Source organism: Frigidibacter oleivorans (genome assembly GCF_003993775.1).
In the GTDB taxonomy this organism is placed as follows: domain Bacteria; phylum Pseudomonadota; class Alphaproteobacteria; order Rhodobacterales; family Rhodobacteraceae; genus Frigidibacter; species Frigidibacter oleivorans.
The window spans coordinates 110,569-164,933 of record NZ_RJRZ01000007.1; the positions used below are offsets into that span (position 1 = coordinate 110,569).

Sequence of the window (54,365 nt, forward strand, 5' to 3'; positions counted from 1 at the left end):
ACGTAATCATCCAGCACCTTGCAGATGTCGCGCGGGGTCGGCACGCCATCGGTCGCCTTCAGCCCCGAGGTCTTCGTCTCCTCGCGGATGATGTCCATGCACAGCTCGACGCATTCGTCGCAGATGAACACGGTCGGGCCCGCGATCAGCTTGCGCACCTCGTGCTGGCTCTTGCCGCAGAACGAGCAGTAGAGCGTGTTCTTGCTGTCGCTGCCGGAATTGTTCGCCATAACCGTCCTCTGTGGCCTGCCGGGACCGCGGCGGGCTGCGATGCAGCGGCGCCACGGTCCGTTGGAAAAGTCTAGGGCAGGCCCCCGTTCATAACAATGTCAAAAATCCCGCCGCCGGCCGCGGGGCCGGGGCGGCGGAACGGGTCACTTCGCCTCGTCGGGGCGGGCGCGATCGGTCAGGATCTCGTCGATCAGGCCCCAGTTCTTGGCATCTTCGGCCGACATGAAGTTGTCGCGCTCCAGCGCGGCCTCCACCGTCTCCAGATCCTGGCCGGTGTGCTTCACATAGATTTCATTCAGCCGGCGCTTCAGCTTTTCGGTCTCGCGGGCGTGGATCATGATGTCCGTCGCCTGCCCCTGATAGCCGCCCGAGGGCTGGTGCACCATGATCCGGCTGTTGGGCAGCGAGAAGCGCATCCCCTTCTCGCCCGCGGTCAGCAGCAGCGAACCCATCGAGGCCGCCTGCCCGATCACCAGCGTCGAGACCTTGGGCCGGATGTACTGCATCGTGTCGTAGATCGACAGGCCGGAGGTGACGACACCGCCGGGCGAGTTGATGTACATCGAGATTTCCTTCGAGGGGTTCTCCGCCTCGAGGAACAGGAGCTGCGCGCAGATCAGCGTCGACATGCCGTCATGCACCGGCCCGGACATGAAGATGATCCGTTCCTTCAGCAGCCGCGAGTAGATGTCATAGGCACGCTCGCCCCGGCTGGTCTGTTCGACCACCATCGGCACGAGGGTGTTCATGTAAGTGTCGATCGGGTCCGTCATCTCGCCTGCCTCTCGCGTCGCCCCGCCCCCGCCGCCGAGTGCCGCGGGACCATATCTGCCTCTGTCTTGAGGGAGTCTTAGTTGTCCGGGCGAGGGGCTGCAAGGGGCGCCCCCGGAACCGCCGGCGCCGCCATCCCCGCGGCCAGCACCGGATGCCCGTGCAGGCCCGAGATTTCGAGGATCAGCTTGCGTCGCACCGCCTCGGCGAAGGTTCCTTCCGTCTCGGCGGTGACGACGAAGGCGCCCGGCCCGCCGATGATCCGTTCGGCGAAGGCTTGCTGCAGGCCCTCGGGCGTCGACCAGCTTTGCGCGCAGCCGCGGCAGGCCACCGCCAGCCCGTTGATGGTGATCCCCGCGGCCAGCACCTCGGCCCGCGCCCCGGCGATATCCGGGCCGTTGTGATTGTTGGCGCTGTCGGCCGAAAAGTCGATGATCCGCCGCCAGCCCTCGATCTCGTTGCCCTCGATCAGCTCCTTGCCGAACAGCAGCGCCGCGCCGATGGCATTGCGCCCGGATGCGGCGCGTGGCCCCGTGACCAGCCCTTCGGCAAAGGCCGCGGCCTCTTCCGGCCCGGCGATGACGGTCCAGGGCACCACCACATGCTGGCTGTCCGCCTGCCCCCATTCCACATAGGTCAGCGCGATGCTGCCATAGGCGGTGCCGGCGATGGCGGCCAGCACCTCGGGATGGGTGATGGCGCTGGCATAGCCCTGCCGCTGGAAGGCGATCTCCTGCGCGGTGATGGAGCCCGTGGCATCCGCCAGCAGCACCAGTTCCAGATCGACCTGCTGCGCCGCAGCGGGCAGCGCAGGCAGCAGCAGGAGGGCGAGGGCCGCGGTCAGGGTGGCGGGCAGGGTGGCGGTCGGGGTGGGCGTCGGGGTCATGGCACGCTCCGGCTGTTCCGCCAGAGCTAGGGCCGGGCCGCGGCCGGAACAGGGGCAACCGGGGCCAATACCGCGCCGGGGGCCGGTTGCGGCCCCTCGCCTGCGCGGTTCTGCCCAAGCCGAAGGCGGCGCGCCCGCAGAGCGGGCAGCGGCGGATCGGCGGCAGTCTATGCCGCGATCAGTTCTCGGTGCAGAGGGTCGGCGGCGCCCCGTCCACGGCGGCGAAGGCGAGCTTGCCGTCCATGTCGGCGCCGGGCCGGCCCTGGAAGGGACCCGTCTCGAAGGTCACGATCCCGTCCTCGGCCACCACATAGGTGCCGCCGACGCTGCCCGCGTCGCTGTAGGAATCGCTCGACAGGATCTTCACCGTCACGGGCGCCTGGCCCTCGGCATTGGCGCAGCTGTAGGTGCCCGCGTCGATCTCGGCCAGGGCGGGACCGGCCAGCGCCAGCGGCGCGGCGGCAAGAACGGACAGGATGATGATGCGCATGGTCGTCTCACACTCTTGAACAGGCCCCCGACCGGCAGGATGCACAGGCCGGGGCATCGCGCAACTTAGGCCGCGATCGGGGCGGGATTGCGGCGGCACCTGCCCGGGGCGCAAGACACAATCGCCTCAGGCCAGTTCGATCGTGTATTTCTCGATGACGGTGTTGGCGAGCAGCCGGTCGCACATCGCCCGGACCGCGGATTCGGCCTTGGCGGCATCGGTCTCGGCCAGGTCCAGCTCGATCACCTTGCCCTGGCGGACGCCCTCGACCCCGGCGAAGCCGAGCGTCCCGAGCGCGTGGCGCACCGCCTCGCCCTGCGGGTCCAGCACCCCGTCCTTCAGCATCACATGCACGCGCGCCTTCATTCCCGCCGCTTCCTTCCTTGCCTTGGCCCCGCCGGGGCCGCCTGTCGGGCCGTCTCGTCGGCCGGCGGTCAGCGCCGGCCCTTCTTCCTGGGGTCGGCGCCGGGTTGGCGACCGCCCTCGACCACCCCGAAGGGGCGACCGGCCAGCTAATTGATCAGCGTGGGCTTGCCCATCTGCGTCGCATTGCCCGGCAGCACGCCAAGCCGCCGCGCCACTTCGGAATAGGCGTCGGTCAGGCTGCCCAGATCCCGGCGGAACACGTCCTTGTCCAGCTTCTGGCCGGTCTTGATGTCCCACAGGCGGCAGCTGTCCGGGCTGATCTCGTCGGCGACGATCAGGCGCATGAAATCGCCGTCCCAGATCCGCCCGACCTCGATCTTGAAGTCCACGAGCTTGATGCCGACGCCGAAAAATACCCCCGACAGGAAGTCGTTGACCCGCAGCGCCAGCGCCACGATGTCGTCCAGGTCCTGCTGGTTGGCCCAGCCGAAGGCGACGATGTATTCCTCGCTGACCATCGGGTCGCCGAGCGCGTCGTTCTTGTAGCTGTATTCCACGATCGGGCGCGGCAGGGCGGTGCCCTCTTCCAGCCCCAGCCGTTTCGCGATGGAGCCGGCGGCGAAGTTGCGCACGATCACTTCCAGCGGGATGATCTCGACCTGGCGGATCAGCTGTTCGCGCATGTTGACGCGGCGGATGAAGTGGTTGGGCACGCCGATATTGGTCAGCCCGGTCATGAAGAATTCGGACAGGCGGTTGTTCAGGACGCCCTTGCCCTCGATCGTCGCCTTCTTCTGCGCGTTGAAGGCCGTGGCGTCGTCCTTGAAATACTGGATCAGCGTTCCCGGTTCAGGGCCTTCGTAGAGGATCTTGGCCTTGCCTTCGTAGATCTTCTTCCGACGCGGTGCCATGGGCGCTTCCTTAAAACCTGTGGACGGACGGGCGCCACCCCGGTCGGCGGGGGTCCGCAGCCGGGGTCGTCGCCGTCCTGCGGCCCCTATAGGACATGGACCGCCCCGCCGCAACCGGGACTCGCAGCCGCGCTCCCCGCCCCGGCCCCGGTGCGATCCGGTCGCGACATCGCGGGGCTTGCCTGACGGGGTCGCGGCGGGCATATGAGGGCCATTCCGCAACGCCTGAAGAGGGGCCTGCCATGACCACCTTCGACGACCGCGAACGCGCGTTCGAGACCAAGTTCGCCCATGACGCCGAGATGCAGTTCCGGGCCGAGGCGCGGCGCAACAAGCTGACCGGCCTGTGGGCGGCGGGGCTGCTCGGCAAGTCCGGCGACGATGCGGCGGCCTATGCGGCCGAGGTGGTCAAGGCCGATTTCCAGGAGGCGGGCGACGCCGACGTGGTGCGCAAGCTGGCGGCCGATCTGGACGGCAAGGCCGACGAGGCCACGATCCGCGCCAAACTGGCCGAGATGATGGTCGAGGCGAAAAGCCAGCTGATGTCGGAAAGCTGAGCGCGGGCGCCAGCGCCGCGAACCCGGGCCGCGCAGCGTTGCGCGGCCTTTTCGTTCCGCCGGCCCTATACCCGCACGGCGCGGATGCGGGCCGCGGGCAGGCGCGCCGGGACCGAGGCACCGCGGATCAGGAGCGGACCGATGGCACAGATCATCTTCCTGCACGGCGCGTCGAGCAGCGGCAAATCCAGCATCGCCCGCGCGCTTCAAGCCCGCATCGAGCGGCCGTTCTGGCATGTCTCGATCGACCACCTGCGCGACTCCGGCGTGCTGCCGATGAGCCGCTTCCGCTCGCGCGAGTTCGACTGGCGAGCCGCCCGCCCCGCCTTCTTCGCAGGCTTCCATGCCTCGCTTGCCGCCTATGCCGATGCGGGGAACGACCTGATCCTCGAACACATCCTCGACGAGGACGCCTGGTTGGGCGACCTCCGCCGCCTGTTCGCCGGGCATGACGTCTATTTCGTCGGTGTCCACTGCCCCCTGCCCCGGCTGATCGCGCGCGAGGCCGCCCGTGGCGACCGTGCGCCGGGCAGCGCTGCCGCGGACTTCGCGACCGTGCACATCGGAAAGCACTACGATCTCGAGCTGCAGTCCGAAGACGGGCTGGAGGCCAATGTCGATGCCATCCTTGCCGGCTGGCGCGCCGGGCGCCGGGCCTCCAGCTTCTCCGGGATCGGCCCGTGATGGCCTGACGCCGATCCGCGCCTACGCCTCCAATTCGGCATCCCAGTAGAGGAAGTCCACCCAGCTGTCGTGCAGGTAGTTCGGGGGAAAGCGCCGGCCGATGTTGCGCATCTCTTCCGCGGTGGGCTGGTGCGGCGGCTTGCGCAGGCTCATCCCTGCCTGTTTCAGCAGCTTGTTCGCCTTCTTCAGGTTGCAGGGCGCGCAGGCGGCCACGACATTGTCCCAGCTGGTGATGCCGCCGCGCGACCGGGGCAGGACGTGGTCGAAGGTCAGGTTCTCTTTCGAGCCGCAATACTGGCAGCAGAATTCGTCCCGCAGGAAAAGATTGAAGCGCGTGAAGGCCACGCGCTTCTGGGGTTTGACATATTCCTTGAGGACGACGACCGAGGGTATCCGTATCTCTGCCCTCTGGCTTCGGACCACCTCGTCATATTCGGCCATGATGGTGACCCGGTCGAGGAACACCGCCTTGATCGCCTCCTGCCAGGGCCAGAGGCTGAGCGGATAGTAGGACAGGGGCCGGTAATCCGCGTTCAGGACCAGCGCGGGGAAGTGGCGCAGCGCCGACGGCTCCCGCACGAAGCTGGTTCGGAATTCCGGTTCTTCGACGTGATCAAGCATCGGCGACTCCGTCCTTGCCCTGCCCGGCCCCGACCTTTCGGTCCGCTGGCCTGTCCAGGGCGGGGAACCGCCCCGGCATGTAGACGACTATATCTGGCGTTTCGCGCCTGACAAGCCCCGCGATCTGCGATGACCCGTCGCCGTCCGAACTATCCCAACATCGTGACAGGTCCATGACGCAGGGACGCCAGCGACCCGCAGGCCCGCCCCCCCGACATACGAAAGGGCGGCACGAGGGTGCCGCCCCGGGGGAAAGCGCAGTGGCAATCTGCCCCACGTCCCGATCGGGCGCGATGCGCCCGGTCCGCCGGGATCGGGGGCGGAAGGTCAGCGGCGGGGGCGCCGCGGATCGGCGGGCACCGGGATCGGCCGCATCTGCGCCACCGGGCCGCGGCGCAGCATCACGGCGGCACCGGCCAGCAGCGGGATCAGAACGGCGATCAGGGCAAATTCCATGTCGGCTCTCCTCAAGGCACGAACCGAATGTAACCCCTGCGCGACGGCGATCAAGCCCGATCAGCGGGCAGAACGTCGCGCAGGAAAGAAAGCGCCGCCGACAGCCCGTCCGGCGCAATTCCGTGCCCGGTTCCGCGCATGACATGGCCGTAGACGGTGAAACCAGCCCGCGTCAGGGCATCGCCCGCCAGGCCCATGTCGGCAAAGGGCACCACCTCGTCGGCGTCGCCATGCAGGATCAGCACCGGCGGCTTCGACACCGCCTCGGTCGCCAGCCGTTCGGGCGCCAGCAGCCGGCCCGAGAAGGCGGCGATTCCGGCGACGGGCTCGGGCCGCCGCGGCGCCACATGCAGCGCCATCATCGTGCCCTGCGAAAAGCCCACCAGCGCCAGTTGCGCGGGTGCCATCTCCGCCTCGGCCAGCCGCGCGGTCAGGAAGGCGTCCAGATCCGCCGCCGACCGCGCCAGCGCCGCCCCCGCCTCGACCTCGGACGATCCGTCCAGCCAGGGGATCGGAAACCATTGCCGCCCGAAGGGATTGCCCCGGCAGGGATCGGGCGCGTCGGGGGCCAGGAACAGCGTGTCGGGCAGATGCGGCGCCAGCGGCTGCGCCAGCCCCAGCAGATCGTTGCCATCCGCGCCATAGCCATGCAGGAAGACCACCATCGACCGGGCCTTGCCCGATTGCGGCTCGTGCCGGCCGAAGTCCAGTTCGCGCGTCATGTCATCCCCTCGCGTCCCTTCGCCAGCCGGTAGTAGGCCCACAGCGCCCGCGCCGCAACCGCCCGCCACGGTGCCCAGGGTTCGGCCAGTCGCCGCAGCGCCGGCTCGCGCGGGCGGTCGGGCAGCGCGAACAGCAGGCGCGCCGCCTCTTGCAGGGCCAGATCGCCGGCGGGCATCACATCGGGCCGGCCGAGCGAGAAGGTCAGATAGACCTCTGCCGTCCAGCGCCCGATGCCGGGCAGCGCGGTCAGCGCGGCCACCGCCCCCGCATCGTCGAGACCGTCGAGCGTGGCGAGATCCAGCCCCGATGCGGCCAGCGCCCGCAGCGTGGCGATCTTCTGTCGCGACAGGCCGGCGCCGCGCAGAGCGTCGTCGCCCGCCGCCCGGACCGTCGCGGGGTCCAAGAGCCCCGCCGCCGCCATCCGCCCGAGGATCGCCGCCGCCGAGGCGGTGGAGACCTGCTGCCCCACCACCACCGCCGCCAGTTCCGCAAAGCCCGCCGGACGCAGCCGCAGCGGCAGGGGCGCCAGCAGCGCCGGGGCAAAGCGCGGCTCCACCGCCAGCAGATGCGCCGCGCCCTCGGCCAGACAGTCCGCCCCGACGATCCTGCGCATCCCGCCTCTCTTCCTGCCCCATCCCTGCGACGCTTGGCTGCGCCCCCTGTTCGCGGCCCTGTCCAGCGGCTAGCAAGGGGGCATGAGCCAGTCCTCGCCCGCCGATTCCGTCCCCCGATCCGCCGACCCCTATCCGATGCGGCGCGCCCGCCGCAACGTGGCGGTGCTGGTCGCGGCGCAGGCGCTGCTCGGGGCGCAGATGCCGGTGTTCTTCATCATCGGCGGGCTTGCGGGCCAGTCGCTCGCGCCCAATCCCTGCCTCGCCACCCTGCCCCTGTCGATGATCATCCTCGGCTCGGTGCTCGCCTCCACCCGGCTGTCGGCCTTCATGCAGCGGCACGGGCGGCGGGCGGGCTTCACGCTGGCCACGCTGTCGGGGGCCACGGGGGCCGCGATCGCCGCCGCCGCGCTGTGGCAGGGATCGTTCTGGCTGTTCATGCTGGGCGCGCTGTTCACCGGCGTCTATCAAAGCTCGCAGGGCTTCTTCCGCTTCGCCGCCACCGATACCGCGCCCGAGGCGTTCCGGGCCAAGGCCATCTCCTATGTGATGGCGGGGGGGCTGATCTCGGCGATCATCGGCCCGCAGATCGTGAAGCTGACGGCGCAGGCGATGGTGGTGCCCTTCCTCGCCAGCTATCTGGTGGTGGTCGCGCTGAACCTGCTCGGCCCGCTGCTGTTCCTGCTGCTGGACATTCCGAAGCCCGTGGCGCCGGCGCAGGACGCGCCGCAGGGCCGGCCGCTGGCCGAGTTGTTGCGCGACCCGCAGATCGTGGTGGCGATGATCTGCGGCACGGTCAGCTATGCGCTGATGAACCTGGTTATGACCTCGACGCCGCTGGCCGTCGTCGGCTGCGGGTTCACCCAGAACCACGCGGCCGACATCGTGTCCGCCCATGTGCTGGCGATGTTCCTGCCCTCGTTCTTCACCGGCCATCTGATCGGCTGGCTGGGGCGGGAACGGGTGGTCGGGATCGGGCTGGTGATCCTCGCCGGTGCCGGGATCGTGGCGCTGTCGGGGGTCGAGCTGGCGCAGTTCTACGGCGCGCTGATCCTGCTGGGTCTTGGCTGGAATTTCGGCTTCATCGGCGCCACGGCGATGCTGGCCTCGGCCCACCGCCCCGAAGAACGGGGCCGGATCCAGGGCGTCAACGACTTCGTCGTCTTCGGCGGCGTGTTCCTTGCCTCGCTCTCCTCGGGCGGGCTGATGAACTGCTCGGGCGGATCGGTCGAGGCGGGCTGGCAGGCCGTGAACCTGGCGATGGTGCCCTTCCTCGTGGCGGCCGGCGGCGGGCTGATCTGGCTGATGCTGCGGCCGAAGCCGGAGTGATCTAGCCGGCCGTCGCGGCCGCCGGGCCGGCCGGCACCGGCGCCTGCCCCACCGCCGCGACCACCGGGCCACGCACCGCCGCCTCGGCCAGCAGCGCCAGCACCTTGCGGTCGGCGACCCCGGCCACCCGGATCGGCGGGTGGAACAGCACCTCGGCCCGCGACCCGCCGCGATGCGCCATCAGCTTCAGCAGATGCGGGCCGAAGGCCATGTCCCCCCACCAGCCGAGGAAGCGCGGATCCTCGCCCTCGGGCGCGCGATAGATCACGCTGGCCGGCTGGATCGACATGCGCTCGCGCAGTTCCGGCGCGAAGAAGGCGGCGAAGAGCGTGGTCTTGAACGGCAGCACCCGCCGCCCGTCGGTCGAGGTGCCCTCGGGAAAGAACAGCAGCCGGTGGTTCGCCCGCAGCCGCGCCTCGAACAGCGCCTGCTGCGCCCGCGCCTCGCGCGGGTCGCGGGCGATGAAGACGGTGCCCGTCGCCCGTGCCAGCCAGCCGATGCCGGGCCAGCGGGCGACCTCGGATTTCGACACGAAATAGATGCGGTCGCAGGCGTTGAGGGTGAAGATGTCCAGCCAGCCCGCATGGTTGGCGACGATGGCGCCGCGATCCTGCATCGGGCGGCCGCGGATCGTCAGCCGGATGCCCAACAGCCACAGCGCCGCGCGGCAGACGCCTTGCGTGATCCAGGGCGTGACCGGGCGGTGCAGGCCGAAGGCCAGCCGTTCCGGCAGGCGCAGCGCCAGAAGCAGCGCCAGACCGCCATAGACCACCACAAACAGCAGCGGCGCCCGCAGCGCCACCCGCAGCCAGCCCGCCGCCCCGATGCGCGGCGCGGCCGGGGGCTGTTCCTCGCGCCATGTGGTCATTCAGGCGCGCTCGTGCTTGCGGGTGTAGAAGCCCTTGTGCTTTTCGCTCATCGCGGTCGTGTCCATCAGCAGGCAGACATCGGTGGTGTTGAACGGCCGGTCGATGAAGGCGCCCTCGCCCACGAAACCGCCAAGTCGCAGATAGGCCTTGATCAGCGCCGGCATCGCCACCATCGCCGCCTTGCGGTCGATCGCCTCGGGCGGCACGAGGTCCATGGTCTGGAAATGCTCGGCCAGCACCCGCACCCGCAGCGGCTCGGGCGCCAGATGGTGATGGTGCAGCCAGGCGAGCGGCATCTTCAGCGCCTCGACATCGGTGCCGTGAAAGCTCGCCACCCCGAACAGCACCTCGATCCCGCGGTCGAGCACATAGTCGGCCAGCCCGTTCCACAGCAGGAACATCGCCGATCCGCCGCGATAGCCGGCATCGACGCAGGACCGCCCCAGTTCCAGCAGCCGCCGCCCCGACTGGCGCAGCCGGGTCAGGTCGTATTCGGTGTCGCAGTAGAACCGGCCGAAGGCCGCGGCGCGGTCCCCCGGCAGCAGCCGGTAGACCCCCACCACATGGTCGAGCGCGCCCGCGTCGCGGCGGGTGTCGATCAGCAGCAGATGATCGTTGACCGGGTCGAATTCGTCGCGCTCGAAGCGGTTGGCATGGTCCACCAAGGGCCCGTCACCGCCCAGTTCCTCGACAAAGACGCGATAGCGCAGCCGCTGCGCCCCCAGAAGATCCTGTTCCGTGGTGGCGAGACGGACGGTGAAGGGCCCGGAGTCTTCCGAAAGGCTGCGTCCGGCCGGATCGCGCGGCGTGGTCGGATCGGGCGTCATGTCGTGGCTCGCCTCGGGCTTGTGCCTGCCGGTACGGGCCGCGCGCGCGAAGGCCGCGGGGCCGGTTGGGGGGCTTGTAGGCCAGCGCGGCCGGGCTGGCAACCGGCAAGCCCCGTTGCCGGTTGCCGGACAGTCTGTCGCCGGGTCATGGCGTTGACACACCCGGGGGTTGTGCTAGCGTCCAGCCGCGAGCCTTCCGGGGCGAAGAGTTTTCAGGATCAAGACCTTACGGGATAAGACACTTGTCATTCGTAGACGATCTGCAGATCGACCCGCGCGCCGTCGATCACCACCTTGCCGGCATGTTCGAAATTCACCGTGATCCTGCCCCCGATATTGGACTGCACCTGCCCGAGGCCCCAGTCGGGCTGGCCCGGATGGCGCACCAGCATTCCGGGTTCGAGAAGCGAATTCAGCATGGGTCCCGGTCCTTCGATTGCCGCCTGGCCTGCGCCCGTTCCGCCCCGCGGGGCCGGGCATGAGCCTGCCGCCCGACCTGCCCGCGCTGCTGGGATCGCGCATCTGCCATGACCTTATCAGCCCGCTGGGCGCGATCGGCAATGGGGTTGAGCTGCTGACGCTGACGGGCGGAGCGCCGGGGGCGGAACTGGCGCTGGTGTCGGAAAGCGTCGCCGCCGCCGCCGCCCGCGTCCGTTTCTTCCGCGTGGCCTTCGGCTCGGCCGCGCCCGACCAGCGCATGGGCCAGCCCGAGATCGCAGCGCTGATCGCCGATGCCACCCGCGGCGGCCGGCTGCGGGTGCAGTGGCAGGCGCAGGGCGACCTGCCCCGGCGCGAGGTGAAGCTGGCCTTCCTGATGATCCAGTGCGCCGAATGGGCGCTGGCCTGGGGCGGGACGGTCGAGGTCGGACCCGCGGCCGGCGGCTGGCGGCTGGCGGCCCGGGCACCGCGGCTGAAATCCGAACCCGGACTGTGGGCGGGGCTGGCCGCCGCCGCGCCGCTGCCGGAGCTGACCCCCGCGCAGGTGCAGTTTGCGCTGGCGCGGGACGAGGCCGCGCGTCAGGCCCGCCGGGTGACGGCCGAGGCGGGCGAGACCGCCATCACCCTCGGCTGGTGACGGTGCAGGCGGGGATCGGGGCGGCCCCGCCTGACCGCAGCACGGAACAGGCCCGATCCTGATGCGTTGCCGCTGCGTCCCCGGGTCGCGGCCCGGACCCCGGCTCAGCGAAAGGACGGACCATGTTCAAGTTCATCGGCGGCACCATCGGCATCATCTTCCTGATCGGCCTTCTGGTCGTGATCGGGCTGCTGTCCCTGATCTTCTGATGCCCCGCTCGCCCGGCGCGGCACCGCCCTAGTCGCGGATGGTGCCGTCGCCGGTGACGAGATACTTGAAGCTCGTCAGCTGTTCGGCCCCCACCGGCCCGCGCGCATGCAGCTTGCCGGTGGCGATGCCGATTTCCGCCCCCATGCCGAACTCGCCGCCATCCGCAAACTGGGTAGAGGCGTTGCGCATCAGGATCGCGCTGTCGAGCCGGGTGAAGAACCGCTCGGCCGTCGCGTCGTTCTCGGTCAGGATCGCCTCGGTATGGCTGGAGCCGTAGCGGCGGATATGGGCGATGGCCTGATCGACCCCGTCCACCAGCTTCACCGCGATGATCTTGTCGAGGAACTCGCGGCCGAAATCCTCGGGCGTGGCGCGGACGGTGCCCGGCACCTTGGCCAGTTCGCCCTCGGCCCGCACCTCGACCCCCGCCGCCAGCAGATCCTCGACCAGCACGGGGCCGTGCTTGGTGTAGAACTGCCAGTCGATCAGCAGGCATTCCGCCGCGCCGCAGATGCCGGTGCGCCGGGTCTTGGCGTTCAGCACCACGCGGCGGGCCTTGTCGAGGTCGGCGTCGCGGTCGGCATAGACATGGCAGATGCCTTCCAGATGCGCGAAGACCGGCACCCGCGCCTCGGCCTGCACCAGCCCGACCAGACCCTTGCCGCCGCGCGGCACGATCACGTCGACATACTCGACCATCCGTAGCAGCTCGGTCACCGCCGCACGGTCGCGCGTGGGCACGAACTGGATCGCATCGGCGGGCAGGCCCGCCTGACGCAGCCCCTCGACCAGACAGTCATGCAGGGCGGTCGAGGTGTGGAAACTTTCCGACCCGCCGCGCAGGATCACCGCATTGCCGGATTTCAGGCACAGCGCGCCCGCATCCGCGGTGACGTTGGGCCGGGATTCGTAGATCACCCCCACCACGCCGATGGGCGTGCGCACCCGCCGGATGTTCAGACCGGTGGGCCGGTCCCATTCGGCGATGACCTGCCCCACCGGGTCGGGCTGTTCGGCCACCGCGCGCAGCCCGTCGACCACGCCGCGCAGCCGCGCCTCGGTCAGGTCCAGCCGGTCCAGCATTGCCGGGGTCAGGCCCTTGTCGCGCCCGAGGTCCATATCCTCGCAATTCGCGTCGAGGATCGCCTGCCGGTTCGACCAGACGGCATCCGCCGCACCGATCAGCGCCGCATATTTCCGTTCCGGCGCGGCGAAGGCCAGGTCCGACGCGGCGACCTTCGCCCGGGCGCCGATGTCGCGCATCAGCGCGGGGATATCGTCCATGTCCTTCATGCCCGTCTCCTGTCCGCAAGGCGCCTACAGCGCCATGTCGTCGCGATGGATCAGCGCCGCCCGGCCCGGATAGCCGAGGATCGCCTCGATCTCGCCCGAGCGGTGCCCGGCGATGGCCCGCGCCTCGTCCGATGTATAGCGGATCAGCCCCTTCGCCAACTCTGCCCCGGCCGGATCCAGCACCGCCACCGGCTCGCCCCGGCCGAAGCGTCCGGTGACGCGGGTGACGCCCGCGGGCAGCAGCGACTTGCCCTGCATCAGCGCCGTCACGGCCCCCGCATCGACCCGCACCTCGCCCTTGGGCTTCATCGCCGCGATCCAGCGCTTGCGCGCCGTCTGCGGGTCGCCCTCGGGCAGGAACCAGGTGCAGGCGGCGCCGCCGGCCAGCGCGCTCAGCGGCCGCAGCACCGAACCTTCGGTGATCGCCATGGCGCAGCCGCCCTGCACCGCCGTGCGCGCCGCCATCAGCTTGGTCTTCATCCCGCCCTTCGAAAGGCCCGAGACCGGATCGCCGGCCATCGCCTCGATCTCGGGCGTGATCCGCTCGACCAGGTCGAAGCGGCTGGCAGTCGGGTCTTCCTTCGGATTGGCGGAATAGAAGCCGTCCACATCCGACAGCAGCACCAGCTGATCCGCGCCCACCGTCACCGCGATCTGCGCCGCCAGCCGGTCGTTGTCGCCGAAGCGGATCTCGTCGGTGGCGACGGTGTCGTTCTCGTTGACGATCGGCACCACGCCGAGGCCGAGCAGCGTCTCCATCGTCGCACGGCTGTTCAGATAGCGGCGGCGGTCGGCCGTATCCTCCAGCGTCACCAGCACCTGCGCGGTGGTCACGCCATGGGGGGCAAGGCTTTCCTCATAAGCGCGGGCCAGGCGGATCTGGCCCACCGCCGCGGCGGCCTGGCTCTGTTCCAGCGGCAGTGCCGTCCAGGGCAGGCCCAACACCCCGCGGCCGAGCGCGATGGACCCGGAGGACACGAGGATGACCTGCGTCCCCTGCCCCCGCAGCCAGGCCACGTCCCGGGCCAGCGCATGCAGCCAGCCGGTCTTCAGCCCGTGGGTCCGGTCCACCAGCAGGGCAGAGCCGATCTTCACCACCAGCCGCCGGGCCGTCGCCAGATCGGGCCGGGCGGCGGCCCGCGTCAGGGTTGCCACGGCGCGATCTCCTCGGGCAGCGCCCGGGACCGGGCGATCTCGGCCCACAGCGCGCGCAGGACCTCGGTCAGGCCCATGCCCGCCGCGCCCGAGATCAGGAAGACCGGGCCGCCCGCCGCCTTTTCGAGGCTGCGCCTGCGGCCGGCCAGCGTCTTCGCGTCCAGCGCGTCGATCTTGTTCAGCGCGGTGATGCGCGGCTTGTCGGCCAGATGGCCGCCATAGGCCTCCAGCTCGCCGATGATGGTGCGATAATCCTTGGTGATGGTGCTGGAGGTGCCGTCCACCAGATGCAGCAGCACCGCGCAGCGTTCGACATGGCCGAGGAAGCGGTCGCCGAGCCCGCGCCCCTCGCTCGCCCCCGCGATCAGGCCGGGAATGTCGGCCATGACGAATTCCTTGCCATCCACGCCGACGACGCCGAGGTTCGGCACCAGCGTGGTGAAGGGATAGTCGGCGATCTTCGGCCGCGCGTTGGAGGTAGCGGCAAGGAAGGTGGACTTGCCGGCATTGGGCAGGCCCAGCAGGCCCGCATCGGCGATCAGCTTCAGCCGCAGCCAGATGGTGCGTTCGACCCCCTCCTGCCCCGGATTGGCGCGGGCCGGCGCCCGGTTGGTCGAGGACTTGAAATGCAGGTTGCCGAAGCCGCCATTGCCGCCCTTGGCCAGCAGCACCCGCTGCCCGGCCTCGGTCAGGTCGGCGATCACGGTGTCCTCGTCTTCCTCGAGGATCTCGGTCCCCACCGGCACCTTCAGCACGATGTCCTGCCCGTCGGCGCCGGTCATCTGCCGGCCCATGCCCGGGCGGCCGTTGGTGGCGAAGAAATGCTGCTGGTAGCGGAAGTCGATCAGCGTGTTCAGCCCCTCGACCGCCTCGGCCCAGACCGAGCCGCCGCGCCCGCCATCGCCGCCGTCCGGACCGCCGAACTCGATGAACTTCTCGCGCCGGAAGCTGACACAGCCGCCGCCGCCGCCGCCCGAGCGGATGTAGACTTTGGCGAGGTCGAGGAATTTCATCGGGCAGACTTTCGGGATCAGGGTGTCAAAAGGCGATAGTGCCTGCGCCGCGCCGGTTCAAGCGTCAGGGGAAGCACGGCCCTCCCCGGCCCCGCGGGCCCGGGAGGGACAAGGTCAGGTCATCTTGCGCAGATAGGTCCAGGTGGGGACGCGCGCGTTGCGGGCGACCGACCAGCTTTCGGCATCGCCGAGATACTGGAAGCCGCAATTGGTCAGCACCCGGGCCGAGACCGGCGCATCCTGGAACACCTCGGCGAACAGCGTCCGCGACCGGTGCGGGTTCGCCGCCACCAGCGCCGCCACCGCCTCGGAGGCGAAGCCCGTGTTCCAGAAGGCCGGCGAGACCCAGAACCCGACCTCGGACTGGTCCCGGTCCATCCGCGTCAGCGACACGAGGCCCAGCACCTCGGCCAGACCCTCGGCCGAGCCGTCCAGCGCCCAGACATCCTCGGCCCGGTCGGCGGCATTGGCGCGGGCGATGAAGGCCTCGGTCGCGCCCGGGGGCAGCGGATGCGGGATCGCCCGTGTGCCCTCGGCCACCCGGCGGTCGCCGGTATAGAGCGCGATCAGCCCCGCATCCGACCGGCGCAGCGGCCGCAACACGAAGCGTTCCGCCGCGATCACCGGCTGGCTGGCGATCTGTTCCTGAATCATGCCGTCCTCCCTGCGTGGGGCAGATATGGGGTCGCGCCCGCGCCGCGAAAGGCACCACCCCGGCCCCGCCACCGAAATCATCCCGTCCGGGCGCGGATCGCAGCCATCCCGCGCAGGTCCGGTAAACAGAACGGGGACCGGCCTTGCCGGCCGATCCCCTTTACACGCGTCCTGTGAAGGTTCGGCTTACTCGGCTGCCTCGGCCGCCGGGAGGACCGAGATGAAGGTGCGCCCCTTGAGGCCCTTCTTGAAGGCGACGCGGCCCTCGACCACGGCGAAGATGGTGTGGTCGCGGCCCATCTCGACGCCGTTGCCCGGCCACCAGGTGGTGCCGCGCTGACGCACGATGATGTTGCCCGGAACCGCGGCCTGGCCGCCATAGAGCTTCACGCCGAGGCGACGGCCGGCCGAGTCGCGACCGTTGCGGGAGGAACCGCCAGCTTTCTTGTGTGCCATGGGGGATTACTCCTGGGCTTCGGCGGCTTTCTTGGCCGCCCGCTTCGGTTTCGCCGGGGTCTCGGCGGCTTCGGCGGCCTCGACCTTGGTGCGGGCGCCGACCGCGGCCTTCACGCCGCTGCCTTCCGCGCCCGAGGCGAGGATGTCGGTCACGCGCAGCAGCGTCAGCGTCTGGCGATGGCCGCGGGTGCGCTGCGACGAATGCTTCCGCCGGCGCTTGTGATAGGTGATGACCTTGTCGGCCTTGATCTCGTCGATCACCTCGGCCTGCACGGCCGCGCCCGACACGAGCGGGGCGCCGAAGACCGGGGCATCGCCGCCGACCATCAGGATGTCGTTGAACTGGACTTTTTCGCCGGCATTGGCGGACAGCCGTTCCACGCGGAGCACGTCGCCCGCCTGGACCTTGTACTGCTTGCCGCCGGTCTTGAGGACCGCGAACATGGCGTCTTCCTTCTCTCACCGCGCCCTGCGGCCCCCGGATCGTCCGGGCGTTCGGTCCGCGGCAGGCCAGCCGCGGCGCCTTCGGGCAGCGCGCCCTTTGCGGGCGTGTTGCTGTGGGGCGCCCCCGGAACCGCCCGGAAACGCCAGACCCGGCCTGTCCGAGGGGACCAGCCGGGATGCGGGCTTGTCCGGGATTTGCGCCGCGAAGTCAAGCCCGCCGCGAGGGCCGCGATCAGATTTCCTGACCGGCGAGCATCGCCGCCGCGGCCTTGCCCAGATCGTAGGAAACCTGTTCGAAGACCCGGTCGAAGGCGGCGAACAGCGCCGCGTTCAGCTGCCGCCCCGGTCCGGATTCGGAAAAGGCGATGTACCCGTCGATCTCGTCATCCGTCAGCGGATCGTAGGCCAGCAGCAGATAGGAATAGAGCCAGCGTTCCGTCTCGGCCCGGATCGAGTCTTCCTGCGACCAGACATCGGCCAGCAGATCCTCGTCGGTCGGGTCGCCCGGGATCGCCCCGCCCTCGACCATGCCCCGGTAGAAGGCGAGGTTGGCGTTCAGCCCGCCCAGCACATTCGCCTCGATCAGGTCGGCCGCGGCGGCGAAGCGTTCGATCTGCGCCAGCCGCGGCGCCTCGGCCGCCATCATGTCCTCGAGCCGCAGCGTCGCCGCCTCCTCGACCCCCTCGTCCAGCAGGGCCCGCCGCGCCGCCAGTTCCAGATCGACCGCACGCCGGCCGAAGGGGGCGGCGAAGAAGTCCCGCATCGGCGCGATATCGGCATCGGCCAGCGCCGCATCGAAGGTCGCCAGGAACAGCGGCAGCAGCCTGTCCGCCGCATAGATGTCGCGCACCTCCTGGTGCCAGCGCGGCCCGCCCTGCCCCGCGAAAAGCTCGTCCTGCAGCTCGTCGCCATAGGCCTCGCCTTCCTTCTGCATGATGGCGAACAGTTCGTCGAGCCGCAGCAGGCCGGTCAGTTCGGCATGGGCGGGGGTCGCGGCGGGCGCCGGGGTGGCGGGCGCCTCGGCCGTGCCGGCGGCCGGCGGGGTGACTTCGGCCAGGGCAGGAAGCGTGGCCAGACCCGCCGCCAGCCCGAACAGCATCGCGCGCCACCGGACAGGGCCGTCGCGGCGAATGGTGGCAACTGTCGTCATCGGACCCCCCAAGGCAGATTTTGCCTTAGGTAGCCCGCAGAGGGGGGGCTGCCAAGCCACCTCACGCGATGGGGACCGGACGCGGCCGCGCCGGAAAAGGGCGCGCCCTTGCAACCGGCCGCGTGAGACCCCTCCCGCGAAAATTCCGGTTGCAGGCCTCCGGCCGAGCGGCTACATCCCCGCTCCACGACGACCACCGATGCGGAGAGGTGCCGGAGCGGTCGAACGGGGCGGTCTCGAAAACCGTTGACCCTGCGAGGGGTCCCAGGGTTCGAATCCCTGTCTCTCCGCCATCTTTCGCGCCTGTGTTCCAACGTCCCCGCTCGTCGAACCTTCTGCCGGTCTCCTAGACCGGGGCCGGAGGACGATTGCGCAAGGTGCGGCCGACTCCGCGGAACGCCAGTCCAGGCTCCTTGGCGACATCCCCGGCCACCGGCACGACATGGCCGCAGGTGCACTGGACGAAGGTTCCGCCTGGCCTGAGCGCGCGGAAGGCGGGGGCGAGGATCCGATGCCGGACCGAGGGGCGCCTAGCGAGAAGCGGCAGGCCCGACACGACCGCTCCCGACGCGACCGCTCCCGACACGGCGGCTCCCGTCGCCCGGCGAGGCCGACCGGACAAGACCGATCATGCCTGAGCCGCCAAATGCGTCGCGCCGTGCCGTGACGCCGTCGCATCGGCCTCGCGGCCGGTCGCGGCCCGCTCCATCTCCCTGAACCCCGCCTCGGGTGTCAGGATCGGCGCATAGCCCAGTTCCGTCCGGGCCCTCGAGATGTCGAGCGTGAAGTCCTTCCCGATCAGGCGCAGCATCTGCCGGGTGATCGGCGGCTCGCCCCGAAGGCGCAGCAGGCGCCACGCCATTCCCATGATGCCCGCCAGTGTCCATGCCATCCCGAAGGGAACGGCCCGGTCCTTCGGGATGACGCCGCGGCTCGCCAGAAGGCGCGTCAGGAAGGCCTTCAGCGTGGTGTCGATGCCGTCCGACACGAAATAGGCGGCGCCTTCCTGGCCCCGGTCGGCGGCGAGGATCAGCGCGTGGCAGAGATTGTCGACATGGCAGGTCGACAGCGCCTGCCCGCCGCCCGCGACCCACTGGAACTGCCCGGCCTTCACGGTTTCGACCATATGGTCGAGCGCGGGCATGTCCGGTCCCCAGATGAAGGGCGGGCGGATCGCGACGGTCGACAGCCCCTCGCGGCGGCCATTCGCCGCGCGGAGGATGTCCTCCGCCTCGGCCTTGCTGGCGGAATAGGGCGCGAAGCCCATGCGGTGAAGCGGCAGGTCTTCCGTCACGCCGCGCTGCAGTTCGGGGCGCCCCATGACCACGGCAGCGGCACTGACATAGACGATGCGACGGACGCCCGCGCGTTCGGCGGCGGCGACAACGTTGCGGGTGCCCTCGACATTCATCGCGCGGAAGGTGCGGCGCGGCCCCCACAGCCGGAAATGCGCCGCGACGTGAAAAACCGTGTCCACCCCCGCCATCGCCCGCTCGAGCGCCGCCTGGTCGCACAGGTCGGCCTCGCGCGTCTCGGCGCCGAGCGCCGCGACGGCGGACCGGCTGGCGGCCGATCGGCCGATGCCTCGGACCTGCCAGTCCCCGGAGATCAGGCGCGGGATCAGATGGCCGCCGACGAATCCGGAACCCCCGGTGACAAGGGCGGTGCGGCGGGCGGAGGCTTCGGGAAGCGGGATCATGGCGTTCTCCTCGGGTTGCGGGATCACCCGTCGCAAATCACGGGATGAGACACAATACATATCATGAAATATGTTACTTGTTGCACTCCAAATCGTCATCCCCTAGACCAAGGACCATGGAGAGCGCTTCACCCACCCAACGCGACCACATTCTCAAGACCGCCCGGGACCTGATCCGGCGCTTCGGCGGCGCAAAGACGAATGTGGTGGATATCGCGCAGGCGATGGGCCTGTCGCACTCGGCGATCTACCGTCATTTCCGGTCCAAGGCCGATATCTTCGACGCGCTTGCGGCCGCGACGATGGCCGAGGAGGCCGCCCTGGCCGAAACCTTCGTCGAAGCGGACGGCCCTGCCGCAGAACGGCTGACGGCGCTCGTTCTGGCGCTGCACCGAAGCAAGCGCGCCAAATTCGCCGACGATCCCGAGATGCATGCCCTCTACCGCCGCGTCGTCGAGGAGCGTCCCGACCTCATCCTGGATTACGCCCGCCGCATGACGGGCCTCGTCCGCCGTCTCCTCGCAGACGGGGTCGCGCGGGGCGAGTTCCCCGGATGCGACCTCGACGCGGCGGCGGGCGCCGTCCGCGACGCCGTCACGGTCTTCGTCCACCCCGCGCATGTCGAGGCAGCAGCCAGGGCGGGTCTCGATCAGGAGGCCGGCCTGCAGACGACGTTGCGGATCCTTGTCGCAGGACTGGCCGCCGGCGCCGTCTGAGGGCGCCGCACAGGTGGCGTCGCGCGGCGGCCTGTCGCCGGTCGCGGCCGGGGGCGATGACGACACGGGCAGCGCGCCCGCCCCCGCCTTCCGTCACTGCGACCGGGCGTCCGCGTGCTGCCGGATCAGGCGTCCCGCGACGCTCGGCAGGATGCCGCCTTCGCGCAGATAGCGCAGCTCCTCGCCGGTATCGACGCGGGACCGGGCGGTGAAGATCTTGCGGACCGATCCGTCGGGGCCGATGACGGACACCTGCAGCCGTTGGCCGGGGCTGAGGTCGTCGCAGGACGTGTCGACCGAGAACCGGTCCTCGGGCCCGAGACCCAGTGACCTGCGCCCCTCGCCATCAAGGAATTCGAGCGGCAGCACCCCCATGCGGACCAGGTTCGACCGGTGGATCCGCTCGAAACTTTCCGCGATGACGACGCGGATGCCGAGGAGTTGGGTGCCCTTGGCGGCCCAGTCCCGCGCCGAACCCGCGCCGTAGCGTTCGCCGGCAATGACCACGACCTGTTCGCCGCGCGCCGCATAGGCCCGGGAGGCCTCGAAGATGGTGGTTTCGCGGCCCTCCGGCAGGATCCGGGTGCGGGGGCCGATGCCGTCGACCATCTCGTTGCGCAGCCGGAGATGCGCGAAGGTGCCGCGCGCCATGACATTGTGGTTGCCGCGCCGCCCGCCATAGGTGTTGAAATCCTGCCGCTCGACGCCCCGCTCCCTCAGATAGGCCGCCGCCTCGCTGTCGGGCGCGATGGTGCCGACCGGAGAGATGTGATCGGTGGTCACCGCATCGCCGAGGATCAGCAGTGGCCGCGCGGCCGAAAGGATCGGGCCGGCGCCGGCAAAGGCCGCGGGCAGATCGAAGAAAGGCGGCCGCTGGATATAGGTGCTCTCCTCCGTCCAGCCGAAGGTATCGCCGCCGCCGATATCGAGCGCCTCCCAGTTCTCGTCGCCCCGGGTCACGTCGGCATAGGAGGCGCGGAACCGCTCCTCCACCACCACGCGGCGCAGAAGCGCGTCGATCTCTTCGGCCGCGGGCCAGATGTCGGCAAGTCCGACCGGACGGCCCTTTTCATCCCGGCCCAAGACTTCGAGATCGGTCCGCATGGTCCCGGCGATGGCATAGGCCACCACCAGCGGCGGCGAGGCGAGGAAATTCGCCTTCACCTGCGGGTGGATCCGCGCCTCGAAGTTGCGGTTGCCCGACAGCACGGCGGCCACGCAAAGATCGTCGTCGACGATCGCCTGCGACACCTCGGCGTCGATATCGCCGGAATTGCCGACGCAGGTGGTGCAGCCGAAGGCCGCAAGCTCGAACCCGAGCGCCGCGAGATCGGCATCGAGCCCCGCCGCCGACAGGTAGTGCATGACCGCGCGCGACCCCGGCGCGAGCGAGGTCTTGATGCGCGGGTTCACCGTCAGGCCGCGCCGGCGGGCATTCCGCGCCAGCAGGCCCGCCGCGATCATCGCCTCGGGGTTCGAGGTGTTCGTGCAGGAGGTGATCGCCGCGATGACGATATCGCCGTCGCTCACCCCGTCCCGCGTCTTCACCGCGGATCCGATGGTCTCGTCCATCACGGCGCCGACCGCGGCGATGTCGCGGCCCTGTTCGGGGCGCGAGGGGCCGGAGACGGTCCGGCTGACCCGCGAGAGGTCGAAGTCCATCACGTCGTCGAAGCGGGGCCGCGCGTCGGGGTCGAACCACAGACCGGTGCGGCGGAGGTAGTCCTCCGCCGCCGCGACCTTGCCGGCCGGCCGCCCGGTCAGCGCGAGATAGTCGACCGTCGCCCTGTCCGGCGGGAACATCGCCGCGGTCGAGCCGAATTCCGGGCTCATGTTGGCGATGGTGGTGCGGTCCGCGACCGACAGCGCCGTCACGCCGGGACCGAAGAATTCGATGATGGCCCCCACGACGCCGAAGTTGCGCAACGCCTCGGTCAGTTTCAGCGCGAGATCGGTCGCCAGCACGCCGGTGGGCAGGCTGCCCGTCAGCTCCACCCCGATCACCGGCGGAACCAGCATCGAGACCGCCTCGCCCAGCATGACCGCCTCGGCCTCGATGCCGCCGACGCCCCAGCCCAGCACCCCGATGCCGTTGACCATCGTCGTGTGGCTGTCGGTGCCGATCACGGTGTCGGGGAACCGCCATGTCCGGCCGCCCGTCGCGCGGGTGGACACGACATCGGCCAGATGCTCGATATTGATCTGGTGGATGATCCCCCGCCCCGGCGGGATCACCGTCAGGTTGTCCATCCGCTTCTGCGCCCATTTCATGAAGGCAAAGCGTTCGCGGTTCGCGGCGAATTCCAGCGCCTGGTTGCGCAGGATGGCGTCCGGCCCGCGCGAATGATGCGCCAGGATCGAATGGTCGATGATCAGGTCGGCCGGCACCTGCGGGTTCAGGCTGCCGGGGTCGATGCCGTGGCCGCGCGCCTTGTCGAGCAGCATCGCCATGTCGATGAGCGCGGGCAGCCCCGCGCTGTCCTGCAGGATCACGCGACCGGGATGGAAACCGATCTCCGTGCCGCGCGCCTCGCCCCCGGCCAGCCGTTCGGCATGGCCGGTGGCGATGCCGTCGCCGGTCTCGTGCCGGACGAGGTTCTCGAACAGGACGCGAAGGCTGAAGGGCATCTCCGCCAGCCGCGGAAACCGCGCCATCGCCTTGCGCAGGTCGACGAAACGGGCGCCGTCCGCTTCGGTGAAAAGGTCGAGTTTGTCAGAGGTCACGCGGTCGGGGTCCTGCAATAGTCGGTGGCATTTCAGTCGGCGCGGACCGTGAGCGCCCCGCGGTCCGCGCCGGTGCTGCGCGATCAGAGGCCCAGCAACATCCCGGGGTTGTCGCGGACCATGGTGTCGATGTCGGCCTGCGAGACCCCTTCGGCCAGAAGCCCGTTGATCAGTTCGATCATGCCGTCGGGGTGAAGCGGGTTTCCCGTCTGCCCCAGATCGCTGGCCAGGATGAAATGCGCCGCGCCGATCTGCTTCACCGCCGCGCTCATGTCGGCGATCGAGTTCGGCTTGCGGGTCCTGAGCCACGGAAGATGCGCCGTCGGTGTCCCCAGATGATCGAGGTAGATGAGTTCGAGATAGGCGCCCATCGACGCCGCTTCCTGCATCTGCTCGATGTTCAGGCCGGGATTCTCTGCCATGGCATGGGTGACGACGATCTTCCCGATCCCCTTCTCGGTCGCACGGCGAACCAGCGCGAGCACCTCCTCCGGGTAGAGATGGCCGGTCTCGAGGATCAGGTCATGCTCCAGAACCGCATCGAGCACCTCTTCGGTCTCGGGCGTCAGCGCGCCATCCACGAGCACGCGTATGCCGCCCGGCTGGCCGCCCTTCGATTCCCGGTGGAAGGCGGCGTCGAAGGTCGGGAACCAGACGACCTTTCCCCGGCCGCCGGACATCTTGGCCATCGTGCGGACGGCCTCGGCATTGATGCCGCCGACCGCATGGTTCAGCACCACGCCGCCGAAGACCTCGATCTCCGGCACCTGCGCATTGACCAGCGCCGCCCGGTCCGCGGTCATGGTGACGTGGTTCTTCAGCACCAGCCCGCCCATGTCGTGGCGGGCGGCGATCTCGGCGAGTTCGATGTCGGTCAGGTTGCGCGCCGACACGTCCGGCGCGGTGTGAATGTGGAAGTCGATGGCGCCCCGGATGGGGTTGTCGTCTGTCGCCGCCACCTGCGCCATGGCGGGCGCCTGTGCAAGGCAAAGGGCCACTGCCGCGGCGAGCGGGCGCGTGAAGGTCAAGGTCATGTCGTCTCCTCCCGTCAGGACGAAGACCCCGGGCGGGTTGCCCGGGGTCCCCCGCATCAGTTGTTCGAAAGGAAGATGTCCTTGTACTGAGCGTTGAACTCGTACTCGTTGTTCAGGTAGTCGACCGTTTCCTCTGCCGACAGGAAGTAGGGGGTCATCTTCACCTTGGCGTATTCGGTCTTCAGCGCCTCGCTGCCGGCCAGTTCGGCCAGCGCGCCCTTCAGCGTCTCGACCACGTCGTCCGGTGCCCCGGGCGGAAGCGCGACCCAGAACAGCCGGTCGGGCATCTCGACGTCGATCCCCTGTTCGGCGAAGGTCGCGACATCGGGCAGCCCGTCGAAGCGTTTCGCGGCCGGTGTGCCGAGCGCGCGCATGTCGCCGCTGTCCAGATAGCTCTGCACCGCGCCCACTTGCACTTCGGACACGTCCACATGCTGGCCGAGGATGCTGACGATCTTCTCGCCGATCCCGCCGACGTCGATGTTGTGCATCTCGACGCCCGCGGCCTTTTCGAAGGCGGCGGCGTGGACATGGGTCTGGCTGCCGAAGTTGATGCCGTTCTTCACCGTGCCCGGGCTGGCCTTCGCGGCCTCCACCACATCCTGCATGTCCTCGTAGGGCGAGCTGCTCGCGGTGACCCAGATCGACCCTTCGGACAGCCCGACGGAGCCGAGCACGGTTAGGTCGTCGAAGGAAAAGTCGATCGCGCCGGTCAGCATGCTGCCGAGCACGCCCGAGTGGTGGAACAGCATCGTGTAGCCGTCGGGGGCCGCCTGATAGACATGGGTGGTGGCGATGCTGCCCGAGGCGCCGGCCATGTTCACCGGCACCACCGTCTCGCCAAGAGCGGCTTCGAGCTGGCTGGCGAAGATGCGGCCCAGCAGATCGGTGTCGCCGCCGGGATTGTAGGGGATCACCATCTGGATCGGTTTCGACGGATAGTCCTGTGCCATGGCCGCGCCGCCGGCGAGCAGGCCGAGCGCCGGGACCGCCGCCGCGGCGATGGTCTTGAGGTGACGGAATTTCATGGTTTTCTCCTCCTGTTGAAACATGTCGCCTAGCCTTGCGGGACCGGGCGAAGACGGGTGTAGAGCGCCGAGATCAGCGGCAGAGCGATGAAGACCAGCGACAGCAGCAGGAACAGGCCGCTGATCGGACGGGTCAGGAACTCTGTCAGGTCGCCTTTCGAGGCGGTCAGGGCCCGGTAGAAGTTCGTCTCGACGATGGGGCCAAGGATGAAGCCCAGCACCGCCGGCTGCAGCGGAAACCCGAAGGTGCGCAGGGCAAAGCCGAGTCCGCCGAACATCACCATCGACCAGACGTCGAAGGCGCGGTTGTTCAGCCCGAAGGCGCCGACGAGGCACATCACCACGACCAGCGGCATCAGCACGTTCTTGGGCGTGCGGACGATGCGGACGAAGACCGGCATCATCAGGAACATGAAGGCCGCCATGGCGATCGACGCGACGACCAGCGACGTGAAGATGCCGTAGACCAGTTCGCCCTGGGTCAGGAACAGCAGCGGCCCGGGCTGGATGTTGTTCATGATGAACGCGCCCAGCAGGATCGAGGCGACGGTATCGCCGGGAATGCCCAGGGCCAGCAGCGGCACGAGCGCGCCGCCGATGCAGGCGTTGTTGGCGCTTTCCGAGGCGACGACGCCGTCCACGATGCCGGTGCCGTACTTGTTGCCGCGGCGAGAGGTCTTCTTGGCGGCAAGATAGCCGGTCAGGCTGGCGGTGCTGACCCCGATTCCCGGCAGGATGCCGATGCCGGTGCCGACCGTGGCGGCGACGAGGAAGGTGCGGATGTTGCCCACGACATCGGCGATCTTGAGCCCCACCTCCCTGGTGGTCTCGCCCAGCTTGCGCATCGTGGCCTTGGCCGGGCCGTTCCCCGAGTCGTGCAGCAGTTCGGAGATCGCGAACAGGCCGACGAGGAAGGGCACCATGGCAAAGCCGGCCTGCAGGTCGGTATGGCCGCCGGTCAGACGCTCGATCCCGCCCACGGGGCTCATCCCCACCATGGCGATGGCGATGCCGATCACGCCGCTGATGAAGCCCTTGATCATCGACCCGGCGCTGAGGCTCGCGATCAGCGACAGCGCGAAGAACGAGACGGCGAAATACTCGAACGGTGTGAACTTCAGCGCAAAGCGGGCCAGCATCGGCGCGAAGATGGCCAGAACGACGATCCCGAACAGCGTGCCGCAGAAGGAGGCGAGGACGGCGGCGCTGAGCGCCTTCTTTGCCTCGCCCTTCACGGCCATGGGATAGCCGTCGAACAGCGTCGCGACCGAACCGGGCGTCCCCGGCAGGTTCATCAGGATCGCGGGGATCAGCCCGCCCGAGATGCCGCCGATGAAGAGCCCGCAGAGAAGCGACAGCCCGTGCAGGGGCGGCATGGTGAAGGTCAGCGGCAGGCACAGGATCAGGCCCATCGAGGCGGTGAGGCCCGGGACCGATCCGAACACGATGCCGAGCGCCACGCCGCCGAACACGAGCAGGATGCAGTAGATGTCCAGAGCGGCCGAAGCGCCCTGCAGAAAAACGTCGAACATGGTCAGCTCCCCAGGATGCCTTGCGGCAGCGGCATCGACAGCAGGTGCCAGAACATCAGGTTGACGGTGACAGGGAATGCGATCGCGATGATCGCCGTGCGCAGGGGCCTGAAGGTCCCGGCCTCGTAGGTGAGGATGTAGCACTGCGCGAAGATGTAGAGCACCGAGGTCAGCACGAAGCCGAGCCACTGGAAACAGGCCGCGGCGGCGACGATCAGCACCGCTGTGGCAACCAGCCGGCCGGGATAGGCGACATGGGGCGTGCCCGGTGCCGCCTCGCCCTCCGCATCGGTGTCGCCGAACGGAACGAAGGTCACGACCAGCAGGCCGAGGCTCAGCGCGCCGAGGATCAGGGCAACAAGACGCGGCGCAAGGCTCATGTCGAGCCCGGCGATCACCGTTTCCCCGGGACCCGGCAGGCTCAGGTACATCGCGATCGCGGCCAGCAGGATAACCGCCCCGGCAATCCCGTCCGTCAGTTTTCTGGTCATCTTCTCCCCCCTTTGTAAGCCCGCAGCCGCGCGGTGCCGGCGGCCGCATCATCCCCCCTGAACGTCCGGGATCCCGCGGCATCGCCCGGTCCCCGACGCCCCCGGATGACTAGGCGACCCGGTAGTACTCCGTCGCCTGGCCGAACAGCGCCTGCGCCGTTTCCCGCGCGATCGAACAGGCGACGCGGCGAAGGCTTTCCTGCGTGGCGCCGCCGTAGTGCGGCGTCGCGATGAAGTTCGGCAAGGACAGCAGCGGGTGATCGGGCGACGGCGGCTCCTGCTGGAACACGTCCATCCCCGCCGCCCCGATCGGTCCGTCCGCCAGCGCGGCGGCCAGGGCCGGTTCGTCGACGATCCCGCCGCGCGAGGTGTTCACCAGGATCAGACCGGGCCTGGCCGCCGCGAGAACCTGCTGCGAGATCAGCCCGGTCGTTTCCGGCGTGCGCGGCAGGTTCACGCTGACGAAGTCGCAGGACGCGAACAGGTCGGTCAGAGACTCCACCCGGGTGACGCCCGTCTGGTCCTGCCAGACGCTGTCCGGCAGTTTCGGGTCGTAGGCCGCAACCTCCATCTCGAAGGCGTTGCGCAGGATGTCGGCGGTGAGCCGGGCGATCCGGCCATAGCCGACGAAGCCCACGCGATTGCGGTAGAGTTCGCGGCAGCCCCTGCCCTTGCGCCCCTCGGCCCAGCCACCGGTCCGCACCAGATGATGCGCCTGCACCACCCGGCGCGCCGCCGCCAGCATCAGCGTCACCGACAGTTCGGCCACCGATTGCGAATTCTCGAAGGGCGTGTTCAGCACGACGATGCCGCGTTCGCGGGCGGCCTCGATATCGACCGAGTCGACCCCTGCCCCGTGCCGGCCGATGACCTTCAGCCGCCGCGCCGCGCGGATGTCGTCGCCGCGCAGGTCGAGCCCGCGCAGGATCACCGCATCGGCCTCGTCCCGCCAGTTCTCGATCCGGGCATCGTCCCAGGTAACGACGTCGAGACGCGGGTCGGCCTTCAGAAGATCCACGGCATCGCCGTGGATGGACGCAAGCAGGAACACCGTCTTGCGCTCTCCCGGAACCGGCCGCGCGTCATTCATGGGCGGCCTCGATGAATTCGCAGCCCGCCTTCTTCAGCGCCGCGTCGACCCAGCTGCGGTCCAGCGTGCCATCCCTGCCCGCCGCAACCTTCGCCTGATCGTTCGCCGACAGCGCGCGCGCCTTGGCCAGAACGTCTTCCGCATCGTTGCGGGGGACGATCACCACCCCGTCATTGTCGGCCAGAACGATGTCGCCCGGGTTGACCACGCACCCCTCGAACGCGATCGGCACGTTGATCTGGCCCGGGCCCTGCTTCATCGGGCCGCCCGGACGGGTGCCGGTGGCGAACACCGGAAGCCCCAGCGTTTCCAGCGAGTCGATGTCGCGGATCGGCCCGTCGAAGACGATGGCGGCGACCTTCCTGAACTTGGCGTAGCCGAACATGACCTCGCCCATCAGCGCCTGCGTCTGCGCCCCGCCGTTGGAGACGACGATGACGTCGCCTTCCTGCGCCATGTCCAGCGCCTTGTGGATCAACAGGTTGTCGCCCGCCGCGACCTGCACCGTCAGCGCCACACCCGCCACCGGCCGCGCGAGGCGCGGCCCCTGCAGGCGGGTGCCGGCCGGCAGCGAGTTCAGGCGGTTCATTACATCCGCCACATTCGCCGACGGCAGCGCGCCGAAGGACTCTACCACGGCGGGCGACGGAAGCTTGCGTTGACAGAACACGCGGAAGCCGACGGTCATCTGGTTCTCCTCTGAACGGAAGGACCCGGCGCCTCGCGGCGCGGCTCCAAGTGTTGCAACCGTTCTTGCCAAAGAGGCGCGATAACTACAAATTCCAAAAAATCATCAATTGATAGCCCGGAGTTTGGAATGGATGTCAGGGACCTCACCTATTTCCGGGCGATCGCCGAACTCGGGCATATGGGACGGGCCGCCGAGCGGCTGCATCTGACCCAGCCTGCGCTGACGAAGGCGATGCAGCGGCTGGAGGACTCGCTCGACGGCAAGCTGTTCCTGCGCGAGGGGCGCGGCATCGCGCTGACCGAGCTGGGCCGCGTCCTGCTGGAGCGGAGCGGGGTCATCGACCGCATGATGACCGAAACCCGGCGCGAGCTGCGCGGCTTCGCCCAGGGTGAGGCGGGGCATATCCGCTTCGGCTGCGCGCCGACGCTGGCCAAATACTATCTGCCGGAAATCATGCGAAAGCTGCTCGACCAAAGCCCGCGGGTGACGATCGACCTTGAAACGAATGTCAGCGGACCTCTGCTGGCCGCCTTGCGCCAGCATCGGCTGGACGCGGTGCTGACCCATGTCACCGGCCCGATGGACGGTTTCGAAGTGTCGCCGCTGCTGGAGGACGAGGTGGCCATCGTCGCCAGCTGGGCGCATCCGCTGGCCGGGCGCGAGGTCCGGGTCGTGGATCTGAACGCCTACAACTGGGTCCTGCCGGGCGAATCCGCGTTGCAGCCCTGGCTGCACGACCTGTTCAAGCGGCACGGCTGCCCGCCCCCCAAGGCCCAGGTCACGGCGACATCCATCCTCTACCTGCCTTCGCTGATAGGCGGCACGCAGCTGCTGAGCCTCCTGTCGACCCGGAACCTTCAGGACGAGGTGACGGGGCGACACCTGACCCAGATCGACGTCGCCGACGCGCGCCACTACCGGACCTTCGGCTTCGTGGCCCGCGAACGCGAAACCCTGTCGCCGGCCACCCGCCGCCTGTTCGAGATCATCCGAGAGACGCTGTAGGGGTCTCGGCCCATCGCGAGCGGCTCGGGGTTCGGCGTGCCGTGGAGGTAGAGGTTTACCGGCAGGCGAGCCGCGATGCGATCCCGTGCCGCGAAGGGCCCGCCTGAGAGGCGGGCCCTTGTCCGTTTTCACGCGGGGCGCGCGGCTCAGGCGAAGAAGCCCATCATGGCCGCGAGGTCATCCAGCCTATCCATGGCCAGCACGGTCTCGAAAGCCTCCCGCGCCACGGCACGGTCCATGCGCACCGAGACGCAGTCCGAGAATTTTTCGAACAGTTCGGCATCCGACATCGGGTTGAGCGGGCCGCGCCCGAAGTTGGTGGACGCGGTATCCTCAAGGACGCTTCCGTCCTTCAGCGTCACCCTGACCCGGCCGAGGTACTGATCCTCGTCGTTGTGGCCGGCCGACGTCGTCACCTTCAGCAGTTCGGCCACCGGGGGCGTCATGAAGGCGCCTTCGGCGAAATCGGCGATCCGCAACTGGCCGTCCACCAGCGCCTTCGCAGTCAGGAACTGGACCGAAAACTTCGCGTCGAGCGCGGTTGCAGGTTCCGGGCGGTTGGTATGCGCCAGCCGGCGGTCATGCGTCCAGGTCTCGATTGCGGCAATCCGGTCCGGACCCAGTGCCCCCTGCGCGGCGCGGATCTTCAGCGCGGCGTCGATTGCGGAATGCGCGCTGCCGCAGCAGGGATGCTGCTTGATCGCGATGCCCGGCTGAAGGATTTCGGGCGTGCCGGTCCAATCGTCCAGGATCTTCTCCGTCGAGAACGTGCCTTCGCCGTTCAGGACGTTGAAGAACCCGTAGGTATGCTCGAAGGCCTCCAGATTCGCCGTCACGCCCGCCGAGGTCATCAATGCTGCAAGCAGGCCATTGTGGGCCGCCTGCCCGACATGCAGGGGCTTGACCGGCGTGCCGAAATTCGACTTCAGGCCGGAGGTCATCGAGACGGTCATCGCCAGCGCATTGGCCAGTTCCCCGGCATCCAGACCCAGCAGCCGGGCCGAAGCGACGGTCGCGCCGAAAACCCCGAGCGTCGCCGTCGGATGCCAGCCCTTTTCATAGTGATGCGGCAGAAGCCCCCGCGCGAGCCTGGTCTCGGTCTCGAAACCGGCGAGATAGGCCTCGATCACGGCCTTCCCGCCCAACCCGCGCTCCTCGGCGATGGCCAGCACGGCCGGAACCACCGGCGCAGACGGATGCCCGCCCATGGTGGTGGAACAGTCATCGAAGTCGAGCGCATGCGACGCCGTGCCGTTCACCATCGCGGCGTGCAGCATGGTCGAGCTGCCGCGGCGCCCGACCCGGGTGGCCTTGCCCGGCGCCGACCGCGCGCCCAGCACCGTCTCGAGGCTGTCGATGAAACCGGCGCCCGAGCCGGCCACCGTCACCCCCAGCGTATCCGCCACCGCGCGCTTGGCCACATGGATCGCCTCGTCGCCGCTGGTTTCCAGCGAGATCGCGGCGGCGCGTTGAGCCAATTCGTTTGCAAAGGTCATGTGCATGCTCCTGGTCAATGCGTCGCGGCTTCGATTTCGTCGGTCAGCCTGGAAACGGAGGGCAGCGCGTCCAGATCGAGCAGCATGTCGAAGGTCGCCCGCGCGCCCGCCGCGCTGATGCTGCGCGAGGCACAGTCGAGGAACTTGGTCCGCAGCATCTCGGCCGGCAGCGGCGCTTCGGGTCCGCGCCCGAGCGGAGAGGCGACCTCGGCCTTCAGCCGCTCGCCCGAGGCGAGGACGACCGTGACCTCGGCGCCATAGTCGTTCGAGTCGTCCTGATGCGGCACCATCTCGATCAGGGACATGACCTTCATCACATCCGGGTCGTGCAGCGCCTCTTCCTCGAAATGGTCCAGCGTCACCGCGCCGGTGATCAGCGCCCGCGCGACGGCATAGGGCAGCGAGAACTTGGCATTCAGCGCGCTGCTGGCCGGGTTCTGCACATGCGGCAGCATCCGGCGGCGATGCATGTGGACGACGACCTTCTCGATCGCCGCCGCCGCGGGCGCGTTCTTGCCGTTGATCTCGATGGCCGCGTCGATGGCGCCGTGCACGCTGTAGACGCAGGGATATTTCTTGATCGACAGACCCGGGCTCATCAGGTCCAGCGGATCGCCCCAGCCGGTCAGCATCTTGTCGACGTCGTAATTGCCGCTGCCGTTGAAGACTTCGAGAAACCCCTGCGGATGTTCCAGGGCGCGGGGTCCGGCGCCAACGCCCTGTTCGGCGAGCAGCGCCGCGAAAAGCCCGTTGCGCGCGGCGATGCCGGCATGCACCGGTTTCGTCGGCGTGCCGAAGTTGGCCTTCACGCCCGAGGCGAAGGAGGCGGCCATCGCGAGCGCATGCGCCATCTGCCCGGCGCTCAGCCCCATCAGCCGGCTGGCCGCCGCCGCGGCGCCGAAAATGCCGAGGGTTGCCGTCGGATGCCAACCCTTTTCATAGTGGTAGAAGTTGACCCCGCGCGCGAACCGCGTCGCAAGCTCGACACCGACGATATAGCCGTCCAGCAACGCCTGCCCCGATGCGCCCCGCGCCTCGGCAAGGGCGAGGAGCCCGGGGATGATGATGACGGTGGGGTGCCCCGACAGCGACTTGCTGGTGTCGTCGTAGTCGAGCGCGTGCCCCGAGGTCCCGTTGACAAAGGCCGCTTCCAGCGGCGCCAGACGCTGCTTGCGCCCCAGAACCAGGGCGGGTCCGGCGACCTCCATCCCCGCGTTGAGAACCGATGCAGTGGTTTCCGTATTGGCGCCGAGAAGCGCGCAACCGACGGTGTCCGCGATGGCCTCGCGCGCCCACTTCTTCGCGTCGGACGGGAAATCGCGATAGTCGAGATCGACGGCGCGTTGCGCCAGTTGGAGGGCGAGTGTCATCTGTTCTCCTGCTGTCAGTGTCCATCGCGAGCGGCGAGTAGGCCGGTGATCCCGGCAACGGAGGCCTGGGTCTGAAGCGCCATTGTGCGCTCGTAGAGCGCGGCAGCGTCGGCGGGCGTCATCAGCGCGCTGCAGCAGTCGTCGAACTTGCGGCGGAACTCGTCCTCGCTCAGCGGATTGTCGGGCCCTCGGCCCATGGCGACGCTGGCCGACGCCCGGTGACCTGCGCCCCCCGGCATCGTCACCGCCACCTCGCACTGGTTCAGATCGTCACGATCATGCGCCGAAAGACCGACACGGCGCATCAGGGCCCGGGTCGGTTCGTCATCCAGCGCGTCAGGCTGAAAGTCCCGCAGGCCGACCGTGCCGTGCAGCAGCGCCCGCGCGACGAGGTACTGGGTGCTGAACCGCGCGTCGAGCTCGTCGCAGGGGTTCGGCCGGTCGATGTTGCGCAACCGGCGGGAATGCAGCTGGACCGTGACCGTCTCGGGCACCGCGCCCTGTTGCAGGTCCGGGCGGAGGCTCGACGCCGCATCGATGGCGCTGTGGATGAAGGCGCAGCAGGGGTACTGCTTGATCGCGATGCCCGGCGACAGGAATGCCTCGCCCGGCATCAGCGGGTCGAGCGCCGCCTGGTCGAGCTCCTCCGCCGGGCGGCCGTTGAACGCCCTGAGATAGCCGAGCTTGTGTTCGAAGGCCGTGACATTGGCCGTCAGCCCGGCCTCGGCGAGCAGGGCGGCCTGAAGTCCGTTCCTGTTGGCCATGCCGGCATGGAGCGGCTTGGTCATCGTGCCGGAATTCGCGCGCAGCCCGGCCGAGGCCGAGGCCGAGATCGCGAGTGCGCGCGCGGTGGTGCCGGGGTCGAGGCGCAACAGCCGACAACATGCCGCCGCGCAGCCGACAACGCCGAAGGTGGCCGTCGGGTGCCATCCGCGGTTCACATGGTCCGGGTTCGACAACCGCGCCAGCCAGATCCCCGTGGTCACCCCGGCCATATAGGCCGCCAGCAGATCGGCCCCGCTCGCGTTCCGGGCCTCCGACAATGCGAACAGCGCCGGAACCAGCGAGACCGAGGGATGCCCGTCCATCAGCAGATTGCAGTCATCGAAATCCAGCGCATGCGCGGCGGCACCGTTGATCTGCGCGGCGTCGAGCATCGAATGTCCCGTCCGGCTGCCCACGACCGTGGCCGGGCCCGCGGCCAGCGGCAGAGTGTCGCGCAGAACGCGCACCACGGGTTCCTCATGGCCGGCCGCCAGACAGGCCAGCACATCGGCAATCGAGCGGCGCGCCCATTTCACCGCTTCCTCAGGCTGGGCCTCCAGGGAGAACCCGCTGGCAGCGCGCGCCATCTGCATCGTCACAGGGATCACGTGGTCATCCTTCCTTCTCTGTCACGCGCGGCGGTCCGCCAGCCTGCCTCGGAGTGCGGGCACCTCGTCGATCCCGGCGCACAGCAGAACGCGTCCGCGGCCCCTCATCGGGCCGGGCGCAACAGGCCCCGAAGACGCCATCGCCGCATGGAACGGAAACGAATTCTCCCACCCTCGGCCTCTGCTCCTCGCCCCGACATACATAGGCAAGCAAATGTATATGTATGTATACAGTGCAATGCAAGGCTGACAGTTTACCCGAAATTCGGGCCGGCGGGACGGCCCGCACCCGCACACGCCCGGGGCGCATCTGCGCGAATGTATCTCTGGTCGGACACGCCGTATCAGGTCGGCCGAAGCCGTCGCCAGCCGGCCTAGGGGGCCGAGCTTCCCTCCAAGAGCTCGTGATCGCCGGACTCTCCGTCGGGCCCGAAGGCGGTCCGGCCGACCAATGGACTGCCGCCTCCCCGGCGGCGGGCCGGGGAGGCGGCAGGATCGCGCCCGGCAAGCGCCGGATGCGCGCTCAATGCGACATCAGCACCGGCACATGCGCCTCGGCCATGATGTCGACGGTCACGCCGCCGAACAGCGCCTCGCGCAGGGGGCTGTGGCCCCAGGCGCCCATCACCAGGAGGCCCGCGCCGACCGACCGGCAGGTGTCGAGAATGCTTTGCGACACCGCGCCCGAGCGGCGTTCCTGCACCAGATGCTCGGCGGTGATGCCGTGATGGGCAAGGTAGTCGGCCACGCTGTCGCCGCCACCCGCGACGGGCGCGCCGATGGTGAGGATCGTGACCCGCGCTTTCGTCTCGAGGATATGCATCGCATCCGCCAGCGCCCGGGCCGAGGCGCGCTGCCCGTCCCAGGCGACCAGCGCATGTTCGTTGATCTGCGGCAGGTCATAGCCCTCGGGGACGAGGATCACCGGGCGGCCGCCCTCCAGCGCGATGGTCTGCGGGGGCGCACCGAAATGTTCCTCGCCCGCGCGGGCGGCGCGCCGGCCCATCACCGCGATGTCATAGGTGCGCACGCAATCGGCGAGGCTGAAGCCGGAATGGGTGTCGAGGTCGAGAAAGCTTGCCCGGATCCCCGGCCCGCTCTCGTTCACCTTTGCCATGAAGGCCTCGCGCATCTCGGCCACGGTGGCGCTGTCGCGGCTTTTCAGCAGGTCGAGCACCTGCTGGCCCATGTAGCGCCGGTAGCGGCTTTCCATCAGGCTCGGCCCGTGAGAGACGACGCCGGTCAGATGCGCGTCGTACTTGCGCGCCATCAGCGTCGCGAGGTGCAGCGCCCCCGATCCGCTGGCGGTGCCGGAATAGGCGACGATGATACTGCGGATGGCCATGATGTCTCCTCCCTGCCCGGGCCTGCCCGGGTTCGTCCGGGCGCGACCGTCCGGGCCATGGTGCCAGACTTCCGCGCAGCGATGAACGCTTTCGTCGGATGGCGATGTCGCAGCGGCCGGGGCGGGGCGCCGGGGCCGCGCCGATTGACGCCGCGCCGGCAACACATATGATAGGTATGACAAGTTGCCAGAGCGGGAGAGCGATCCTTGAAACGACTTCTCATCACCGGCGCGGCCGGCGGGCTGGGGCGCGGGATGCGGCGCCGGCTGGCTGACCGGGCCGAGATCCTGCGCCTGTCGGATCTGGCCAATCTGGGCGATGCCGCCCCGCATGAGGAGATCATGCCCTGCGATCTGGGCGACGCGGCGGCGGTCCATCGTCTGGTCGAGGGCTGCGACGCGATCCTGCATCTCGGCGGCATCTCGGTCGAGGACCGGTTCGCGCCGATCCTCAACGCCAATATCCTGGGCGTCTACAACCTGTTCGAAGCCGCGCGCGCCCATGGCCGGCCGCGGATCATCTTCGCCAGTTCCAACCACACCATCGGCTATTACCGGCAGGACCAGCGGCTGGACGTGACCATGCCGCTGCGCCCGGACGGCCTCTATGGCCTGTCGAAATGCTTCGGGGAGGGGATGGCGCGGCTCTATCACGACAAGTTCGGGCAAGAGACGGCGCTGGTGCGCATCGGCTCCTGCTTCGAGGCGCCGCGCAACCACCGGATGCTGTCCAGCTGGATGTCCTATGACGACTTCGTGTCGCTGATCGACTGCTGCCTGCGGGCGCCCCTGCTGGGCTGCCCGATCATCTGGGGCGTGTCCGACAACGATTCGACCTGGTGGGACAACAGCGCCGCCGCCTATCTGGGCTGGCGGCCGAAGGACAATGCCGAACGGTTCCGGGCGGAACTGGACCGCACCCAGCCCCGCCCCGCCCCCGACTCGGCCGCGGCGCTGTACCAGGGCGGGCCCTTCGCCGCCGACGGCATCCACACCTAGGCCGCCCCGGCGGCGCGAAATCTTTGGCCGGGCGCCGGCGGGGGCTTGTCCACCGCCGCCTGTGGACAAGCGCCGCGCCCCGGCCCGGCCGTCCTGCCCGGGCGGTCGCGCGGCCTTGCGCCACCGGGCACCCGCCCCTGCCCCCGCTCGCCGCCGCCGTCCCGCGCAACCATCCACCGGCTGTGGAGGAATCACCGGCCTGCTCTCCGGGGGTCCGGTCAATGGGGAAATCCGCGACGGACCGGTAAAATACTGGTTGCAGCGAAAGGGGGTCTTGCGGCAGCTTGTGGGGCAGACCGAAAGCACCACCATATATTGTGGGCTCGGCAATCAGGCAGCGGGACAGCAGGGGATCGGGCAGATGAGGATCGAACGGACATTCACCGTGGCGGGTCAGGACGCCTATGCGGGGCTCGACTTCACCACCACGCTGTCAGAAATCCGCAATCCCGATGGCCGCGTCGTTTTCCGCAATGCTGCGGTCGAGGTGCCCGCTGGCTGGAGCCAGGTCGCCTCGGACGTGCTGGCGCAGAAATACTTCCGCAAGGCGGGCGTCCCGGCCCGTCTGAAGAAGGTGCGCGAAAAGGGCGTGCCGGAGTTCCTGTGGCGCTCGGTCCCCGACGAGGCCGCGCTCGCCGCGCTGCCCGAGGACGAACGCTTCGGCGGCGAAACCTCGGCCCGGCAGGTCTTCGACCGGCTGGCGGGGGCCTGGGCCTATTGGGGCTGGAAGGGCGGCTATTTCACCGCCGAGGCCGATGCCCGCGCCTATTTCGACGAGATGCGGCTGATGCTGGCCCGGCAGATGGCCGCGCCCAACAGCCCGCAATGGTTCAACACCGGCCTGCACTGGGCCTATGGGATCGACGGGCCGGGACAGGGCCATTTCTACGTCGATCACCGCAGCGGCAAGCTGGTGAAATCCGACTCCGCCTACGAACATCCGCAGCCCCATGCCTGCTTCATCCAGTCCGTCCGCGACGATCTGGTGAACGAGGGCGGGATCATGGACCTCTGGGTGCGCGAGGCGCGGCTGTTCAAGTACGGCTCGGGCACCGGCACCAACTTCTCGTCGCTGCGGGCCGAGGGCGAGCGGCTGTCGGGCGGCGGCAAATCCTCGGGCCTGATGGGATTCCTGAAGATCGGCGACCGCGCGGCGGGGGCGATCAAGTCGGGCGGCACCACCCGGCGCGCCGCCAAGATGGTGATCTGCGACATGGATCACCCGGATATCGAGGCCTTCATCAACTGGAAGGTGATCGAGGAACAGAAGGTCGCCTCGCTGGTGGCCGGGTCGAAGATGCACGAAGCGCGGCTGAACGATGTCTTCGCGGCGATCCGGGGCTGGGACGGCGCGGCCGAGGATGCGGTGGACCCGGCGAAGAACCCCGCGCTGAAGGCGGCGATCCGCGCGGCGCGCAAGGTGTCGATCCCCGACACCTATGTGAACCGCGTGCTGCAATATGCGCGGCAGGGCTTCGACTCGATCGAGTTCCCGACCTATGACACCGACTGGGACAGCGAGGCCTATGTCACCGTCGCGGGCCAGAATTCCAACAACTCGGTCCGCGTCACCGATGCCTTCCTGACCGCGGTGCGCGAGGATCGCCCGTGGGAACTGCTGCGCCGCACCGATGGCGGGGTCGCCAAGACGGTCTCCGCCCGCGAGCTGTGGGATCAGATCGGCCATGCCGCCTGGGCCTGCGCCGATCCGGGCATCCAGTTCCACGACACGGTGAACGCCTGGCACACCTGCCCCGAGGACGGGCCGATCCGGGGGTCGAACCCCTGTTCGGAATACATGTTCCTCGACGACACGGCCTGCAACCTGGCCTCGATGAACCTGCTGACCTTCCTGAAGGGCGGCCGCTTCGACGCCGAATCCTACGTCCATGCCACCCGGCTGTGGACGCTGACGCTGGAAATCAGCGTGCTGATGGCGCAGTTCCCCTCGAAAGAGATCGCGCAGCGCAGCTATGACTACCGGACCCTCGGCCTCGGCTATGCCAATATCGGCGGCCTGCTGATGACCATGGGTCTGGGCTACGACTCCGCCGAGGGCCGGGCGCTGTGCGGCGCGCTGACGGCGGTGATGACGGGCGTGGCCTATGCCACCTCGGCCGAGATGGCCGGCGAGCTCGGCCCCTTCCCCGCCCATCCCCGCAATGCCGAGGCGATGCTGCGCGTGATCCGCAACCACCGCAACGCCGCCCATGGCCATGCAGCGGGCTATGAGGGCGTGAACGTGGCGCCGGTGCCGCTCGACGCCGCGAACTGCCCCGATCCGGCGCTGGTGGCGCTGGCGCGCTCGGCCTGGGACGAGGCGCTGACCCTGGGCCGCGCCCATGGCTTCCGCAACGCGCAGGCGACGGTGATCGCCCCCACCGGCACCATCGGGCTGGTGATGGATTGCGACACCACCGGGATCGAGCCCGATTTCGCGCTGGTGAAGTTCAAGAAGCTGGCGGGCGGCGGCTATTTCAAGATCATCAACCGCTCGGTCCCCGCCGCGCTGGAAACGCTGGGCTATCGCCCGAACCAGATCGAGGAGATCGTGGCCTATGCCGTGGGCCACGCCACGCTCGGCAACTGCCCCGGCATCAACCACACGGCGCTGGTCGGCCACGGCTTCGGCCCGCAGGAGCTGGAGCGGATCGAGGCGGCGCTGCCCTCGGCCTTCGACATCCGCTTCGTCTTCAACCAGTGGACGCTGGGCGAGGATTTCTGCACCGGAACCCTGGGCATTCCCGCCGAAAAGCTGGCCGATCCCGGCTTCGACATGTTGCGCCATCTGGGCTTCACCAAGGCGCAGATCGACGCCGCCAACGCCCATGTCTGCGGGACGATGACGCTGGAAGGCGCGCCGCATCTGCGGACCGAACATCTGCCGGTCTTCGACTGCGCCAATGCCTGCGGCAAGACCGGCCGGCGCTATCTGTCGGTGGACAGCCACATCCGGATGATGGCCGCGGCGCAAAGCTTCATCTCGGGCGCGATCTCGAAGACGATCAACATGCCGAACTCGGCCAGCATCGCCGACTGCCTCGCCGCCTATGAGCTGTCGCATTCGCTGGGGGTCAAGGCAAACGCCCTCTACCGCGACGGGTCCAAGCTCAGCCAGCCGCTCGCCTCGGCGCTGATCGCGGACGATGACGAGGCCGAAGAGGTGCTGACCAGCGGCACGCCGATGGAAAAGGCGCAGGTCATCGCCGAGAAGATCGTCGAGAAGGTCATCGTGAAAGAGGTGGTGCGCAGCCACCGCGAAAAGCTGCCCGACCGGCGCAAGGGCTATACCCAGAAGGCGGTGGTCGGCGGTCACAAGGTCTATCTGCGCACCGGCGAATATCGCGACGGGTCGCTGGGCGAGATCTTCATCGACATGCACAAGGAAGGCGCGGGCTTCCGCGCGATGATGAACAACTTCGCGATCGCGGTGAGCGTCGGGCTGCAATACGGTGTTCCGCTTGAGGAATTCGTCGATGCCTTCACCTTCACCAAATTCGAGCCGGCGGGCATGGTCCAGGGCAACGAGGCGGTGAAATCGGCGACCTCGATCCTCGACTACGTGTTCCGTGAACTGGCGATCAGCTATCTGGACCGCACCGACCTTGCCCATGTCGCGCCGAAGGGCGCGGCCTTCGACGACCTCGGCGGCGGCAGCTATGAGGGCGCCACGGACACCCGGGACGCGAATGTGGCCCCCGTCAGCGACACCGCGCGGTCGAAGTCGCTGGAAGTGCTGAAGCAGATCAGCTCCACCGGCTATCTGCGCAAGCGGCTGCCGCAGGAACTGGTGGTGCTGCAGGGCGGGGCCGCCACGGCGCTGAGCGGCGCCTTCGACGCGGTGGCGACGCTGGAGGCGCGGGGCGAGACCAGCGTCACCGCGCTCGGCACCGGGATGGACGCCCGCATCAAGGCCCGCCTGCAGGGCTATGAGGGCGAGGCCTGCGGCGAATGCGGCAACTACACGCTGGTCCGCAACGGCACCTGCATGAAGTGCAACACCTGCGGCGCGACCAGCGGTTGCAGCTGATCGGGGGAACGGCCCGCATCGGCGGGCCTTTGCGCGACGGGGGGCGGTCGCGGCCCGGCATCTGGCCACCGGGGCGCGGCCCGGCCTAGGCTGCACCCCCGACCCATCGCGACAGGAGCCACCGATGATCCGCGCCTACCTGAAGCCCGCCCTGCTGATCGCCGGAATGACGGCGCTTGCCGCCTGCCAGGGAACCGCCCAGTCCCCCGGTACGGACGCGGGCGCAGGCACGGACCCCGGCGATCCCGGTGCGGCGGTCAGCCGCTATTACGCCGCGCTTGGCGCGGGCGACCATGCCGCGGCCTATGCGATGTGGACGCCGGATTCGGACACCGCCCTGCGCGGGCTGGACCGCTTCTCGCAGTCGATGCAGAACTACCAGTCGCTCGCGGCCGCGCCGGCCGGCCCCGCGCGGCTGGAAACCACCGCCGGCACCGTCCATGCCGAGGTGCCGGTGCGGGTGGAGGCCACCTATCGCGGCAACCCGATCACCAGCACCGGCACGGTGACGCTGGAACGCTGCAACGACGTGCCCGGCTGCAGCGCGGCCGAACGGCAGTGGCGGCTGGATGCCATCGCGCTCGACCCGCAATAGACAGCAGGGGTTGCCATCCGGCTGTCGCACTTGCACGGCATGGGGAATGGGGGGCGAAGGCTGCCGCACGAACCGCCGCCGCATTGACCTGGCGGGGGCGATCTGCGATGCCGCCGACCCGACCAGACGCGACCGCAGCCGACGAACGAGGGGATGATGCAGCAGGACAGACTCGACCGGGCCGAACGCGAGCTTCTCGGCCTCATCCGCCAGCTTCACGCGGCGCAGGGTCCGCTCGATCCCGCGGCGCTGTCGGTCGAGGCGAAGGGGCGCGGCATGGAGCTTGCCCGCCCGCTGGCCCGGCTGAAATCGCTGGGGCTGGTCGAGGAGGTGGCCGAGCGTCCCGGCTTCCTGCGCCGGCTGTTCGGCGCGCGGCCGGCGATCCGGCTGCGGCCCGCGCCGGGGGTGGAGGAGACGCCCGAGGCGGCGGTGCCGCCGGACCCCGCGCCCGAAGCGCCGCCGCCCCGGCCCGATCCGGCGCCGCCGACCCCTGCCCCCGACATCGCCGCCCCCGCGCCGAATGCGGAACCGGATGCCGAACCCCATCCCGAACCGGCCCCCGCAGCGGAACCCGTCCCGCAACCCGCGCCCGCCCCGGCGCCCGTCGCCCGCGCCCCCGCCGCCCCCGCACCGGCCAGGCTGCGCCCGGTGCCGCCGACCGCGCTGACCGAGGATCTGGGCGGCGCGCCGATGGGCCGCACGGCGCTGGCGATGGACCTGCCGCCCGATCTGCTGGAGGGGCTGCGCGACACGCTCGCGGCCTTCGGCATGGACCTGACGCAGGCGGGCGAGGCGCTGGTCGCCGACCGCCTGGCGCGCGGCGCCTCGCCGGGCGAGGCGCTGTCGCAGGTGGTGCTGTTCGCCTTCGCCCATGCGGTCCGCCATGACCTGCAATCCGGCGGCACGGTCGAGGCGCTGGGGCTCAGCCATTATGCCGTCGAGGTGATGCAGGAGATCGAGAAGCTGCGCGACGCGGGCGAGATCGGCGAGACCGCCTTCGAGGCGGATATGCGCAGCCTGTGGGATCTGGTGGGCAGCGGCAGCCCCGAGGCCGCGCGCGCCGCCATGGCCGAGGCGCTGCTGGCCGATCCCGCCGGCGGCGCGGCCCCGCCGGCGCTGCTGCCCGAAGACCTGCAAAGCGCCGACGAGGCCTAGGCAGGCGGCGGCCCGGCCCCTTGCGGCCGGACCGCCCTCAGGCTCAGTCAAGCAGCGCCGCGAAGTCGCTGTCGAGCTGCGACAGCGACGCGTCGATATGGCTGCGCCGCTCGCCGATCCAGGCCGTTTGCGCATCCAGCCGCGCCCGCGCCTCTGCCAGCATCCGCTCCATCTCGGCCGGCTGCGGCCCGCCCGAGGTCGCCCGCGCCTTGACGATCGCCACAGGGTCGAGCGTGGCGCGGAACACCTCCTCGCTCAGCGGCAGCTCCTGCGGCGCGTCCGTGCCCGCCACCGTCTCGGCATAGATGCGCTGCGCCTCGGCATAGGGGAAGTCGAGCGGGCCGAGCCCATTCGCCCGCGCATGGCTGACCACCTCGGAGGCGAAGTGATGGCCCTCGCGGAAGGGCATCCCGTGTTCCCGCATCAGCAGATCCGCCAGTTCCTGCGAGGCGGTCCAGTCGCTGTTCAGCTCCTCCAGCGCGCGGTCGGGGTTGATCCTCAGCGCCTTCAGCACCCGGTCCAGCCGGTTCAGCGCGTCGATCGCCGCCTCCACCATCGCCTTGTTCTGGTCCACGTCCTTCGGATCGGACATGCCGGGGGTGATGTTATGGGTCTGCAGCACCGGACCCATCGCCAGCGTCACCGCCGTCGAGGCATCGCTGCGGGTGGAATTGAGGATGCCGGGGTTGCGCTTTTGCGGCATGGCGCTGCTGACATAGGTGTTGTCGCCCCCCTCCTCCAGCAGGATCCAGGGCCGGGTCTGGGCATATTGCGTCATCACGTCCTCGACGAAATTGCCCGTATGCAGCGCGATGGAAGTGACGATCCCCGCCACCTCGACCGGCTGGTCCATCGAGGAGATCTGCGAGGCGTCATAGGCATTGTCCACGACGCCCGCGAAGCCGAGGTAATCGGCCATCCGCTGCCGGTTCAGCGGCCAGCTGGTGCCATTCAGCACCGTCGTGCCCATGGCCGAGCGGTCGATGCGGGCATAGGCCTCGCGCAGGCGCTGCGCGTCGCGATCGAATCCCGCCGCATGGCCCAGCAGATAGTGGCCATAGCTGTTGGGCTGCGCCGCCACGCCGTTGGTGTAGTTCGGCACGACCGTGTCGGCATGGGTGGCGGCCAGCTCCACCAGAGTGCGGCTGGTCGTGTTCAGCTGCTCGGCCAGCGCCAGCAGATCGTCGCGCAGGATCGCCGCGCGATAGGTGGCGTGCATGTCCTGGCTCGACCGGCCCGCATGCAGCAGCGTGACGTCGCGCCCGCCGGCCTCGATCAGCAGCGGCTCGAAGCTGATGACGGTGGAGGGCCGCTTCGCCCCCTCCGCCGCGCCCGCGGTGATCACCGCGTCGATCGCCGCCGCGATCCCGGGCGTCAGCGCCGGGTCGAGCAGCCCCTCCTCGGTATTGATGACGGCGGTGGCCTTGTTCATCTGGCCCAGCCAGAAGAACTCGTCGCGGGGCGGCGCCTCCTGTGCGAGCGCCGGGCCGGACAGCGCCAGCAGTCCGGCGAGGGCCGCGGCGGCGAGGGGACGGGCCGCGAGGCGGCTGCCGGCGCGCCCGCAGGCGCCCGGATTGGACGGATGTGACATGGTTCCTCCCATTTGACGAAGGTCACCCGGCATGGCGCGTGCGGGTCAGGCCCGCACGCTCCCTCGCGCGGGCGGTGGCTCGGGCCACGGGGTCACCCCGACCGCAGGATCGGCCGGGCGCCGCCCCCCGCCAATTGTGGAAAGCCGCAATCGGCGGCGCCGCGCCGGGGATGGGGGAGAGGGACCAGCCGGTCGACGAACCCAAAAGGGGAGGAGATCGTCAGACCGCGGCTCTCACCAGATCAACCGCCTGGCCCCAAAGTGCGGCCAGAGCAAGCAAGACCGCAGCTAAGCCAAGCGCCGAGGCGATGATGTTGGCCCTGATGGCCCGCGCCGCCTCTTCCGACCGATGCGCGGCATCCTTCGCGGCCCGCACGTCATTGTCCAGTGAGTCCAGTCTGACGCGAACCGTCTCCCCAAAGGCAGACAGGTTGCTGTTTACCTTGTCCAGTTCAGCAAGAACCTTCGTAAACGAGGCGTCGTTCTGCGCCTTCACGGCACTCAGCTTGGCGTCCAAGAGTTCAGTATCCATGCCACCCCCTCGACCACCTCCCCCGAAACTGGCGCTTCCCACAGCCTTGCCGGAAGCGCCTGAAGGTGCGGGATCCCCGCCGTGATACACCACAAACTTGTTGTCGCTCATGATATGTCGGCGACCTTCATACCAAGTAGGTCAAGAACCAGCTCTTGGGAACCGGAATGCGCGATCATTTGCAAGAAGTGCTGAGTGTTCATTGCCGCGCCATCCAGAACAAAGGTGCAGCGGTCGAAGAGCACATTCTCCAGGACTGGAGGTCGTCCTCCGGAGAAGACCAAGGTGGACTGCACCACGTTGAGGTTTCTCAAGGTCGCGTAGTCCAGATGCAAGGTCTGCCCTTCTATCCGGGTTCGCGTTCCTGCGTCACTGTTGGTATTACTGTCCGCCATTCTGCTTTCCTGCGACTCGCGCTCAGCCAGGAGGAACCGGCGGATACGGACGCCGCAAGAACTCGCGGCACAGGGAGCGCAGTATCTCGCTGTGCAATGAAGATTGCATTTTCGATGTTAATGATCGGTAAAGGCCCGCCGCCATAATATCCGGCGATGCAATCGTCGCAACGGGTGAACAAAGGCATTCGGATGAGCAAATGATGGTCGGGGCGGCGGGATTCGAACTCGCGACCTACGGTACCCAAAACCGTCGCGCTACCAGGCTGCGCTACGCCCCGACCCGTGCTGCTTAGCGGATGGCTCGGGCGAGGGGAAGGGCCTGAACGCGCCGTCCGCGGCAGGATCGGGCGCAGGATCTGGCACCAGACCGGGCAGCGGTCCCGGGCACCGCGCGTGCCGGCGCGGGGCGGTTCAGCCGCAGGGCCAGGCGGCGGTGGCGGCGGGGATCGCGGGGTGGCGCAGTTCCGCCGCCTCGCCCAGCCCCAGCCGCGCCGCGAGGCCGCCGTTGATCTCCAGCACGAACTGCACGCGGTCGCCGCCGGGCAGTGGCGTCTCGTCGCCCGGCACCGCGTCGGCCTGCACCGTCAACAGCCGCCCCGCCCCGTCGAAGAACAGGATGTCGAGCGGAATCAGCGTGTTCTTCATCCAGAAGGCCGCCGGCGCCTCGGCCGGGTAGACGAAGAGCATCCCCGCACCGCGGGCCAGCCGTTCCCGATGCATCAACCCGCGCGCGCGTTCCCCGGGCGTGTCGGCGATCTCGACCGAAAACCGCGCCGCACCGCCCGGCCAGCGCAGATCGACGCGGCCGGGGTCGCAGGCGGCTTCCTGAGCGGTCACCGGCCGGACCAGCGCCAGCAGCAGAAGCGCGGGAACCGCCAGCGCCGCGCCCCATCCGATCCTCCGCCGGGGCATCATGCGGCCGATCCTTCGCGCAGCGCCGTCTCCCAGGACAGAACCTGCGCCGCCATGCGGCCGCGCTTGCCCGCGACCACCCGCAGGCAGACCGCCTCGCCGGGGGCGAGGTCGGCGAGGCCCGAGCGGCGCAGCACCTCGACATGCACGAAGACATCCTCGGGCCGGCCGAAGACATTGGCAAAGCCGAATCCCTTCGACTTGTCGAACCACTTCACCCGGGCCGGTTCCATCGGCAGGGCGGCGATGTCGACATCGCCCTCGACCAGATCCTCGAGCGGCGGGGTCCCCTCGGTATCGGGGGGCAGGATTTCCAGCACCTCGGTCGCCTGCGCGCCGCGCTGCGTCATCTGCACCCGGACCCGGATCCGCGCCCCGTCGGCCACCGAGCTTTGCCCGAAATTCCGCAGCACGTTGGCATGAAGCAGGATGTCCGGCCCGCCCTCGTCCGCCAGGATGAAGCCGAAGCCCTTGGAGGGATCGAACCACTTCACCCGACCCAGCACCTGATCCGCTGCTTCCGTCATCATAGAGATCGCATGTCCGTGCCTGTCCATCGCGTCGCCGAGTTGTCACAGAGGATGCGTTGCATGCAAGCCCCAAAAGTCGGGAATTCCATACCCGCTGAACCGGGGGCCATTTTCACGGGTTCAGCCGCCGCACTGTCCAGGGCGCCTCCGGGCTGTCGCGGCGCCACTGGAACCGGTCATGCAGGCGGAAGGCGCCGTCGGCCCAGAACTCGATCTCCAGCGGCCGGATGCGGATGCCGCCCCAGAAGGGCGGGCGTTTCGGCATCGGCCCCTCGCGCAGCGTCACCTTCGCGACCTCGGCCAGCAGCGCCGCCCGGCTGTCGAGCGGCTGCGACTGCGCCGAGGCCCAGGCCCCCAGCCGCGACTTGAGCGAGCGCGAGGCGTAGTAGTCGTCCGCCGCCGGCCCCTCCTCGCGTTCGGTCAGGCCGCGCACCCGGATCTGCCGGCGCAGCGATTTCCAGTGCAGCACGAAAGCGGCCTTGCCGGCACCGGCGATTTCCTGCCCCTTGGCGCTGCCGTAATTGGTGTAGAAGACGAAGCCGCCGCCGCCCTGCGCGACCGGCTCGATCCCCTTCAGCAGCACCATGCGCACATTGGGCAGGCCGGCCGCGTCGACGGTGGCCAGCGCGATGGCATTGGGGTCGTTCGGCTCCAGCGGCTCGGCCTCGGCCAGCCAGCCCGCCGCGATGGCGAAGGGGTCCTCCCCCGCGAAGATGCCGTCCCGATCGCTCATGCCGCGCTCCTTCCGTCCCGTGCCGCCCGGCCCTTGAAGCAGCCCCGCGCTTCGACTAGGGATCGGTGACTTGACGCAAGATGCGCGGGGGACGGGGAATGTCAAACAGGCTCATGGCGGGCAAGCGCGGGCTGATCATGGGCCTGGCGAACGACAAGTCGATCGCCTGGGGAATTGCCAAGGCCCTGGCCGCCGAAGGCGCGGAACTGGCCCTGTCCTATCAGGGCGATGCCTTCCGCAAGCGGGTCGAACCGCTGGCCGCGCAGATCGGCGTGACCGAGATGCTGGATTGCGACGTGGCGGACGAAGGCTCGCTCGACGCCGCCTTCGACCGGCTGCAGGCGGCCTGGGGCAAGCTGGATTTCGTGGTCCATGCCATCGGCTTTTCCGACAAGAACGAGTTGCGCGGCCGCTATGTCGATACCAGCGCCGCCAACTTCCGCATGACGATGGACATCTCGGTCTATTCCTTCACCGCCGTGTGCAAGCGCGCGGCGGCGATGATGCCGGATGGCGGCAGCCTGCTGACCCTGACCTATCTGGGCGCGGAACGGGTGATGCCGCATTACAACGTGATGGGCGTCGCCAAGGCGGCGCTGGAGGCTAGCGTGAAATACCTCGCCGAGGACCTCGGCAAGGACGGCATCCGCGTCAACGCGATCTCCGCCGGGCCGATCAAGACGCTGGCGGCCAGCGGCATCGGCGATTTCCGCTATATCCTGAAGTGGAACGAGCTGAACTCGCCCCTGCGCCGCAATGTCACCCAGGACGAGGTCGGCAAGTCGGCGCTCTATCTGCTGTCGGACCTCGGCTCGGGCGTGACCGGCGAGACGCATCACGTCGATGCCGGCTATCACCTCGTGGGGATGAAGGCGGTGGACGCGCCCGACATCGACGCGCCGAAGAAGCCGGGGACATCCGAGGCCGCGCAATGAACGACCGGTTGCCGCACGAGAAGGGCTTCCATGTCAGCTGGGACCAGATCCACCGCGACGCGCGCGCGCTGGCCTGGCGGCTGGACGGCAAGGGCCCGGATGGCGGCGGCTGGCGGGCGGTGGTGGGCATCGCCCGCGGCGGACTGGTGCCGGCGATGATCGTCAGCCGCGAACTCGACATCCGCGTGGTCGATACGATCAGCGTCAAGAGCTACGACCATCAGGAACAGCGCCCCGCCGTGGTGACGAAAAGCCCGCAGGCGGACCTCATGGGCGACGGCACCGGCATTCTGGTGGTGGACGATCTGGTGGACAGCGGCAAGACGCTGGAACTGGTGCGCCGGCTCTATCCGCAGGCGCATTTCGCCACGGTCTATGCCAAGCCCGCCGGGCGGCCGCAGGTCGATACCTTCGTGACCGAGGTCAGCCAGGACACCTGGATCTTCTTCCCCTGGGACATGGCGCTGCAATATGTCCAGCCCTTCCGCGGGCGGGACTGACCGCATCGCAGAGGGGGGCGCTGCCCCCCGCCGGCTGCGGCCGCCGCCCCCCGGGATATTTCGACCGACAAGAAGCCGCAGGCGCGCCCCGCCTGCCCCCGGCGGAGGCCCCGATGACCCTTCCCCTGAACCCGGCTCCCCTCAACCCGGCCCCCCTCAACCCGGCCCCCCTCAACCCGGCGATGGCCGCGACCTTCCTGCCCCCGGTGATGGAGGCGCGGCGCTGGCTCGACGGCATCGTCTTCCCGCCCGACCGGCCGCTGATCAATGTCAGCCAGGCCGCACCGGTGGACCCGCCGCCGCTGGCGCTGCGCGAGGCCATCGCCCGCGCGGCGCTGGAGGATCCGGCCGCGCATCTCTACGGTCCGGTGCTGGGGCTGCCCGCGCTGCGCGCCGAGGTGGCGGGGCAATGGTCGCGCGCCTATGGCGGCGCGGTCGCGCCGGACCAGGTGGCGATCACCCAGGGCTGCAACCAGGCCTTCTGCGCGGCGGTGGCGACGCTGGCCGGGGCGGGCGATCAGGTGATCCTGCCGACGCCCTGGTATTTCAACCACAAGATGTGGCTGGACATGCAGGGGGTGGCGGCGGTGCCGCTGGCCACCGGTCCCACGCTGATGCCGGACCCGGATGCGGCGGCGGCGCTGATCGGCCCGCGCACCCGCGCCATCGTGCTGGTCAGCCCGAACAATCCCGGCGGCGTCGAATACCCGGCCGCGCTGCTGCGCGCCTTCCGCGACCTCGCGCGGTCGCGGGGCATCGCGCTGATCCTCGACGAGACCTACCGCGACTTCGACAGCCGGACCGACGGGCGCGGCGGCGCGCACGATCTCTTCGCCGACCCGGACTGGTCGGACACGCTGATCCAGCTTTACAGCTTCTCCAAGGCCTACCGGCTGACCGGGCACCGGGTGGGGGCGCTGGTCGCGGGCGCCGCGCGTCTGGCCGAGGTGGAGAAGTTCCTCGACACCGTGGCGATCTGCCCGGGCCAGCTGGGGCAGATCGGCGCGCTGTGGGGCATGCGCCACCTTGGCGACTGGGTGGCCGGCGAGCGGGACGAGATCCTGTCGCGCCGGGCGGCGATGGTCCAGGGCTTCGCGCGGCTCGAGGACTGGCGCCTGCTGGGCTGCGGCGCCTATTTCGCCTATGTCGAGCATCCCTCGGCCATGCCCGCGCCCGATCTCGCCCGCCGGCTGGTGCGCGAGGCGGGGGTGCTGACCCTGCCCGGCACCATGTTCATGCCCGCGGACGACCCCGCCGGCGCCCGGCAGTTGCGCATCGCCTTCGCCAATATCGACCGCGCGGGGATCGCCGCGCTCTTCGACCGGCTGTCGTCCCTGCCGGTCTAGGCGCCCTCCCCCGCCCCTTGCCCCGCCCCGGTCGAGGCCCTAAACAGCCCTGACGACGGGTGCGGGACGGTTGCGGCAACGGGGGGCTGGCCATGGCAAAGGGTGTGGGACGCAGGGGGGCGAGCACGGTCGTCTGGCTGCTGGTGGCGATGTTGATCATCGGCCTCGGCGGTTTCGGCGTCACCAACTTCGGCGGCTCGGTCGATGCCGTGGCCCGCGTCGGCGACCGCGAGATCACCGTCGAGGATTACGCCCGCGCCCTGCAGACCGAATTGCGGGCGCTGACGGCACAGGTGGGCCAGCCCGTCACCCTGCAGCAGGCCGCCGCGCTCGGGCTCGACACCTCGGTGCGGCAGCGGCTGATCGCCGAGGCCGCGCTCGATGCCGAGGCGGATGCGGCGGGCCTGTCGGCGGGCGATGCGCAGGTCCGCGACCAGGTGCTGGCGATCGGCGCCTTCCAGGGGCTCGACGGCCAGTTCGACCGCGAGGCCTATCGCATGGCGCTGCGCCAGCAGGGCATGACCGAGGGCGAGTTCGAACAGAAGCTGCGGGACGAATCCGCGCGGGTGCTGCTGCAGGCGGCCGTGACCGGCGGCACCGCCGCGCCCGCGGCCTTCGTCGACGCGCTGGCCGACTGGCAGGGCGAGACGCGCAGCTTCCGCATCGCCACGCTGACGCCCGCGGCCCTGACCGAGCCCGTGCCCGCGCCCACCGAGGAACAGCTGACCGCCTTCCATGCCGAGACGCCCGAACCCTTCACCGCGCCCGAAACCCGGGTCGTGTCCTATGCCTGGCTGTCGCCGGAAATGGTGCTGGACGAGGTGCAGCTGGACGAGGCGGCGCTGCGCGAGGCCTATGACGCCCGCATCGACGAATTCCAGCAGCCCGAACGGCGGATGGTGGAGCGGCTGGTCTTCGGCACCGAGGACGAGGCCGCCGCCGCCCGGGCCCGCGTCGAGTCGGGCGAGATCAGCTTCGAGGATCTGGTCAATGCCCGCGGCCTGACGCTGGAGGATGTCGATCTGGGCGAGGTGACCGAGGCCGAACTGGGTGCGGCGGGCGAAGGCGTCTTCGCGCTCGAGGCGCCGGGGATCGCCGGGCCGCTGCCCTCGGATCTCGGCCCCGCGCTCTATGCGATGAACGCGATCCTGCTGCCGCAGGACGTACCCTTCGAGGAGGCGCGCGAGACCCTGACAGAAGAGGTGGCCATCGACCGCGCCCGGCGGATGGTGGCGGACCGCGCGCAGGAGCTGGACGACCTGCTGGCCGGCGGCGCGACGTTGGAACAGCTGGCCGACGAGGCGGGCATGGAGTTCGGCACCGTCGATGTCACGGCCGAGGGCGGGGGCGAGGGCATCGCCGCATATGCCGCCTTCCGCGAGGCGGCGCTGGCCGCGACGGAAGGCGACTTTCCGGCGCTGGCGCAGCTGGAGGATGGCGGGCTCTTCGCGCTGCGGCTGGACGAGATCCGCCCCCCGGCAGTGCGCCCGCTGGACGAGGTCCGCGATCTGGCGGTGACGCTGTGGACCGAGGCCGAGACCGCCCGCCGCCTGCTGGCCGAGGCCGAGACCGTCGCCGCCGCGCCCGACCCCGCCGCCGCGCTGGCCGAGCGGGGACTGACCGCCGAAGATCGCGGCCCGGTCACCCGCGACGCCTTCGTCGAGGAACTGCCCCCCGGCGGGCTGGACCAGGTCTTCGCCATGGCCGAGGGCGAGGCCCGCGCCATCGCCGGTCAGATCCCGGTGCCGGGCGAGACCGGCACCCCGGTGGAGCCGCAGGCCCATGTCGTGCTGCTGACGGCCATCGCGCCGGCCGGCGGCGAGACGGAGGGCCAGCTGCGCACCGCCATCGCCAATCAGGCCCGCCAGAGCCTGGCGCAGGATTCGCTCGACCTGTTCGTGACGGCGGTGGAATCCGGCCTGCCGATCCGGCTGGATCAGGCCGCGATCAACGCCGTGCACGCGCAGATCCCCTGATCCGCGCCGCCCCTTCCCGACCCCTTTCCCTGCCCCATCCCCGAGGACCGGACGTGACGCTTTCCCCTTCCTTCGCCGAATTCGAAGCCGGATATCAGGCAGGGAAGAACCAGCTGGTCTGGTGCCGTCTGGCCGCCGACCTCGACACGCCGGTGTCGCTGATGCTGAAGCTGGCCGAGGCGGGGCCCTTGTCCTTCATGCTGGAAAGCGTGACCGGGGGCGAGGTGCGGGGCCGCTATTCGGTGGTGGGGATGAAGCCCGACCTGATCTGGGACTGCCGCGGCACCACCAGCCGGCTGAACCGCGAGGCGCGGTTCGATGCGCAGGCCTTCGCCGACCTGCCGGGCCATCCGCTGGACGAATTGCGCAAGCTTCTGGCCGAGGTGCATCTGGACATGCCGGACGGCATTCCGCCCATCGCTGCGGGGCTGTTCGGCTATCTCGGCTATGACATGATCCGGCTCGTCGAACATCTGCCGGATGTCGGCCCCGACCCGCTGGACGTGCCCGACGCGATGCTGCTGCGCCCCTCGGTGGTGGCGGTGCTGGACGGGGTGAAGGGCGAGGTGACAGTGGTATCCCCCGCCTGGGTCTCGTCGGGCCTGTCGGCGCGGGCGGCCTATGCGCAGGCCGCCGAACGGGTGATGGACGCGGTGCGCGACCTCGACCGCCAGGCGGGCGGCGCGACCCGCAGCCTGGGCGAGGCGGCGGCGGTGGGCCAGCCGGTGTCGAACTTCACCCATGAGGGCTACAAGGCGGCGGTGGAAAAGGCCAAGGACTATATCCGCGCCGGCGACATCTTCCAGGTGGTGCCGAGCCAGCGCTGGACGCAGGACTTTCCGCTGCCGCCCTTCGCGCTCTACCGCTCGCTGCGCCGGACGAACCCCTCGCCCTTCATGTTCTTCCTCAACCTCGGCGGGTTCCAGATCATCGGCGCCAGCCCGGAAATCCTCGTCCGGCTGCGTGGCGGCGAGGTGACGGTCCGCCCCATCGCCGGCACCCGCAAGCGTGGCGCGACCCCGGCCGAGGATCGCGCGCTGGAGGAAGACCTGCTGGCCGACCGCAAGGAACTGGCCGAACATCTGATGCTGCTCGACCTCGGGCGCAACGATGTGGGGCGGGTGGCGAAGGTCGGGACGGTCCACCCGACCGAGAAATTCGTGATCGAACGCTACAGCCACGTCATGCATATCGTGTCGAACGTGGTGGGCGAGATCGCGCCGGGCGAGGATGCGCTGTCGGCGCTGCTGGCGGGCCTGCCGGCGGGCACCGTCTCGGGCGCGCCCAAGGTCCGCGCGATGGAGATCATCGACGAGCTGGAGCCGGAAAAGCGCGGCATCTATGGCGGCGGCGTGGGCTATTTCGCCGCCAATGGCGAGATGGACATGTGCATCGCCTTGCGGACCGCGGTGGTGAAGGACGGCAAGCTCTATATCCAGGCCGGGGGCGGTGTCGTCTATGACAGCGATCCCGAAGGCGAATGGCAGGAAACCATCAACAAGAGCCGGGCGCTGATGCGCGCGGCCGAGGATGCGGGCCTGTTCGTGCGGCAGGGGAACGGCTGAGCCGGGCCGCTACATGTCCCGCATCAGCACGGCCGATACCGGCGCCAGCGTCACCGCCCGGCTTTGCGCCAGCGCCCAGTCCAACAGCGCCGCCAGCGTTTCGGACCGGGTGGAGCCCGCCACCACCACCGCGCCGGTGCGCGACGCCTCGAAGGCGGCGCGGTCCAGATAGCGGCCGATGACCGGGGCACTTTCGCCGCCGGCATCGAGATCGCGGTAGATCCGCGCCCCGGGCACGCCCGCCGCATCGGCCAGCTGCGCCGCCGGGGCCAGACCCCGGTTCCAGACCAGCAGCCCCTGCCCCGCCGCGCCGGTCAGTTCCACCAGCTGCGTCGCCAGCACCCGGTCGTTCTGCACGGCGGCATCGGGCAGGTCCACCACCGCCACCGCCTCGGGCAGCAGGCGGCGATATTCCTGCCAGGCGATCTCGATATCCTGCGGCTGCGCCCCCGGCGGCAGCGCGGCGAGGATCGCCACCTCCTGCCCCGCCGCGCGATACAGCTCGGCCGTCGCGGCGGCATCGGGCAGCGTCGGGTCGATGGCGATCGTCACCGGGAAGGGCAGGTCCGCCAGCAGCTCGGCCGGGATCACCGGGCTGTCGGCCGATTGCATCAGCAGCACCGCCAGCAGCGGCGCCCCCGGCGGCGCCATGAACGGCGCGGCATACGCCACCAGCGCCGGCAGCGGCTGTGCCTGCTCCTCGGGCTGCGGGTCGGCCGCGGTCGCCGGCTCGGGTTCGGTGCTGCCCGGGCGGTTGACGCGAACGCCCGCCGCCCCGGCGAAACCGGGGCTGGGCTGGCTGCCCGGGCGCAGGATCACCGGCGCCGCGGGCTCCGAGGGCGCGATGCTCTGGACGACGGGCGGCGCGGGCGCGGCGTCGGGCGCGGACTCTGCCGCGGGTGGCAGGACGGGCAGCGCCGTGCCGATATCGGGCAGCGCCGGGGCTTCGGACGCGGGCGGCGCCAGAGGCGGAGTCGCGGGCGCCTCGGGCGGCGCGGGTGCCGTGGCGTCGTCTGCCGGGTCTTCCGGGGCGGGCTCGGCTTCCGGGGCCGCGGGCGCGGGCGGCGCAGGCGCAGGTTCCGTCACCGGCAGCGCGCGCTCCTCCGCCACGGGCCGGTCGAGCGCCCGCGGCGCGGCGGCGGAACCGAGCGCCGCCACCTCGGTATCGGCGGCGGGCGCCGCCGGGACATCG

55 protein-coding genes and 2 tRNA genes (1 of these 57 running past the window's edge) are annotated in these 54,365 nt (G+C 69.6%); 17 read left to right on the plus strand and 40 right to left on the minus strand.

Annotated elements, in window-relative coordinates:
* The 6 genes from clpX to purC all read right to left on the minus strand — a co-directional run.
* On the minus strand, positions 1–230 hold the beginning of the coding sequence (gene clpX / locus EEY80_RS10980) for an ATP-dependent Clp protease ATP-binding subunit ClpX (RefSeq protein WP_126976608.1). It extends 1,039 nt beyond the left edge of the window; only the first 230 of its 1,269 coding nucleotides appear in the window; it begins with the start codon at positions 228–230; the stop codon falls past the left edge of the window.
* 144 nt (positions 231–374) lie between these two features.
* Entirely contained in the window at positions 375–1,004 is a 630-nt protein-coding gene (clpP, locus tag EEY80_RS10985) for an ATP-dependent Clp endopeptidase proteolytic subunit ClpP (RefSeq protein WP_126976609.1), read from the minus strand.
* Between the two features lie 77 nt (positions 1,005–1,081).
* Positions 1,082–1,888 (minus strand): DUF1194 domain-containing protein, encoded by an 807-nt coding sequence (locus EEY80_RS10990; RefSeq protein ID WP_126976610.1) that lies wholly within the window; start codon positions 1,886–1,888, stop codon positions 1,082–1,084.
* Positions 1,889–2,066: 178 nt separating this feature from the next.
* Positions 2,067–2,378: a hypothetical protein gene (locus tag EEY80_RS10995; protein ID WP_126976611.1), complete on the minus strand. Its 312-nt coding sequence runs from the start codon at positions 2,376–2,378 to the stop codon at positions 2,067–2,069.
* Between the two features lie 126 nt (positions 2,379–2,504).
* Positions 2,505–2,744 carry a phosphoribosylformylglycinamidine synthase subunit PurS gene (purS, locus tag EEY80_RS11000; RefSeq protein WP_126976612.1) on the minus strand — a complete coding sequence of 80 codons (240 nt, stop codon included), beginning with the start codon at positions 2,742–2,744 and terminating at the stop codon, positions 2,505–2,507.
* Between the two features lie 146 nt (positions 2,745–2,890).
* Entirely contained in the window at positions 2,891–3,655 is a 765-nt protein-coding gene (gene purC, locus EEY80_RS11005) for a phosphoribosylaminoimidazolesuccinocarboxamide synthase (RefSeq protein WP_126976613.1), read from the minus strand.
* A gap of 242 nt (positions 3,656–3,897) precedes the next feature.
* Here purC and EEY80_RS11010 point away from each other — a divergent pair, with 242 nt between their 5' ends.
* Both EEY80_RS11010 and EEY80_RS11015 read left to right on the plus strand, forming a co-directional pair.
* Positions 3,898–4,212: a DUF1476 domain-containing protein gene (locus EEY80_RS11010; RefSeq protein ID WP_126976614.1), complete on the plus strand. Its 315-nt coding sequence runs from the start codon at positions 3,898–3,900 to the stop codon at positions 4,210–4,212.
* A 141-nt stretch (positions 4,213–4,353) separates the two neighbouring features.
* On the plus strand, positions 4,354–4,896 hold the full coding sequence (locus EEY80_RS11015; protein WP_126976615.1) for a chloramphenicol phosphotransferase CPT family protein: 543 nt from the start codon (positions 4,354–4,356) through the stop codon (positions 4,894–4,896).
* A 21-nt stretch (positions 4,897–4,917) separates the two neighbouring features.
* On the opposite strand, the gene EEY80_RS11020 is transcribed toward EEY80_RS11015, so the two are convergent.
* From EEY80_RS11020 to EEY80_RS11030, 4 genes are all read right to left on the minus strand, one after another.
* Entirely contained in the window at positions 4,918–5,517 is a 600-nt protein-coding gene (locus EEY80_RS11020) for an HNH endonuclease (RefSeq protein WP_126976616.1), read from the minus strand.
* Between the two features lie 327 nt (positions 5,518–5,844).
* Positions 5,845–5,973, minus strand: a complete 129-nt coding sequence (locus tag EEY80_RS20595; protein WP_268885651.1) for a hypothetical protein — start codon at positions 5,971–5,973, stop codon at positions 5,845–5,847.
* A 50-nt stretch (positions 5,974–6,023) separates the two neighbouring features.
* Complete coding sequence (locus EEY80_RS11025; RefSeq protein WP_126976617.1) at positions 6,024–6,695, minus strand: alpha/beta hydrolase; 672 nt, start codon at positions 6,693–6,695, stop codon at positions 6,024–6,026.
* Positions 6,692–7,309 carry a DNA-3-methyladenine glycosylase family protein gene (locus EEY80_RS11030; protein WP_126976618.1) on the minus strand — a complete coding sequence of 206 codons (618 nt, stop codon included), beginning with the start codon at positions 7,307–7,309 and terminating at the stop codon, positions 6,692–6,694. The genes EEY80_RS11025 and EEY80_RS11030 overlap by 4 nt, the downstream gene beginning before the upstream one ends.
* A gap of 82 nt (positions 7,310–7,391) precedes the next feature.
* On the opposite strand from EEY80_RS11030, the gene EEY80_RS11035 reads away from it, so the two are divergent.
* On the plus strand, positions 7,392–8,636 hold the full coding sequence (locus tag EEY80_RS11035; protein WP_407920730.1) for an MFS transporter: 1,245 nt from the start codon (positions 7,392–7,394) through the stop codon (positions 8,634–8,636).
* 1 nt (position 8,637) lies between these two features.
* On the opposite strand, the gene EEY80_RS11040 is transcribed toward EEY80_RS11035, so the two are convergent.
* The 3 genes from EEY80_RS11040 to EEY80_RS11050 form a co-directional block, all read right to left on the minus strand.
* Positions 8,638–9,504, minus strand: a complete 867-nt coding sequence (locus EEY80_RS11040) for a lysophospholipid acyltransferase family protein (RefSeq protein WP_126976619.1) — start codon at positions 9,502–9,504, stop codon at positions 8,638–8,640.
* Complete coding sequence (locus tag EEY80_RS11045; protein WP_126976620.1) at positions 9,505–10,332, minus strand: GNAT family N-acetyltransferase; 828 nt, start codon at positions 10,330–10,332, stop codon at positions 9,505–9,507. It abuts the gene before it with no gap.
* A 245-nt stretch (positions 10,333–10,577) separates the two neighbouring features.
* Positions 10,578–10,748, minus strand: a complete 171-nt coding sequence (locus EEY80_RS11050; protein WP_126976672.1) for a DUF3553 domain-containing protein — start codon at positions 10,746–10,748, stop codon at positions 10,578–10,580.
* Between the two features lie 62 nt (positions 10,749–10,810).
* On the opposite strand from EEY80_RS11050, the gene EEY80_RS11055 reads away from it, so the two are divergent.
* Positions 10,811–11,407 (plus strand): histidine phosphotransferase family protein, encoded by a 597-nt coding sequence (locus EEY80_RS11055; RefSeq protein ID WP_126976621.1) that lies wholly within the window; start codon positions 10,811–10,813, stop codon positions 11,405–11,407.
* A 122-nt stretch (positions 11,408–11,529) separates the two neighbouring features.
* Positions 11,530–11,616, plus strand: coding sequence for a small membrane protein YohP (locus EEY80_RS20765; protein WP_126976673.1), 87 nt, complete (start codon positions 11,530–11,532; stop codon positions 11,614–11,616).
* 28 nt (positions 11,617–11,644) lie between these two features.
* Here the strand turns inward: EEY80_RS20765 and EEY80_RS11065 are convergent, their stop codons facing one another.
* From EEY80_RS11065 to EEY80_RS11095, 7 genes are all read right to left on the minus strand, one after another.
* Positions 11,645–12,910 (minus strand): glutamate-5-semialdehyde dehydrogenase, encoded by a 1,266-nt coding sequence (locus EEY80_RS11065; protein WP_126976622.1) that lies wholly within the window; start codon positions 12,908–12,910, stop codon positions 11,645–11,647.
* A gap of 24 nt (positions 12,911–12,934) precedes the next feature.
* On the minus strand, positions 12,935–14,065 hold the full coding sequence (gene proB, locus EEY80_RS11070) for a glutamate 5-kinase (protein WP_126976623.1): 1,131 nt from the start codon (positions 14,063–14,065) through the stop codon (positions 12,935–12,937).
* Positions 14,053–15,078: a GTPase ObgE gene (gene obgE, locus EEY80_RS11075; RefSeq protein WP_126976624.1), complete on the minus strand. Its 1,026-nt coding sequence runs from the start codon at positions 15,076–15,078 to the stop codon at positions 14,053–14,055. The genes proB and obgE overlap by 13 nt, the downstream gene beginning before the upstream one ends.
* 114 nt (positions 15,079–15,192) lie before the next feature.
* Positions 15,193–15,732, minus strand: coding sequence for a GNAT family N-acetyltransferase (locus EEY80_RS11080; RefSeq protein WP_126976625.1), 540 nt, complete (start codon positions 15,730–15,732; stop codon positions 15,193–15,195).
* Between the two features lie 186 nt (positions 15,733–15,918).
* On the minus strand, positions 15,919–16,188 hold the full coding sequence (gene rpmA, locus EEY80_RS11085; RefSeq protein WP_126976626.1) for a 50S ribosomal protein L27: 270 nt from the start codon (positions 16,186–16,188) through the stop codon (positions 15,919–15,921).
* Positions 16,189–16,194: 6 nt separating this feature from the next.
* A complete protein-coding gene (rplU, locus tag EEY80_RS11090) occupies positions 16,195–16,632 on the minus strand; it encodes a 50S ribosomal protein L21 (RefSeq protein ID WP_126976627.1) in 438 nt (145 codons plus the stop codon).
* 232 nt (positions 16,633–16,864) lie between these two features.
* Positions 16,865–17,782 carry a DUF2059 domain-containing protein gene (locus EEY80_RS11095; protein ID WP_126976628.1) on the minus strand — a complete coding sequence of 306 codons (918 nt, stop codon included), beginning with the start codon at positions 17,780–17,782 and terminating at the stop codon, positions 16,865–16,867.
* Between the two features lie 203 nt (positions 17,783–17,985).
* On the opposite strand from EEY80_RS11095, the gene EEY80_RS11100 reads away from it, so the two are divergent.
* Positions 17,986–18,075: transfer RNA gene (locus EEY80_RS11100), tRNA-Ser, on the plus strand.
* 335 nt (positions 18,076–18,410) lie between these two features.
* Here EEY80_RS11100 and EEY80_RS11105 read toward each other — a convergent pair.
* Entirely contained in the window at positions 18,411–19,481 is a 1,071-nt protein-coding gene (locus tag EEY80_RS11105) for an NAD-dependent epimerase/dehydratase family protein (protein ID WP_126976629.1), read from the minus strand.
* 116 nt (positions 19,482–19,597) lie between these two features.
* On the opposite strand from EEY80_RS11105, the gene EEY80_RS11110 reads away from it, so the two are divergent.
* Positions 19,598–20,197, plus strand: a complete 600-nt coding sequence (locus EEY80_RS11110; protein WP_126976630.1) for a TetR family transcriptional regulator — start codon at positions 19,598–19,600, stop codon at positions 20,195–20,197.
* A 93-nt stretch (positions 20,198–20,290) separates the two neighbouring features.
* On the opposite strand, the gene acnA is transcribed toward EEY80_RS11110, so the two are convergent.
* From acnA to EEY80_RS11145, 7 genes are all read right to left on the minus strand, one after another.
* Positions 20,291–22,921: an aconitate hydratase AcnA gene (gene acnA, locus EEY80_RS11115; RefSeq protein ID WP_205749093.1), complete on the minus strand. Its 2,631-nt coding sequence runs from the start codon at positions 22,919–22,921 to the stop codon at positions 20,291–20,293.
* Positions 22,922–23,004: 83 nt separating this feature from the next.
* Positions 23,005–23,955: a DUF6282 family protein gene (locus EEY80_RS11120; RefSeq protein ID WP_126976631.1), complete on the minus strand. Its 951-nt coding sequence runs from the start codon at positions 23,953–23,955 to the stop codon at positions 23,005–23,007.
* A gap of 56 nt (positions 23,956–24,011) precedes the next feature.
* Positions 24,012–24,983 (minus strand): tripartite tricarboxylate transporter substrate binding protein, encoded by a 972-nt coding sequence (locus EEY80_RS11125; RefSeq protein WP_164738226.1) that lies wholly within the window; start codon positions 24,981–24,983, stop codon positions 24,012–24,014.
* A 29-nt stretch (positions 24,984–25,012) separates the two neighbouring features.
* On the minus strand, positions 25,013–26,515 hold the full coding sequence (locus tag EEY80_RS11130; protein ID WP_126976633.1) for a tripartite tricarboxylate transporter permease: 1,503 nt from the start codon (positions 26,513–26,515) through the stop codon (positions 25,013–25,015).
* A gap of 2 nt (positions 26,516–26,517) precedes the next feature.
* Positions 26,518–27,006, minus strand: a complete 489-nt coding sequence (locus tag EEY80_RS11135; protein WP_126976634.1) for a tripartite tricarboxylate transporter TctB family protein — start codon at positions 27,004–27,006, stop codon at positions 26,518–26,520.
* A gap of 109 nt (positions 27,007–27,115) precedes the next feature.
* Positions 27,116–28,096 (minus strand): hydroxyacid dehydrogenase, encoded by a 981-nt coding sequence (locus EEY80_RS11140; RefSeq protein ID WP_126976635.1) that lies wholly within the window; start codon positions 28,094–28,096, stop codon positions 27,116–27,118.
* On the minus strand, positions 28,089–28,784 hold the full coding sequence (locus tag EEY80_RS11145) for an RraA family protein (protein ID WP_126976636.1): 696 nt from the start codon (positions 28,782–28,784) through the stop codon (positions 28,089–28,091). Before EEY80_RS11145 ends, EEY80_RS11140 begins: the two co-directional genes overlap by 8 nt.
* 129 nt (positions 28,785–28,913) lie before the next feature.
* Here EEY80_RS11145 and EEY80_RS11150 point away from each other — a divergent pair, with 129 nt between their 5' ends.
* Positions 28,914–29,792 (plus strand): LysR family transcriptional regulator, encoded by an 879-nt coding sequence (locus EEY80_RS11150; protein WP_126976637.1) that lies wholly within the window; start codon positions 28,914–28,916, stop codon positions 29,790–29,792.
* Positions 29,793–29,938: 146 nt separating this feature from the next.
* On the opposite strand, the gene EEY80_RS11155 is transcribed toward EEY80_RS11150, so the two are convergent.
* From EEY80_RS11155 to EEY80_RS11170, 4 genes are all read right to left on the minus strand, one after another.
* Positions 29,939–31,288 (minus strand): MmgE/PrpD family protein, encoded by a 1,350-nt coding sequence (locus EEY80_RS11155; protein ID WP_126976638.1) that lies wholly within the window; start codon positions 31,286–31,288, stop codon positions 29,939–29,941.
* Between the two features lie 14 nt (positions 31,289–31,302).
* A complete protein-coding gene (locus EEY80_RS11160) occupies positions 31,303–32,658 on the minus strand; it encodes an MmgE/PrpD family protein (protein WP_126976639.1) in 1,356 nt (451 codons plus the stop codon).
* 14 nt (positions 32,659–32,672) lie between these two features.
* Entirely contained in the window at positions 32,673–34,031 is a 1,359-nt protein-coding gene (locus EEY80_RS11165) for an MmgE/PrpD family protein (protein ID WP_235829799.1), read from the minus strand.
* Positions 34,032–34,554: 523 nt separating this feature from the next.
* Positions 34,555–35,376 carry a universal stress protein gene (locus EEY80_RS11170; protein ID WP_126976640.1) on the minus strand — a complete coding sequence of 274 codons (822 nt, stop codon included), beginning with the start codon at positions 35,374–35,376 and terminating at the stop codon, positions 34,555–34,557.
* 207 nt (positions 35,377–35,583) lie between these two features.
* On the opposite strand from EEY80_RS11170, the gene EEY80_RS11175 reads away from it, so the two are divergent.
* The 4 genes from EEY80_RS11175 to EEY80_RS11190 all read left to right on the plus strand — a co-directional run bounded on the left by EEY80_RS11175 (position 35,584) and on the right by EEY80_RS11190 (position 42,155).
* Positions 35,584–36,375 carry an NAD-dependent epimerase/dehydratase family protein gene (locus tag EEY80_RS11175; protein ID WP_126976641.1) on the plus strand — a complete coding sequence of 264 codons (792 nt, stop codon included), beginning with the start codon at positions 35,584–35,586 and terminating at the stop codon, positions 36,373–36,375.
* Between the two features lie 361 nt (positions 36,376–36,736).
* A complete protein-coding gene (locus tag EEY80_RS11180) occupies positions 36,737–40,405 on the plus strand; it encodes a vitamin B12-dependent ribonucleotide reductase (protein WP_126976642.1) in 3,669 nt (1,222 codons plus the stop codon).
* A 124-nt stretch (positions 40,406–40,529) separates the two neighbouring features.
* Positions 40,530–41,000 (plus strand): hypothetical protein, encoded by a 471-nt coding sequence (locus tag EEY80_RS11185; protein WP_126976643.1) that lies wholly within the window; start codon positions 40,530–40,532, stop codon positions 40,998–41,000.
* A gap of 156 nt (positions 41,001–41,156) precedes the next feature.
* The gene (locus EEY80_RS11190) at positions 41,157–42,155 is read left to right on the plus strand and encodes a hypothetical protein (RefSeq protein WP_126976644.1); all 999 of its coding nucleotides are present in this window, start codon (positions 41,157–41,159) and stop codon (positions 42,153–42,155) included.
* Positions 42,156–42,198: 43 nt separating this feature from the next.
* On the opposite strand, the gene EEY80_RS11195 is transcribed toward EEY80_RS11190, so the two are convergent.
* From EEY80_RS11195 to pdxH, 7 genes are all read right to left on the minus strand, one after another.
* Positions 42,199–43,746: an argininosuccinate lyase gene (locus tag EEY80_RS11195; protein WP_205749094.1), complete on the minus strand. Its 1,548-nt coding sequence runs from the start codon at positions 43,744–43,746 to the stop codon at positions 42,199–42,201.
* 220 nt (positions 43,747–43,966) lie between these two features.
* Positions 43,967–44,389, minus strand: coding sequence for a hypothetical protein (locus EEY80_RS11200; RefSeq protein WP_126976646.1), 423 nt, complete (start codon positions 44,387–44,389; stop codon positions 43,967–43,969).
* Entirely contained in the window at positions 44,386–44,673 is a 288-nt protein-coding gene (locus EEY80_RS11205) for a hypothetical protein (RefSeq protein WP_126976647.1), read from the minus strand. Before EEY80_RS11205 ends, EEY80_RS11200 begins: the two co-directional genes overlap by 4 nt.
* Before the next feature lie 204 nt (positions 44,674–44,877).
* A tRNA-Pro gene (locus EEY80_RS11210) sits at positions 44,878–44,954 on the minus strand.
* 133 nt (positions 44,955–45,087) lie between these two features.
* Entirely contained in the window at positions 45,088–45,588 is a 501-nt protein-coding gene (locus EEY80_RS11215) for a DUF192 domain-containing protein (RefSeq protein WP_126976676.1), read from the minus strand.
* The gene (locus tag EEY80_RS11220) at positions 45,588–46,118 is read right to left on the minus strand and encodes a cold-shock protein (protein ID WP_126976648.1); all 531 of its coding nucleotides are present in this window, start codon (positions 46,116–46,118) and stop codon (positions 45,588–45,590) included. The genes EEY80_RS11215 and EEY80_RS11220 overlap by 1 nt, the downstream gene beginning before the upstream one ends.
* Positions 46,119–46,230: 112 nt before the next feature.
* Positions 46,231–46,851 carry a pyridoxamine 5'-phosphate oxidase gene (pdxH, locus tag EEY80_RS11225; RefSeq protein WP_126976649.1) on the minus strand — a complete coding sequence of 207 codons (621 nt, stop codon included), beginning with the start codon at positions 46,849–46,851 and terminating at the stop codon, positions 46,231–46,233.
* Between the two features lie 98 nt (positions 46,852–46,949).
* Here pdxH and fabI point away from each other — a divergent pair, with 98 nt between their 5' ends.
* The 5 genes from fabI to trpE all read left to right on the plus strand — a co-directional run bounded on the left by fabI (position 46,950) and on the right by trpE (position 53,173).
* Positions 46,950–47,786, plus strand: a complete 837-nt coding sequence (gene fabI / locus EEY80_RS11230) for an enoyl-ACP reductase FabI (RefSeq protein WP_126976650.1) — start codon at positions 46,950–46,952, stop codon at positions 47,784–47,786.
* Positions 47,783–48,286, plus strand: a complete 504-nt coding sequence (gene gpt, locus EEY80_RS11235; RefSeq protein WP_126976651.1) for a xanthine phosphoribosyltransferase — start codon at positions 47,783–47,785, stop codon at positions 48,284–48,286. Before fabI ends, gpt begins: the two co-directional genes overlap by 4 nt.
* 113 nt (positions 48,287–48,399) lie before the next feature.
* On the plus strand, positions 48,400–49,632 hold the full coding sequence (locus EEY80_RS11240; RefSeq protein WP_126976652.1) for an aminotransferase: 1,233 nt from the start codon (positions 48,400–48,402) through the stop codon (positions 49,630–49,632).
* A gap of 92 nt (positions 49,633–49,724) precedes the next feature.
* Positions 49,725–51,608 (plus strand): peptidylprolyl isomerase, encoded by a 1,884-nt coding sequence (locus EEY80_RS11245; protein ID WP_126976653.1) that lies wholly within the window; start codon positions 49,725–49,727, stop codon positions 51,606–51,608.
* Between the two features lie 53 nt (positions 51,609–51,661).
* Positions 51,662–53,173: an anthranilate synthase component I gene (gene trpE, locus EEY80_RS11250; RefSeq protein WP_126976654.1), complete on the plus strand. Its 1,512-nt coding sequence runs from the start codon at positions 51,662–51,664 to the stop codon at positions 53,171–53,173.
* 9 nt (positions 53,174–53,182) lie between these two features.
* Here trpE and EEY80_RS11255 read toward each other — a convergent pair.
* Positions 53,183–54,365 (minus strand): divergent polysaccharide deacetylase family protein (locus EEY80_RS11255; RefSeq protein WP_126976655.1); only part of this gene is annotated, 1,183 nt, incomplete at its 5' end.

Coding starts and splice junctions, on each gene's coding strand:
- clpP (WP_126976609.1), bottom strand. CDS start 1,004: ATGACGGACCCGATCGACACTTACATGAACACCCTCGTGCCGATGGTG.
- EEY80_RS10990 (WP_126976610.1), bottom strand. CDS start 1,888: ATGACCCCGACGCCCACCCCGACCGCCACCCTGCCCGCCACCCTGACC.
- EEY80_RS10995 (WP_126976611.1), bottom strand. CDS start 2,378: ATGCGCATCATCATCCTGTCCGTTCTTGCCGCCGCGCCGCTGGCGCTG.
- purS (WP_126976612.1), bottom strand. CDS start 2,744: ATGAAGGCGCGCGTGCATGTGATGCTGAAGGACGGGGTGCTGGACCCG.
- purC (WP_126976613.1), bottom strand. CDS start 3,655: ATGGCACCGCGTCGGAAGAAGATCTACGAAGGCAAGGCCAAGATCCTC.
- EEY80_RS11010 (WP_126976614.1), top strand. CDS start 3,898: ATGACCACCTTCGACGACCGCGAACGCGCGTTCGAGACCAAGTTCGCC.
- EEY80_RS11015 (WP_126976615.1), top strand. CDS start 4,354: ATGGCACAGATCATCTTCCTGCACGGCGCGTCGAGCAGCGGCAAATCC.
- EEY80_RS11020 (WP_126976616.1), bottom strand. CDS start 5,517: ATGCTTGATCACGTCGAAGAACCGGAATTCCGAACCAGCTTCGTGCGG.
- EEY80_RS20595 (WP_268885651.1), bottom strand. CDS start 5,973: ATGGAATTTGCCCTGATCGCCGTTCTGATCCCGCTGCTGGCCGGTGCC.
- EEY80_RS11025 (WP_126976617.1), bottom strand. CDS start 6,695: ATGACGCGCGAACTGGACTTCGGCCGGCACGAGCCGCAATCGGGCAAG.
- EEY80_RS11030 (WP_126976618.1), bottom strand. CDS start 7,309: ATGCGCAGGATCGTCGGGGCGGACTGTCTGGCCGAGGGCGCGGCGCAT.
- EEY80_RS11035 (WP_407920730.1), top strand. CDS start 7,392: ATGAGCCAGTCCTCGCCCGCCGATTCCGTCCCCCGATCCGCCGACCCC.
- EEY80_RS11040 (WP_126976619.1), bottom strand. CDS start 9,504: ATGACCACATGGCGCGAGGAACAGCCCCCGGCCGCGCCGCGCATCGGG.
- EEY80_RS11045 (WP_126976620.1), bottom strand. CDS start 10,332: ATGACGCCCGATCCGACCACGCCGCGCGATCCGGCCGGACGCAGCCTT.
- EEY80_RS11055 (WP_126976621.1), top strand. CDS start 10,811: ATGAGCCTGCCGCCCGACCTGCCCGCGCTGCTGGGATCGCGCATCTGC.
- EEY80_RS20765 (WP_126976673.1), top strand. CDS start 11,530: ATGTTCAAGTTCATCGGCGGCACCATCGGCATCATCTTCCTGATCGGC.
- EEY80_RS11065 (WP_126976622.1), bottom strand. CDS start 12,910: ATGAAGGACATGGACGATATCCCCGCGCTGATGCGCGACATCGGCGCC.
- obgE (WP_126976624.1), bottom strand. CDS start 15,078: ATGAAATTCCTCGACCTCGCCAAAGTCTACATCCGCTCGGGCGGCGGC.
- EEY80_RS11080 (WP_126976625.1), bottom strand. CDS start 15,732: ATGATTCAGGAACAGATCGCCAGCCAGCCGGTGATCGCGGCGGAACGC.
- rpmA (WP_126976626.1), bottom strand. CDS start 16,188: ATGGCACACAAGAAAGCTGGCGGTTCCTCCCGCAACGGTCGCGACTCG.
- rplU (WP_126976627.1), bottom strand. CDS start 16,632: ATGTTCGCGGTCCTCAAGACCGGCGGCAAGCAGTACAAGGTCCAGGCG.
- EEY80_RS11095 (WP_126976628.1), bottom strand. CDS start 17,782: ATGACGACAGTTGCCACCATTCGCCGCGACGGCCCTGTCCGGTGGCGC.
- EEY80_RS11105 (WP_126976629.1), bottom strand. CDS start 19,481: ATGATCCCGCTTCCCGAAGCCTCCGCCCGCCGCACCGCCCTTGTCACC.
- EEY80_RS11110 (WP_126976630.1), top strand. CDS start 19,598: ATGGAGAGCGCTTCACCCACCCAACGCGACCACATTCTCAAGACCGCC.
- EEY80_RS11120 (WP_126976631.1), bottom strand. CDS start 23,955: ATGACCTTGACCTTCACGCGCCCGCTCGCCGCGGCAGTGGCCCTTTGC.
- EEY80_RS11125 (WP_164738226.1), bottom strand. CDS start 24,983: ATGAAATTCCGTCACCTCAAGACCATCGCCGCGGCGGCGGTCCCGGCG.
- EEY80_RS11130 (WP_126976633.1), bottom strand. CDS start 26,515: ATGTTCGACGTTTTTCTGCAGGGCGCTTCGGCCGCTCTGGACATCTAC.
- EEY80_RS11135 (WP_126976634.1), bottom strand. CDS start 27,006: ATGACCAGAAAACTGACGGACGGGATTGCCGGGGCGGTTATCCTGCTG.
- EEY80_RS11140 (WP_126976635.1), bottom strand. CDS start 28,096: ATGAATGACGCGCGGCCGGTTCCGGGAGAGCGCAAGACGGTGTTCCTG.
- EEY80_RS11145 (WP_126976636.1), bottom strand. CDS start 28,784: ATGACCGTCGGCTTCCGCGTGTTCTGTCAACGCAAGCTTCCGTCGCCC.
- EEY80_RS11150 (WP_126976637.1), top strand. CDS start 28,914: ATGGATGTCAGGGACCTCACCTATTTCCGGGCGATCGCCGAACTCGGG.
- EEY80_RS11155 (WP_126976638.1), bottom strand. CDS start 31,288: ATGACCTTTGCAAACGAATTGGCTCAACGCGCCGCCGCGATCTCGCTG.
- EEY80_RS11160 (WP_126976639.1), bottom strand. CDS start 32,658: ATGACACTCGCCCTCCAACTGGCGCAACGCGCCGTCGATCTCGACTAT.
- EEY80_RS11170 (WP_126976640.1), bottom strand. CDS start 35,376: ATGGCCATCCGCAGTATCATCGTCGCCTATTCCGGCACCGCCAGCGGA.
- EEY80_RS11180 (WP_126976642.1), top strand. CDS start 36,737: ATGAGGATCGAACGGACATTCACCGTGGCGGGTCAGGACGCCTATGCG.
- EEY80_RS11185 (WP_126976643.1), top strand. CDS start 40,530: ATGATCCGCGCCTACCTGAAGCCCGCCCTGCTGATCGCCGGAATGACG.
- EEY80_RS11190 (WP_126976644.1), top strand. CDS start 41,157: ATGCAGCAGGACAGACTCGACCGGGCCGAACGCGAGCTTCTCGGCCTC.
- EEY80_RS11195 (WP_205749094.1), bottom strand. CDS start 43,746: ATGTCACATCCGTCCAATCCGGGCGCCTGCGGGCGCGCCGGCAGCCGC.
- EEY80_RS11200 (WP_126976646.1), bottom strand. CDS start 44,389: ATGAGCGACAACAAGTTTGTGGTGTATCACGGCGGGGATCCCGCACCT.
- EEY80_RS11205 (WP_126976647.1), bottom strand. CDS start 44,673: ATGGCGGACAGTAATACCAACAGTGACGCAGGAACGCGAACCCGGATA.
- EEY80_RS11215 (WP_126976676.1), bottom strand. CDS start 45,588: ATGCCCCGGCGGAGGATCGGATGGGGCGCGGCGCTGGCGGTTCCCGCG.
- EEY80_RS11220 (WP_126976648.1), bottom strand. CDS start 46,118: ATGATGACGGAAGCAGCGGATCAGGTGCTGGGTCGGGTGAAGTGGTTC.
- pdxH (WP_126976649.1), bottom strand. CDS start 46,851: ATGAGCGATCGGGACGGCATCTTCGCGGGGGAGGACCCCTTCGCCATC.
- fabI (WP_126976650.1), top strand. CDS start 46,950: ATGTCAAACAGGCTCATGGCGGGCAAGCGCGGGCTGATCATGGGCCTG.
- gpt (WP_126976651.1), top strand. CDS start 47,783: ATGAACGACCGGTTGCCGCACGAGAAGGGCTTCCATGTCAGCTGGGAC.
- EEY80_RS11240 (WP_126976652.1), top strand. CDS start 48,400: ATGACCCTTCCCCTGAACCCGGCTCCCCTCAACCCGGCCCCCCTCAAC.
- EEY80_RS11245 (WP_126976653.1), top strand. CDS start 49,725: ATGGCAAAGGGTGTGGGACGCAGGGGGGCGAGCACGGTCGTCTGGCTG.